General features: G+C 69.4%; 46 protein-coding genes (1 of these 46 running past the window's edge). 24 read left to right on the top strand and 22 right to left on the bottom strand.

Going from position 1 to position 57,671, the window contains the following annotated elements; all coding sequences use genetic code 11:
- Positions 1-54, bottom strand: partial view of an autotransporter domain-containing protein gene (locus ABE505_RS12740; protein ID WP_346444596.1) — the start only. The gene continues 1,788 nt to the left of window position 1, outside the view; 54 of the gene's 1,842 nt are visible here — the first part of the coding sequence; the start codon lies at positions 52-54; its stop codon lies beyond the left edge, outside the window.
- 174 nt (positions 55-228) lie between these two features.
- On the opposite strand from ABE505_RS12740, the gene thiS reads away from it, so the two are divergent.
- The 4 genes from thiS (at position 229) to ABE505_RS12720 (ending at position 4,365) form a co-directional block, all read left to right on the top strand.
- The gene (gene thiS, locus ABE505_RS12735; protein ID WP_346444594.1) at positions 229-429 is read left to right on the top strand and encodes a sulfur carrier protein ThiS; all 201 of its coding nucleotides are present in this window, start codon (positions 229-231) and stop codon (positions 427-429) included.
- 375 nt (positions 430-804) lie between these two features.
- Positions 805-1,605 carry a thiazole synthase gene (locus tag ABE505_RS12730; RefSeq protein ID WP_346444592.1) on the top strand — a complete coding sequence of 267 codons (801 nt, stop codon included), beginning with the start codon at positions 805-807 and terminating at the stop codon, positions 1,603-1,605.
- 10 nt (positions 1,606-1,615) lie between these two features.
- Positions 1,616-2,353, top strand: a complete 738-nt coding sequence (gene trmB / locus ABE505_RS12725) for a tRNA (guanosine(46)-N7)-methyltransferase TrmB (protein WP_346444591.1) — start codon at positions 1,616-1,618, stop codon at positions 2,351-2,353.
- A 161-nt stretch (positions 2,354-2,514) separates the two neighbouring features.
- Complete coding sequence (locus tag ABE505_RS12720) at positions 2,515-4,365, top strand: SLC13 family permease (RefSeq protein WP_346444590.1); 1,851 nt, start codon at positions 2,515-2,517, stop codon at positions 4,363-4,365.
- Positions 4,366-4,396: 31 nt separating this feature from the next.
- Here ABE505_RS12720 and ABE505_RS12715 read toward each other — a convergent pair whose 3' ends face one another.
- Positions 4,397-4,747, bottom strand: a complete 351-nt coding sequence (locus tag ABE505_RS12715; RefSeq protein WP_346444589.1) for a Rieske (2Fe-2S) protein — start codon at positions 4,745-4,747, stop codon at positions 4,397-4,399.
- A gap of 78 nt (positions 4,748-4,825) precedes the next feature.
- Here ABE505_RS12715 and ABE505_RS12710 point away from each other — a divergent pair, with 78 nt between their 5' ends.
- The 4 genes from ABE505_RS12710 to ABE505_RS12695 all read left to right on the top strand — a co-directional run bounded on the left by ABE505_RS12710 (position 4,826) and on the right by ABE505_RS12695 (position 7,893).
- The gene (locus ABE505_RS12710; protein ID WP_346444587.1) at positions 4,826-5,122 is read left to right on the top strand and encodes a hypothetical protein; all 297 of its coding nucleotides are present in this window, start codon (positions 4,826-4,828) and stop codon (positions 5,120-5,122) included.
- A gap of 33 nt (positions 5,123-5,155) precedes the next feature.
- A complete protein-coding gene (locus ABE505_RS12705) occupies positions 5,156-5,881 on the top strand; it encodes a fumarylacetoacetate hydrolase family protein (protein ID WP_346444585.1) in 726 nt (241 codons plus the stop codon).
- A 36-nt stretch (positions 5,882-5,917) separates the two neighbouring features.
- Positions 5,918-6,355, top strand: coding sequence for a large-conductance mechanosensitive channel protein MscL (mscL, locus tag ABE505_RS12700; RefSeq protein WP_346444584.1), 438 nt, complete (start codon positions 5,918-5,920; stop codon positions 6,353-6,355).
- Between the two features lie 95 nt (positions 6,356-6,450).
- A complete protein-coding gene (locus tag ABE505_RS12695; protein WP_346444582.1) occupies positions 6,451-7,893 on the top strand; it encodes a M28 family peptidase in 1,443 nt (480 codons plus the stop codon).
- Positions 7,894-8,215: 322 nt separating this feature from the next.
- On the opposite strand, the gene ABE505_RS12690 is transcribed toward ABE505_RS12695, so the two are convergent.
- The 6 genes from ABE505_RS12690 to ABE505_RS12665 all read right to left on the bottom strand — a co-directional run bounded on the left by ABE505_RS12690 (position 8,216) and on the right by ABE505_RS12665 (position 17,143).
- Positions 8,216-9,913 (bottom strand): hypothetical protein, encoded by a 1,698-nt coding sequence (locus tag ABE505_RS12690; RefSeq protein ID WP_346444580.1) that lies wholly within the window; start codon positions 9,911-9,913, stop codon positions 8,216-8,218.
- Entirely contained in the window at positions 9,892-10,773 is an 882-nt protein-coding gene (locus ABE505_RS12685; RefSeq protein ID WP_346444579.1) for a TrmH family RNA methyltransferase, read from the bottom strand. The genes ABE505_RS12690 and ABE505_RS12685 overlap by 22 nt, the downstream gene beginning before the upstream one ends.
- Complete coding sequence (locus ABE505_RS12680) at positions 10,770-12,260, bottom strand: alanine/glycine:cation symporter family protein (protein WP_346444577.1); 1,491 nt, start codon at positions 12,258-12,260, stop codon at positions 10,770-10,772. Before ABE505_RS12680 ends, ABE505_RS12685 begins: the two co-directional genes overlap by 4 nt.
- A 129-nt stretch (positions 12,261-12,389) precedes the next feature.
- Complete coding sequence (locus ABE505_RS12675; protein ID WP_346444575.1) at positions 12,390-12,938, bottom strand: GNAT family protein; 549 nt, start codon at positions 12,936-12,938, stop codon at positions 12,390-12,392.
- 87 nt (positions 12,939-13,025) lie between these two features.
- Entirely contained in the window at positions 13,026-16,160 is a 3,135-nt protein-coding gene (locus ABE505_RS12670; protein ID WP_346444574.1) for an efflux RND transporter permease subunit, read from the bottom strand.
- The gene (locus tag ABE505_RS12665; protein WP_346446260.1) at positions 16,157-17,143 is read right to left on the bottom strand and encodes an efflux RND transporter periplasmic adaptor subunit; all 987 of its coding nucleotides are present in this window, start codon (positions 17,141-17,143) and stop codon (positions 16,157-16,159) included. The genes ABE505_RS12670 and ABE505_RS12665 overlap by 4 nt, the downstream gene beginning before the upstream one ends.
- 301 nt (positions 17,144-17,444) lie before the next feature.
- Between ABE505_RS12665 and cysK the strand changes: the two genes are divergently transcribed.
- Positions 17,445-18,404: a cysteine synthase A gene (cysK, locus tag ABE505_RS12660; RefSeq protein WP_346444571.1), complete on the top strand. Its 960-nt coding sequence runs from the start codon at positions 17,445-17,447 to the stop codon at positions 18,402-18,404.
- 13 nt (positions 18,405-18,417) lie between these two features.
- Here cysK and ABE505_RS12655 read toward each other — a convergent pair whose 3' ends face one another.
- Positions 18,418-18,915: a hypothetical protein gene (locus ABE505_RS12655; RefSeq protein ID WP_346444569.1), complete on the bottom strand. Its 498-nt coding sequence runs from the start codon at positions 18,913-18,915 to the stop codon at positions 18,418-18,420.
- 51 nt (positions 18,916-18,966) lie between these two features.
- On the opposite strand from ABE505_RS12655, the gene ABE505_RS12650 reads away from it, so the two are divergent.
- Positions 18,967-19,485, top strand: coding sequence for an O-acetyl-ADP-ribose deacetylase (locus ABE505_RS12650; protein ID WP_346444567.1), 519 nt, complete (start codon positions 18,967-18,969; stop codon positions 19,483-19,485).
- Between the two features lie 200 nt (positions 19,486-19,685).
- Here the strand turns inward: ABE505_RS12650 and ABE505_RS12645 are convergent, their stop codons facing one another.
- From ABE505_RS12645 to gap, 7 genes are all read right to left on the bottom strand, one after another.
- Positions 19,686-20,693: a class I fructose-bisphosphate aldolase gene (locus ABE505_RS12645; RefSeq protein WP_346444565.1), complete on the bottom strand. Its 1,008-nt coding sequence runs from the start codon at positions 20,691-20,693 to the stop codon at positions 19,686-19,688.
- Between the two features lie 184 nt (positions 20,694-20,877).
- Complete coding sequence (gene pyk / locus ABE505_RS12640) at positions 20,878-22,368, bottom strand: pyruvate kinase (protein ID WP_346444564.1); 1,491 nt, start codon at positions 22,366-22,368, stop codon at positions 20,878-20,880.
- Between the two features lie 129 nt (positions 22,369-22,497).
- Positions 22,498-23,142 (bottom strand): HAD hydrolase-like protein, encoded by a 645-nt coding sequence (locus ABE505_RS12635; protein WP_346444563.1) that lies wholly within the window; start codon positions 23,140-23,142, stop codon positions 22,498-22,500.
- The gene (locus tag ABE505_RS12630) at positions 23,139-24,314 is read right to left on the bottom strand and encodes a phosphoglycerate kinase (RefSeq protein ID WP_346444561.1); all 1,176 of its coding nucleotides are present in this window, start codon (positions 24,312-24,314) and stop codon (positions 23,139-23,141) included. Before ABE505_RS12630 ends, ABE505_RS12635 begins: the two co-directional genes overlap by 4 nt.
- Before the next feature lie 162 nt (positions 24,315-24,476).
- Entirely contained in the window at positions 24,477-25,829 is a 1,353-nt protein-coding gene (locus ABE505_RS12625; RefSeq protein ID WP_346444560.1) for a DUF3999 family protein, read from the bottom strand.
- On the bottom strand, positions 25,826-28,555 hold the full coding sequence (locus ABE505_RS12620) for a DUF2339 domain-containing protein (RefSeq protein ID WP_346444558.1): 2,730 nt from the start codon (positions 28,553-28,555) through the stop codon (positions 25,826-25,828). Before ABE505_RS12620 ends, ABE505_RS12625 begins: the two co-directional genes overlap by 4 nt.
- A gap of 115 nt (positions 28,556-28,670) precedes the next feature.
- Entirely contained in the window at positions 28,671-29,675 is a 1,005-nt protein-coding gene (gap, locus tag ABE505_RS12615; RefSeq protein ID WP_346444556.1) for a type I glyceraldehyde-3-phosphate dehydrogenase, read from the bottom strand.
- 226 nt (positions 29,676-29,901) lie between these two features.
- Here gap and ABE505_RS12610 point away from each other — a divergent pair, with 226 nt between their 5' ends.
- From ABE505_RS12610 to ABE505_RS12570, 9 genes are all read left to right on the top strand, one after another.
- Positions 29,902-30,519, top strand: coding sequence for an OmpW family outer membrane protein (locus ABE505_RS12610; RefSeq protein ID WP_346444611.1), 618 nt, complete (start codon positions 29,902-29,904; stop codon positions 30,517-30,519).
- Between the two features lie 43 nt (positions 30,520-30,562).
- Positions 30,563-31,372, top strand: a complete 810-nt coding sequence (locus ABE505_RS12605) for a S1/P1 nuclease (protein WP_346444554.1) — start codon at positions 30,563-30,565, stop codon at positions 31,370-31,372.
- A 65-nt stretch (positions 31,373-31,437) separates the two neighbouring features.
- A complete protein-coding gene (locus ABE505_RS12600; RefSeq protein WP_346444552.1) occupies positions 31,438-32,301 on the top strand; it encodes an MBL fold metallo-hydrolase in 864 nt (287 codons plus the stop codon).
- Positions 32,302-32,377: 76 nt separating this feature from the next.
- Positions 32,378-32,887 (top strand): molybdopterin-dependent oxidoreductase, encoded by a 510-nt coding sequence (locus tag ABE505_RS12595; RefSeq protein WP_346444550.1) that lies wholly within the window; start codon positions 32,378-32,380, stop codon positions 32,885-32,887.
- Between the two features lie 21 nt (positions 32,888-32,908).
- Positions 32,909-33,694 (top strand): molybdate ABC transporter substrate-binding protein, encoded by a 786-nt coding sequence (gene modA / locus ABE505_RS12590; RefSeq protein WP_346444548.1) that lies wholly within the window; start codon positions 32,909-32,911, stop codon positions 33,692-33,694.
- Positions 33,695-33,702: 8 nt separating this feature from the next.
- Entirely contained in the window at positions 33,703-34,410 is a 708-nt protein-coding gene (gene modB / locus ABE505_RS12585; RefSeq protein WP_346444546.1) for a molybdate ABC transporter permease subunit, read from the top strand.
- On the top strand, positions 34,407-35,072 hold the full coding sequence (gene modC / locus ABE505_RS12580) for a molybdenum ABC transporter ATP-binding protein (RefSeq protein ID WP_346444544.1): 666 nt from the start codon (positions 34,407-34,409) through the stop codon (positions 35,070-35,072). Before modB ends, modC begins: the two co-directional genes overlap by 4 nt.
- A 91-nt stretch (positions 35,073-35,163) precedes the next feature.
- Entirely contained in the window at positions 35,164-36,621 is a 1,458-nt protein-coding gene (locus tag ABE505_RS12575; protein WP_346444542.1) for a nitrilase-related carbon-nitrogen hydrolase, read from the top strand.
- Positions 36,622-36,645: 24 nt separating this feature from the next.
- Positions 36,646-37,203: a flavin reductase family protein gene (locus ABE505_RS12570; protein ID WP_346444540.1), complete on the top strand. Its 558-nt coding sequence runs from the start codon at positions 36,646-36,648 to the stop codon at positions 37,201-37,203.
- A gap of 73 nt (positions 37,204-37,276) precedes the next feature.
- On the opposite strand, the gene fhuE is transcribed toward ABE505_RS12570, so the two are convergent.
- On the bottom strand, positions 37,277-39,436 hold the full coding sequence (gene fhuE, locus ABE505_RS12565) for a ferric-rhodotorulic acid/ferric-coprogen receptor FhuE (protein WP_346444538.1): 2,160 nt from the start codon (positions 39,434-39,436) through the stop codon (positions 37,277-37,279).
- Positions 39,437-39,651: 215 nt separating this feature from the next.
- Here fhuE and ABE505_RS12560 point away from each other — a divergent pair, with 215 nt between their 5' ends.
- From ABE505_RS12560 to ABE505_RS12545, 4 genes are all read left to right on the top strand, one after another.
- Positions 39,652-40,113: a transporter substrate-binding domain-containing protein gene (locus tag ABE505_RS12560; protein WP_346444536.1), complete on the top strand. Its 462-nt coding sequence runs from the start codon at positions 39,652-39,654 to the stop codon at positions 40,111-40,113.
- Positions 40,110-41,099 carry a cation transporter gene (locus tag ABE505_RS12555; protein ID WP_346444535.1) on the top strand — a complete coding sequence of 330 codons (990 nt, stop codon included), beginning with the start codon at positions 40,110-40,112 and terminating at the stop codon, positions 41,097-41,099. Before ABE505_RS12560 ends, ABE505_RS12555 begins: the two co-directional genes overlap by 4 nt.
- A gap of 164 nt (positions 41,100-41,263) precedes the next feature.
- Positions 41,264-43,240 carry an acetyl-CoA hydrolase/transferase C-terminal domain-containing protein gene (locus tag ABE505_RS12550; RefSeq protein ID WP_346444533.1) on the top strand — a complete coding sequence of 659 codons (1,977 nt, stop codon included), beginning with the start codon at positions 41,264-41,266 and terminating at the stop codon, positions 43,238-43,240.
- Between the two features lie 182 nt (positions 43,241-43,422).
- Positions 43,423-43,758 carry a BolA family protein gene (locus ABE505_RS12545; protein ID WP_346444531.1) on the top strand — a complete coding sequence of 112 codons (336 nt, stop codon included), beginning with the start codon at positions 43,423-43,425 and terminating at the stop codon, positions 43,756-43,758.
- 129 nt (positions 43,759-43,887) lie between these two features.
- Here the strand turns inward: ABE505_RS12545 and tkt are convergent, their stop codons facing one another.
- A complete protein-coding gene (gene tkt, locus ABE505_RS12540; protein WP_346444529.1) occupies positions 43,888-45,876 on the bottom strand; it encodes a transketolase in 1,989 nt (662 codons plus the stop codon).
- A 100-nt stretch (positions 45,877-45,976) separates the two neighbouring features.
- Positions 45,977-47,395 carry a dicarboxylate/amino acid:cation symporter gene (locus ABE505_RS12535; protein ID WP_346444528.1) on the bottom strand — a complete coding sequence of 473 codons (1,419 nt, stop codon included), beginning with the start codon at positions 47,393-47,395 and terminating at the stop codon, positions 45,977-45,979.
- 79 nt (positions 47,396-47,474) lie between these two features.
- On the opposite strand from ABE505_RS12535, the gene recQ reads away from it, so the two are divergent.
- Positions 47,475-49,337 (top strand): DNA helicase RecQ, encoded by a 1,863-nt coding sequence (recQ, locus tag ABE505_RS12530; RefSeq protein WP_346444526.1) that lies wholly within the window; start codon positions 47,475-47,477, stop codon positions 49,335-49,337.
- A gap of 99 nt (positions 49,338-49,436) precedes the next feature.
- On the opposite strand, the gene ABE505_RS12525 is transcribed toward recQ, so the two are convergent.
- The 3 genes from ABE505_RS12525 to ABE505_RS12515 all read right to left on the bottom strand — a co-directional run.
- Complete coding sequence (locus ABE505_RS12525) at positions 49,437-50,879, bottom strand: hypothetical protein (protein WP_346444524.1); 1,443 nt, start codon at positions 50,877-50,879, stop codon at positions 49,437-49,439.
- Between the two features lie 27 nt (positions 50,880-50,906).
- Positions 50,907-54,575, bottom strand: a complete 3,669-nt coding sequence (locus ABE505_RS12520) for a hypothetical protein (protein WP_346444522.1) — start codon at positions 54,573-54,575, stop codon at positions 50,907-50,909.
- A gap of 20 nt (positions 54,576-54,595) precedes the next feature.
- The coding region (locus tag ABE505_RS12515) for an isopeptide-forming domain-containing fimbrial protein (protein ID WP_346458282.1) at positions 54,596-57,671 on the bottom strand (3,076 nt) is incomplete at its 5' end.

Here is a 57,671-nt window from a genome sequence, read left to right as displayed (position 1 = left end):
CGCTGCGGCAAGCGCGACGGCAAGGGCGGCACGGATCGGCCTGGACGACGACATGGGGGACTCTCCTGAAAAAGGGCGGCGATTATCCGCCCGTTGGCGACCGGGCCCCGTACGGGACCGCATTGCCGCGATGATCCCGCCACACGTCGGGCGCAGCACGCCGCACTGCGTCATGCCCGCTCGCGGGGGCAACGTGCGCCGCGCCCTGCGAACGGGGACAATCGCGGCATGAACATCCGACTCAACGGCGAAAACGCCGACATCGATCCGGGCAGCACGATCGCCGCCCTGCTGCAGGCCCAGGGACTGGGCGGGCGCCGCGTGGCGGTGGAGGTCAACGGCGAGATCGTCCCGCGTGGTCGCCATGACGCCCACGTCCTGACCGACGGCGACCACGTCGAGATCGTCCACGCCCTGGGCGGGGGGTGAGCGAATGCGCTTGTCCGAGCCATCCGGCTCGGACGCATTCGCGAACGCCCGCACACGGATGTGCGGGCCGGACAACCCGGCGCCGACACCGCAACGCCATGGATGGCAGACGCCCTGTTACAAGTGCCATGAGCGCTTGTCCGAGCCATCCGGCTCGGACGCACTTGCGAACGCCCGCACAGGGATGTGCGGGCCGGACAGCCCGGCGCCAGCACGACCGCGCCATGGACAGCAGCCACAGCGCATCTCGCGCCGTGGCGCCGATCCGATGCCATCAGGCATCGGATGCGGGGGCGAACGCCTTTCTAAGAACCGCTCGCGAACGCGCCGCGGTCGTCTCCGGCACACCCACGCCGCTTGGGCGATAATCCCGGCATGAGCATTCCTTCCCCCTCGCACGACGCCGGCCTCGTCGTCGCCGGCAAGACCTACCGTTCCCGCCTGCTGACCGGCACCGGCAAGTTCCAGGACCTCGAGCAGACCCGCCGCGCCACCGAGGCGGCCGGCGCACAGATCGTCACCGTCGCGATCCGCCGCACCAACATCGGCCAGAATCCCGGCGAGCCCAACCTGCTCGACGTGCTGCCGCCCGACCGCTACACGATCCTGCCCAATACCGCCGGTTGCTACACCGCCGAAGAAGCCGTGCGCACCTGCCGCCTGGCCCGCGAACTCCTCGACGGCCACAACCTGACCAAGCTCGAGGTGCTGGGTGACCAGCGCACGCTGTTCCCCGACGTGGTGCAGACGCTCAAGGCCGCCGAGCAACTGGTCGCCGACGGCTTCGAGGTCATGGTCTACACCTCCGACGATCCGATCCTGGCCAAGCGTCTGGAGGAGATCGGCTGCGTGGCGGTGATGCCGCTGGCCGCGCCGATCGGCTCGGGCTTAGGGATCCAGAACCGCTACAACCTGCTGGAGATCGTCGAGAACGCGAAGGTGCCGATCATCGTCGACGCCGGTGTCGGCACCGCCTCGGATGCGGCGATCGCGATGGAGCTGGGCTGCGACGGCGTGCTGATGAACACGGCGATCGCCGGGGCCCGCGACCCGGTGCTGATGGCCTCGGCAATGCGCAAGGCCGTCGAGGCCGGCCGCGAAGCCTTCCTGGCCGGACGCATCCCGCGCAAGCGCTTCGCCAGCGCCTCGTCGCCGGTCGACGGCCTGGTCGCCTGACGCCTGCGCGATGACAGACCCGTTCTCCAGCGAAGGGGCCAAGGCGCCGCCCAAGCCGTTCACGGTGACCGAAGGCCGGCGCGAGGTGCGCAGCTTCGTGTTGCGCCAGGGCCGGTTCACACCCGCGCAGCAGCGCGCATTCGACGAGGCCTGGCCGCGCTTCGGCCTGGACTACACCGGCACGCCGCGCGACCTCGACGCCGTGTTCGGACGGCAGGCCTTGCGGATCCTGGAGATCGGCTTCGGCAACGGCGAAGCGCTGCGCCATTCGGCGCGGATGGATGCGGCACGCGACCACATCGGCATCGAAGTGCATGCACCGGGCGTCGGCCGTGTGCTCAACGGCCTGGCCGAGGACGGCAGCGACCACGTGCGTGTGTACCACCACGACGCGGTCGAGGTGCTGCGCAACGAGATCGCCGACGGCGCGCTCGACGAGATCCGGATCTACTTCCCCGACCCCTGGCACAAGAAGCGCCACAACAAGCGCCGACTGGTGCAGCCGACGTTCGCCGCGCTGCTGGTGACCAAGCTCCGCGCGGGCGGCCGCCTGCACCTGGCGACCGACTGGCAGGACTATGCCGAACAGATGTGGGACGTGCTCGACGCCACACCCGGCCTGCGCAACCGCGCCGGCCCGCGCGGCCACGTGCCGCGTCCGCCGTGGCGCCCGCAGACGCATTTCGAGAGCCGCGGCCTGAAGCTGGGCCACGGGGTCTGGGATCTGATCTACGACCGGGATCCGTAATCGGTGATGGGTGACTGGGACCAGCAGGGCGCGCCCCCGGCACGGAAGCACACCGGCTTCCGCCGTTCCTCTTCGCGTCGGAAAGCGTGTCACCGGCGCCCGGGCCCGCCGGGAACGGTGCGCATCCAATCACCCGCCGCCACGGCCCCGTCACCGCGCTGATGGATACCGGACTCGCGCTCACCACCGACATGAAGATCGTCCTGGCCCTGGTGGGCCTGACGATGGTGCTGTTCCTGTTCCAGCGCGTACGCGCCGACCTGGTCGCCCTGGTGGTGCTGGTGATGCTGGGACTGACCGGCCTGGTGGCGCCCGAGGACGTCTTCAACGGCTTTTCCTCCAACGCGGTGATCAGTGTCATCGCGACCATGATTCTGGGCATGGGGCTGGACCGGACCGGCGCCCTCAACCGCCTCGCCGGCTGGCTGTTGCGACGGGCACGCGGCATGGAGAACCGCCTGTTGCTGCTGACCGCAGCCACCGCCGGCCTCAATTCGTCGGTCATGCAGAACCCATCGGTGATGGCGCTGTACATGCCGGTCGCGGCCCGGCTGGCCTCGCGCTCAGGGCTACGCCTGGCGCAGATCCTGCTGCCGGTCTGCGTGGCCATCGTCATGGGTGGCGCGCTGACCATGGTCGGCACCTCGCCGCTGATCCTGCTCAACGACCTGCTGACCGCGGCCAACGCGAACATGCCCTCCGGCGCGGCGACACTGGAATCGCTGAACATGTTCGCGCCGTTGCCGATCGGCCTGGCGCTGCTGATCGCCGGGCTCGCCTACTTCCATTTCTTCGGCAACCGGCAGTTGGGCGAACTGAGCGACGGCGGCGACGGCCCGGTGACCCCGGCGCGCACCCAGAGCTACTTCGCCAGTGCCTACGGCATCGAAGGCGACGTCTTCGAGCTCGTGGTCACTGCAGAAAGTCCGCTGGTGGGGATGACGTTTGCCGAGGCCGAGGCGATCCACCACGCGCCGCTGCTGCTGGCGCTCAAGTCGGAGAACGAGTCGCGCCTGGCACCGCCGGCCGACTCACGCATCTGGGTGGGCAGCGTGCTCGGCGCGATGGGCCCCCGGCAGCAGGTGGCCGACTTCGCGCAGAACCAGTTCCTGCGCATGAGTTCGCGCCTGCGGCACTTCGGCGACCTGTTCAATCCCAGTCGCGCCGGCATCGCCGAGGCGGTGATCCCGCCGACCTCGAAGTTCATCGGCAAGTCGGCCGCCGAACTGAGCCTGGGCAGGAAGTACGGCGTCCGCCTGCTGGCGATCAATCGCGATAAGACGGTGCTGCGCGAGAACGTGCGCAAGATGACCCTGCGCGCCGGTGACATGCTGGTGCTGCACAGCATCTGGCAGGACCTGGCGCGCACCGCCAAGTCGCTCGATTTCCTGATCGTGACCGACTATCCCAAGGGCGAGCAGCGGCCGCACAAGTTCAAGATCGCGATGGCGATCTTCGCCGTGACGATGCTGATCGCGCTGTCCTCGCGCATTCCCACCTCGGTCGCGCTGATGACCGGCGTGGCGGGCATGCTGGTGTTCGGCGTGCTGAAGATGGACGAGGCCTACAGCGCGATCAACTGGAAGACCGTGTTCCTGATGGCCTGCCTGATCCCGCTGGGCTGGGCGATGGACTCCAGCGGCGCGGCAGCCTGGGTCGCCGGCCACAGCATCGAGCGGCTGCCGACCGGCCTGCCGGTCTGGCTGCTCGAGATCGCGGTCGCGCTGCTGACCACCGCGTTCTCGCTGGTCATCAGCCACGTCGGCGCGACGATCGTCGTGGTGCCGCTGGCGATCAATCTGGCGCTGGCCGCCGGCGGCAACCCGACCGCATTTGCACTGATCGTCGCACTGTCGGCCTCCAACAACTTCGTCACCCAGTCCAATCCGGTGATGTCGATGATCATTGGCCCGGCCGGCTACACGGCCAAGCAACTGTGGCGGATCGGATTGCCGATCTCGCTGATGTACACCGCGATCGTGGTGCTGATGGTCAACCTGCTGTTCCACTGACGCGGCCGCCCCCCCCCGGCGCCGACGGCAATCAGCCCAGCAGCACCTGCCCTTCGCGCACCTGCACCGCCACGGCACGCAGCGCTTCGCCCTTGCACGGCCCGGCGACGCACACGCCATCGGCGGTACTGAAACTCGCGCCATGCGCCGCGCAGACCAGATGGCCGTCCTTGGAGGCCAGGAACTGACCGGGCGCCCAGTCGAGACGACGGCCGGCATGCGGACAGATATTGAGCCAGGCGCGCACCTCACTGCCGTAGCGGTGCAACACCAGCGACTCGGCCTCCCCGTCGACCACACCTTCGACCTCCGCAAAGCCGCCATCGGCGATCGCATCGAGCGCGAGCAAGCGGGCGTCGTCACATGGATTTAACGAAGGCATTACAACTCCAGGAGGCGAGCGACCGATACTGGACCCCTCGGCCAACCCGGCCATTGTGTCACGAGCATTGCAGCCGCCATGTCCAACGCCTTCTTCCGCGATCTCCACGCCCGTTTCGATGCCTCCGGTGTCCGTGCGGTGTTCGCGCCGCGCAAGCCGCGGCACCCGGCGTTGCGGGTGTTGCTGGGCCTGGTCGGCGTTGCCCTGCTCGCGGTGTTGCTGGTGGCCGGCCTGTTCGTCGGCGCCGCAATGCTGCTGTTCGGGCTTGCCCGCCGCTTGCTGATGCGCGGCGATGCGACGCCGCCCCGTGACGAGCGCATCGTCGAGGCCGAGTACCGCGTCGTGCGCAATCGCGACCAGCCATTGCTGCGCTGAGTGCAGCGGCGCCCGAACGCCAGAGCTGAGCCGATGACCGATCCGTCGTACGACGTGGTGCCCGCCGCGGCGCCGATCCGCCTGGCGGTGCGCGGTGGCGGCCAGTTCCCGGTCCGGCGCGTCTACTGCGTAGGCCGCAATTTCGCCGACCACGCCCGCGAAATGGGCGCCCAGGCCCCGGCGTCGAAGGCCGAGCGCGGCACGCCGGTGTTCTTCTCCAAACCTGCCGATGCGGTCGTCACCTCCGGCGAGGTGCCCTACCCCAGCGCCACGCGTGAGTTGCATCACGAGGTCGAACTGGTCGTGGCCATCGGCCGCGACGCGCCGCCGGGCGAACTGCCGGTCGACAGCGCCGCCGAGCTTGTCTACGGCTACGCGGTCGGCCTGGACCTCACCCGTCGCGACCTGCAGGCCGCCGCCAAGGCCAAGGGCCTGCCCTGGGACGTGGCCAAGGGCTTCGACGCCTCGGCACCGGTCGGCGAACTGGTGCCGGCCGCCGCCGTCGGCGCGCTGTCGCCGCGGACGTTGTCGCTCGAAGTCAACGGGGTGCTGCGGCAATCGTCGACGCTCGCACAGCTGATCTGGGACGTGCCCGAGATCCTGCACGAACTGTCCAAGCTGTTCGCGTTGCGCGCCGGCGATCTGGTGTTCATGGGGACCCCGGCCGGCGTCGCTGCGCTGCAGCCGGGCGATGTCTGTGTCGCCCGGCTCGACGACGTGCTCGACCTCCACTGCAAGGTGACTTCGGCCCCGCTATAGTCCCGTGCGCATCTCACTTACAGCGCAGGAGACATCATGGGCATACTCGCCGAGTTCAGGGAATTCGCCGTCCGCGGCAACGTCATCGACCTGGCGGTCGGCGTCGTCATCGGCGCGGCGTTCGGCAAGATCGTTACCGCACTCGTCGAAAACCTCATCATGCCGTTCATCGGCCTGCTGACCGGCGGCATCGATTTCTCCCGATGGGCGATCACATTGCGCGCGGCCCAGGTCGACGCGGCCGGCGAGGAGATCCCGGCGCTGGTGCTGGGCATCGGCAACGTCGTCAACACCATCGTGCAGTTCGTCATCGTCGCGTTCGCGATCTTCATCGCAGTGCGCTTCATCAACCGCCTCAAGCGCAAGCAGGCCGAGGCGCCGGTCGAAGAGAAGCCGGCCGAGCCCAGCGAGGAAGTCAAGCTGTTGCGCGAGATCCGCGATTGCCTGCGCAAGCCCGACGCGCCGCTCGCCTGATCCGCATCCTGCGCCGGGACCTCCGGCACATCGCCTCGAGCGGGCCGCGCGCGACAATGCGCGCGGCCCGTTCCTATTGCAGCCGGAGATCGCGCATGCGCCCTGCCCCCCTTCTCAACGCTCTCGCCCTGGCCCTGCTGTCGGGCGCCTTGCTGGTTCCGGGCACTGGAACTGCGCGCGAACGCGCGTCCGCACCGGTGGCGCAGGCTTCACTGGACGCGGCAGCGCAACTGCGCGAGCGCGCATTGCAGGACGGCACCGCGTATCGGCTGATCGAGTCGCTGACCACGCAGATCGGCCCGCGCCTGCCCGGCAGCGAGGCCGATGCCCGCGCGGTCGAATGGGCCAAGGCGCGGTTCGTCGAACTCGGCTACGACCGGGTATGGACCGAGCCGGTGACCTTCCCGAAGTGGGAACGGCGCAGCGAGCGCGCGGCGGTCGTCGGCGCCCATGCCCAGCCGCTGGTGCTCACCGCACTGGGCGGCAGTCCCGGGGGCGAGGTGTCGGCACAGATCGTGCGCTTCGACAGCCTGGCCGCGCTCGAGGCCGCCGACGCGGCGACGCTGCGGGGGCGCATCGTGTTCGTCGATATTCCGATGCCGCGCTCGCGCGACGGCAGCGGGTACAGCGCCGCCGGTGCGATCCGCAGTCGCGGGCCGTCGATCGCCGCGCGCAAGGGCGCCGCCGCGTACTTGATGCGCTCGATCGGCACCAGTCCGCATCGGGTCGCCAACACCGGCATCACCCGTTTCGATGCCGACGTGACCCCGATCCCGTCGGCGGCGTTGTCGCTGCCCGACGCCGACCAGCTCGCGCGCCTGTTGCGGCTGGGACCGGTGGAAGTCGCGCTTGCACTCGATTGCGGCTGGAACGGCGAGTACACGTCGCAGAACGTGATCGCCGAACTCACCGGCCGAGAGCGACCGGAGGAGATCGTTCTGATCGCCGGCCATCTCGATTCCTGGGACCTGGGCACCGGCGCGGTCGACGACGCCTCGGGCGTGGGCATCACGATGGCCGCCGGGCACCTGATCGCGCAGCAGCCGCAGCGCCCGCGTCGCAGCGTGCGCGTGGTAGCGTTCGCGAACGAAGAGCAGGGCCTGCTCGGCGCGCGCGCCTACGCCGAGGCGCACGGCGGCGCCGATGTGATCGCCCGGCATGTGATCGGCGCCGAGAGCGACTTCGGCGCCGGTCGCATCTACGGCTTCAACACCAGCGCCCCGGCGGGACAGCGTGCGACCAGCGATGCGATCGCCGAGGTACTGCGCCCGCTCGGGATCGACTATCTGCAGGACAAGGGCAGCCCGGGCCCGGACATCTCGCCGCTGGCGGCCAAGGGCGGCGCCTGGGGCTGGCTGGGCCAGGACGGCACCGACTACTTCGATCTGCACCACAACGCCGACGATACGTTCGACAAGGTCGACCCCGACGCGGTCGCGCAGAACACGGCCGCCTATGCAGTGTTCGCGTGGCTGGCCGCAGAGTCCGACGAAAGCTTCGGCAGCGCGCCCAAGGCGCACGACTCCCCCGCGCACTGATCGGCAATCGCGGCGACGCCCTGGCCGGGCCGGTTCCGGAGGATGGACAGGCGGCGGGCGCTGATGGGCCGTCACCACGCGGCTCGCGTCTCGATCAGCTTGCCTCTCTGCCCCCTCCTTGGGGCGCTGCGCCGGCCCGCCTCACGCCGACGCGCGTGATCGCGCGCCGTGTGGACGCGGGTCGCGCACTCGTCGTCCGTGTGATGCCGGTCGCCCACACGGCACAGCGGCGCAGTCGCCACGTCCCGCATCGCATCGGCACGCAATGACACTTGCCTCTTGCAGCAGAGCCACGCCGCGGATCACGATCGCCGGCGCGGGCTTATCTGTCGGCGTCGCCCCGTAGCGTCGCCACGCGAGGTGATGCGGCGCTCGCGTCCTGCATCCAGCCGATCGCGCGCGTGCGATCGAGCGGATCACGAAGCGCGAGACCGCGCGCGACGCCGTCAGCATCGAGCAGCAGCCAGCGATCCAAGCCCTCCTGCGGCGCGGCGAATGTGACCCGCTGCGCCACGCGGTCGGGCACGAGGTCGTCGTCGAATACAGCAACCGTCACGGTGCCGACGTCATTCTCGCGCACAACGTCGGTGCCCGGCGCGCGCCCAAGCCAGCGGACCTCAGGCCAGGCATGCATCGCAGCGCCGCGTCGCGCAAGCGGCCCGGCGGCCACGCGGAGTTCTTCGACCACGTTCTCGCCCAGCGTCAACTCGGGATCGAGCACACCGACCGCCACCGAAGCAGCGATCGGGGTCGCGACCTGCGCGATGCGTTCGGCGTACCGCCACATCCAGAGCTGGCTGGGCAGCAGCAGTGCCGCAACGACGAGCGCGGCAAACGGTCCAATCGCCGTGCGCGCACCCGCGACAGCCGCGTACGCCAGGCCCGCCCAGAACAGGCTCGACCAGACGACGTAGCGGGTCGCCAGCAACTGGGCCGGGAACAATGTGAAGTACTCCAGCCGCGCCAGCGCGATCAGCACGCCCACGCCCAGTGCGAACCAAGCAATCCCGAGACCCACAACCACCTGCACGGCCGGCGCACGACGGCAGTGTAAGCTCGCGACCAGAAGCCAGGCCGCGCCAAGCGCACCGGTGAGCAGATGCGGCCAGCGCGCGGTCAGCGCCGAACCGGCCATCGCCGCAATGCACTCCGACACTGCCACGGCAACGCTACGAACCGGCGCGACTGGAAGCCGTGCCGCCATCTCTGGGTCAAGCAGCGGCCACGCCGCGTACAGCGACGGGGCGGCAAGCCAGCGCAACAGGCGATCGGCCTGCACGACCGGCGCAACGCCGATCCGCTCGCCGCCGACGCCGGCGAGTATGGTCATCCCTACGGCCACGCCCGCGCAGAGCAGCACCGGGACGGCGTCACGCCAGGCCGCGCGGCGCAGCCACAGCACCGCTCCAAACGCGCCGAAGCATGCGATGCCCGATCCGAACGAGAACGTGGCCACGAGCCCGCAAGTACCGGCGAGCCAGCCGTGGCACCACGCCTGCGCAGCATTGCGCGGCCGCGCGGCGAGCAGACCCACGCCCAGCGCGAGCGCCAGCGTGACCAGATAGGCGTGCACGCTTTCCTGCGCGTGGACCAGCGCACGCGCGTTGCCGAGCCAGCACAGCCCGACCACCGCCCATAGGAAGGCGACCGCGCGCACTGCAGGCCTGGCCGTCGCCAGCGGGCGCCACAGCGCCGCGAGCGTCGCCAGCAGCAGTCCGATGCCGACCAGGATCTGCAGTCCCTGCGAGGCGCCGAACAGCCGCAAGTCAAGCCAGCGGACCATGTTGGGGAGCACCTCGCGGTGGCCGTTGCTGACCATCAGCACCCCGTCGACGAACCGCGCGTCCGCCAAGACCGCGATGTAGCGCCAGCCGTCTGCATAGGGCACCCGCGGTGCAAGTCGCCACATTGCCCATAGACCGGCCAGCAGATAGAGCGCCGCGAGTGCGTACGCGAGCGGAGCGACGCCGTGGCGCGCGCGTGCGCGCAGCGCCGCCCTCACGTCCGGAGGGCGGCCCACTGGGCCAGCAGCACGGCGGTAGCCGAGGCGACGTTGAGACTTTCGACCGCGCCGCTGCCCGGGATGCCGAGCTTGCGATCGCAGGCGTCGGCGAGTGCCGCGTCCATGCCCTCGCCTTCGGCGCCGAGCACGTAGACCAGCCGCGACGGCAACGCGGCTTTGAAAAGATCCTCGCCGCCGCGCACGACCGTGGCCGCCAGTTGGAAGCCGGCACTGCGCAACTGCGCCAACGCGTTATCCTCCCGGCCCAGGCGGACGAAGCGCACGGCCTCCGCGCCGCCTTCGGCGACACGCGCGGCCGCGCCCGACAGCGCGAGCGTGGCGTCCCTGGGCAGCAACACGGCACCGACGCCAAAGTGCGCGGCCGAACGCAGGATCGCGCCGAGGTTGTGCGGGTTGCCGACGCCATCGAGCCACAGCGCGCAGGCCGGCCCCGCGGGCAACGCCTGCAGCCAATCGCCGAGCGACAGCGGCGCCTCGCGCAGCACGTCGGCGACGATGCCCTCGTGATGCGTGCTCGCCGCCAGCTTGCGCAGATCGTCCTCGCCGACGACGCGGTAGCCCACACGATGGGCCGCGCACCACTTGAGCATGGGCTGCAACTGCGGGATGCGCGCCTCGAGCAGATACAGCTTGCGGATCGCCTCGGGCCGCTTGGCGAACACCGCATCGATGGCGTTGCGTCCATACAGACGCATTTCCCGGCGCTCGCCGCCGTCGCCGTCACCGCCGGGCGCCACGGCCGCGATTCGCGGACCGGCCGGCGAGACTGCGCGTGCGCCCCACGGGCTGGCCTGCCTGGGACCGACCTCGCCCCGTCCTGCCGGCCCGCGTGGCGGGCGACGTCCTGCATCGGTCATGGTGTGCGTTTCCAGAAGTCGGCATTGCGGATGCCCAGCTTATCGGGGTCGAAGACCGGATCGAGCCCCTGCTTCTTCTGGCTTTCGTAATCGCGCAGCGCCTGCAACGCCGGCTTTTGCAGGATCAGGATCGCAACGATGTTGAGCCAGGCCATCACGCCGACGCCGATGTCGCCGAGCATCCACGCCATCTCGGCGCTGCGGATCGCACCAAAGATCACCATGCCCAGCAGCGCTACCCGCAGCAGCAGCGTCCGCCCCGGCCGCGCCACGTGCTTGTTGAGGTAGGTCAGGTTGGTCTCGGCCATGTAGTAATAGGCCATGATCGTGGTGAACGCGAAAAAGAACAACGCGATTGCAACAAAGAGGGCGCCCCAGCCGGGCAGAATCGACTCGATACCCGCCTGCGCAAAGCCCGATCCGGCCTCCACCCCCGGAAGCGCCTCGTGCAGCATCGCCCCCTCGGGGCCGACCACGTTGTACATCCCCGTCGCCAGGATCAGGAATGCGGTCGAGGTACAGACCAGCATCGTGTCGAAGTAGATCGCCCAGGCCTGCACATAGCCCTGCTTGGCCGGGTGCGACACCTCGGCCGCCGCGGCGGCATGGGGCCCGGTGCCCTGACCGGCCTCGTTGGCGTAGATGCCGCGCTTGACGCCCCATTCCACGGCCAACCCGAGCATTGCGCCGAACCCGGCATGCACGCCGAACGCGCTCTCGAAGATGATGCGGAACATCGTCGGCACGAAATCGTAGTTGATGACCATCACCGTGACTGCGGTGAGGATGTAGGCGATCGCCATGAACGGGACCACCAGTTCGGCGAACGCGGCGATGCGCTTGACGCCACCGAAGATGATGACCGCCAGCAGCAGCGCCACGGTGATGCCGATGCCCGCCTTGAGCGCGATCCGCGCATCGATGCCCATCCACTGGCCGGACAGGTCGCCGCAGACCGTGCTGCCAGCGCAGACGTTGGCGATGCTGTCGGCGATCGCATTGGCCTGCACACCCGGCATCAGCAGGCCCGCTGCCACCAGGGTCGCGAATGCGAACGCCAGCGCATACCACTTCAGGCCCATCGCCTTTTCGATGTAGTAGGCCGGGCCACCGCGGTAGCGGCCCTCTGCATCCTTTTCCTTGTAGATCTGCGCCAGGGTGCACTCGACGTAGGAGGTGGAGGCGCCGAGGAACCCCATCACCCACATCCAGAACACCGCGCCCGGGCCGCCAAACGCAATCGCGGTGGCGACGCCGGCGATGTTGCCGATCCCGATGCGCCCGGCCATCGACATCGCCAGTGCCTGGAACGAAGACACGCCGGCATCGGATTTCTGGCCGGTGAAGGTGAGTCGGGTCATCTCGACAAAGCCGCGCACCTGCATGAAGCGCGTGCGAAGCGTGAACCACAGGCCGGCGCCCAGGCACAGCGCAATCAGCGCCTTGCTCCAGATCAGACCATTGAGGGCGGTGAGCAGTTGATCCATCGGTCTGGCTCCGGGCTGGACGGGGGCGGATGACGCGGACGACACACGAAGGATCGATTTTCCACGATCAGGGGGTCGAATGCGACGCACTGTCGCAGCTGCGGACATTGCGCCTTCCCACGCCTCGGGTCAGCCCGAGGAAGGCGGACCCTCGCGCACCAGCCCGAACAGCCGGAGATCGTGCAGCCCATCGGCCTTGCGTACTGCGCCGCGCAGCCGGCCCTCCTCCACGAAGCCATTGCAGACGAGGACCCGCGCCGAGGCCGGGTTGAGGTCGAGCACGTTGGCTTGCAGGCGCCTCAGGTCCAGCGCGTCCATCACCCAGGGCACATAGGCCGCGACCACCCGGCGCATGATGCGGCGGTTCCAGTGCACGCGCGCCAGCCAGTAGCCGAGTTCGGCCGAATGCGCGCGTTCGCCCGCGCCCTGGCGGGCATCGATGCTGCCGCAGGCCTCGCCGTCGATGTCGATCGCCAGCACCGGCCCCGACAGGTCGACGACCTCACCAGCCAGGAACGCCGCGCCGTCGGCGCGCGTATAGGGATGGGGAAAGCGGTCGCTGAGCCCGCGCACGACCAGCGGATCGTCGGCATAGCGCAGCAACGCCTCGAGATCGGCGTCGCGCCAGCGCCGCAGCACGAAGCCATCGCCTTCGAGCCGCACGTCGTCCCAACGCATCGCCCGCCTCCCCCCAGAACCGGGGTCAGAGTGCAATTTCGCGCGCCCGATTGCACCTAAAAATGCACTCTGACCCCGGTTCTGGGGTCAGGCGTGGCCGCCCACGGCGGGGGTTTCGGCTTCCAGGCGCTCGAGTTCCTGGGCCAGGGCTTCGGGGGAGCGCGTGAACGGCGCGAGCAGGGCGTAGAACGCCGGGACCACGAACAGCGACAGCAGGGTCGAGAATGCGACGCCGAAGATGATCACGATGCCGATCGTCGCCCGACTCGCCGAACCGGGACCGCCGGCCACGACCAGCGGGATCGCGCCGACGATCGTCGCGGTGGACGTCATCAGGATCGGACGCAGGCGCACCGCCGAGGCCTCGGCGATCGCCTCGCGGACGCTCCGCCCCTCGTCCCGCAACTGGTTGGCGAACTCGACGATCAGGATGCCGTTCTTGGCCGCCAGGCCGATCAGCATGACGATCCCGATCTGGCTGAAGAGGTTCAGCGTCCCCCCTGTCGCCCACAGGCCCAGCAACGCACCGAGTACCGCCAGCGGCACGGTCAACATGATCACCAGCGGGTGGATGAAGCTCTCGAACTGCGCGGCCAGCACCAGGTAGACGATCATCAATGCCATCGCGAACGTCAGCAGCACCGCGCCACCGGCTTCCTGGAACTCGCGGCTCTCGCCCTTCCAGTCGATCTGCGCATAGTCGGGCAGTTCCTCGGCAGCGACCTGACGCGTCCACTCCAGCGCCTCGCCCATCGAATAGCCGGGCGCCAGCCCGGCACTGATGGTGATCGCACGCAGCCGGTTGAAGCGGTTGAAGCTGCCCGGTTCGGCGATCTCGCTGAGCGTGACCAGATTGGCCAACGGCACCAGCGCCTGGTCGCGACCGCGCACATAGGTGTCGGCGAGATCGGCCGGATTCATGCGCCGCTTGCGTCCGGCTTGCAGCAGCACGTCGTACTCCTCGCCGTTGTCGACGAACGTGGTGACCTGGCGCGAGCCCATCATCGTCTCGAGCGTGCGTCCGATCTCCTGCACCGACACGCCCAGGTCGGCCGCGCGCTGGCGGTCGATGTCCACGCGCATCTGCGGCCGCGTTTCCTTGTAGTCCGAGTCGGGGTCCTGGATGCCCGGATTCTCGCGCATGCGCGCGAGCATGCGATCGCGCCATTGCGCGATCTCCGCGTAGTCCGGCCCGCCGAGCACCAACTGGTAGCGCTGACCGCGGCTGCCGACCAGACCGCCCGGTACATTGGCGCGCACCTGCACGCCGGGCAGCTTGGCGAACTCGGCGCGCAACGTCTCGACGACGTCGACCGTGCTTTCCTTGCGGTGCTTCCAGTCCTGCAAGAACACGATTACCTGGCCGGTGTGCATGTCCTCGCTGCCGCCCCAGCCGCGCGGCACGCGGGAGTTGGCGCGGGCGATCGGCTGGTCGTCGCCGACCAGTGGCGCGAAGATCGCCTCGACGTGCTGCATCTGCCCGACGGTGTAGTCGAAGCCCGCGCCCTCGGGGCCGTCGACGCCGACGAAGAACCGCCCGCGGTCCTCGGCCGGCGACAGTTCGCTGGGCACGCGCGCAAACAGCAGCACCGCGGCCGCCACGCACACCGCGATCGCCGCCACGAGCAGCAACAACAGGCGCCCGGCCGGCAACGCGACCAGCGTGTCCACGCGGCGGCCGTAGCCGCTGCCCAGCCGCGCCAGTTGCCGGTTCATCCACGCATTGAAGCCGCGCTGCTTGGTGTGCGGCCGCACCAGCTTGGAGCACATCATCGGCGTGAGCGTGAGCGCGATGAACGCCGACAGCGCGACCGCGCCGGCCAGCGCGACCGACAACTCGCGGAACAGCCGCCCCGAATTGCCCTCCATGAAGCCGACCGGCAGGAACACCGCGACCAGCACCGCGGTCGTGGAGATCACCGCGAAGGCGACTTGCGCGGTGCCGCGGCGCGCGGCCACCAGCGGCGGCTCGCCCAGATCGGCGCGGCGCTGCACGTTCTCCAGCACGATGATCGCATCGTCCACGACCAGGCCGATGCACAGCACCAGCGCCAGCAGCGTGAGCAGGTTGATCGAGAAGCCGAACACGTACAGCGCGATGAACGCGGCGATCAAGCACACCGGCACGGTCAGCGCCGGGATCAACGCCGCGCGCAGGCTGCCCAGGAACAACCAGATCACCAGGAACACCAGCGCCATCGCCTCGCCCAGCGTCCAGTAGACGCGGGTGATCGCCGCGTCGATGAACACGGTGTTGTCGGAGGCGACGAAAATCTCGGTGCCTTCGGGCAGCGTCTGCTGGATGCGCTCGGCCTCGGCGCGCGCGGCGCGTGCGACATCGAGTGCATTGGCGGTCGAGGTGCGCACGATGCCCAGGCCCACATTGGGCACCGAGTTGCTGCGCATGTAGGAGCGCCGCTCGGCCGAGCCCAGTTCGATCTGCGCGACATCGCCCAGACGCACGACGTAACCGTCGCTGCCGCGGCGCACCGGGATCTGTGCAAATTGCGACGGCTCGCGGAAGCCCCGCTCCACGCGCAACGTGAAGTCGCGGGTCTGCGACTCGATCCGGCCGGCCGGCAGTTCGACGTTCTCGGTGCGCAACGCGTTCTCGACATCGGCGGCGGTGATGTTGCGCGCAGCCATCTCGTCGCGGTCGAGCCAGATCCGCATCGCATAGCGGTGCCCACCGCTCAGATGCACACGCGCCACGCCGTCGAGCGAGGACAAACGATCGAGAATGTAACGGTCGGTGTAGTCGGTCAGCTCGAGCGTGTTCATCGTGCTCGAGCGCAGGTTCAGCCAGACGATCGCGTCGGCGTCGGCTTCGACCTTGGAGATCTCGGGCGGGTCGGCCTCGACCGGCATCCGATCCATGACCCGGCTGATCGCATCGCGCACGTCGTTGGCGGCGGCCTCGATATCGCGGCTCAGGTTGAACTCGATGGTGACATCGGATCGACCGTTGCGGCTGCGCGACTCGATCGTGCGGATGCCCTCGATACCCGACAGCGCGTCCTCGAGAATCTGCGTGATGCGGGTCTCGACCACGGCAGCCGATGCCCCGGGATAGCTGACGTCGACCGAGACGATCGGCGGATCGATGTTCGGCAACTCGCGCAGCGTCAGCCGGGTGAAGGCCATGATGCCCAGCGCCACCAGCAACAGGCTCATGACGGCCGCGAACACCGGCCGGCGGATGGAGACATCCGACAGTTTCATCGCACCTCGTCTCCTGGCGCGTCGGCGTCCTCGGCCGGCTGCGCCTTGGCCTCCTGCACCGTGCCTTCGACGATCTTCATGCCCGGCCGCAGTTTGCCCGTGCCGTCGAGCACGATGCGCTCGCCTGGCGTCAGACCCTCGACCAGTTCGGCCAGGCCATCCTGGCGCACACCGATCTCGACCGGCGCCTGCTCGACCGTCTCATCCTCGCGAACGCGGTAGACGAACGTGTCGCGGCCGACCTGGATCACCGCGATCTCCGGCACCATCAGCGCTTGCCGCGTGCGCTGCTGCAGCCGCACCTGGATCAGCATGCCCGGCCGCAGCCGGCGATCGGGATTGCCGAAGGCGCCCCGCACCGTCACCGCGCGGGTGTTGGCATCGACGCGGGCGTCGATCGTCTGCACCACGCCCTCGAACTCGTCGGCCGGATACGCGGCACTGCGCCCGAACACCCGCTGACCCGGCGCAATGGCCGCCAGCCGGGTCTCGGGCACGGGGAAGTCGACATAGACCGTCGAGATGTCGTCGAGCGTCGCGATCGCGGTGCCGGGCGTCACCAGCGCGCCCGGGCTGACCTGGCGGATGCCCAGCACGCCAGCGAACGGCGCGCGGATGGTGCGGTCGCCGACATTGGCCCGCATCTCGGCGACGTTCGCACGGGCGGCATCGCGGGTCGCCCGCAGGGTGTCGAGCGATGCACGCGCGATCAACTGCTGGTCCACCAGGCCGGCGCCGCGACGATACTGCTGCTCGGCCTCGATCGCCGCCGCCTCTGCCGCCTCGAGCGCCGCCTGCTGCTGGCCGCCGGTCAGCGTGACCAGCACCATGCCGGCATCGACATCGTCGCCGCTGTCGAAATGCACCCGCTGCACGGTCTCGCTGACCTTGGCCGTGAGCATGATCGACTCGCGTGCCTTGACCGTGCCCAACGCCGCGACCGTGTCGTTCCAGTCCCGCAGCGCGGTCACCGTCGTCGTCACCGGAACCGCTACACCGCCCTCGGGGCGGGCCGCGCTTTCGGGGCTGCCACAGGCGGCCAGCATCGATGCGAGGAGGGCGACGAGCGCGCACGACACGGTGCCGCGGCGGCCTGGGGCTTGCTCGGACAAGGGAGGACCCTGAGACGGTGAAAGCGCCGGAGTGTACCCGCTGGCCCGTGACGCCGACCGTGCCATCGGATGGTGTCGAAAAAACAGCGTTCCATGTCAACGCATGGTCCACCGGCGCGTTTTGTCGCAGTCTGCGATGACCGCGCAACGCGCCTGCCCCCGCGAGTTCCCCATGGCCCTGTACGACAGCATCCTCGACACCGTCGGCAACACGCCCATCGTCCGGCTGAACAGGCTGGCGCCGGCCAACGTCACACTCTACGCCAAGGTCGAATCCTTCAATCCTGGCGGTTCGGTCAAGGACCGCCTGGCCCTGGCCATCGTCCTCGACGCCGAGCGCCGCGGCCTGCTCAAGCCTGGCGACACGATCGTCGAGGCCACCTCCGGCAACACCGGCGTCGCTCTGGCGATGGTCGCGGCCGCGCGCGGCTACAAGTTCGTCGCCACGATGGTCGAGACGTTCTCGATCGAGCGCCGCAAGCTGATGCGCGCATACGGCGCCAAGGTGATCCTGACCCCGGCCGCCGAGCGCGGCTCGGGCATGGTCCGCAAGGCCAAGGAACTCGCCGAGCAACACGGCTGGTTCCTCGCCAGCCAATTCGCCAACCCCGCCAATCCCGCCTACCACCGCAATACCACCGCGGCCGAGATCCTGCGCGACTTCGCCGGCCGCCGGCTCGACCACTTCGTCACCGGCTGGGGCACCGGCGGCACGCTGACCGGCGTGGGCGAGGTCCTCAAGGTCGCGCGGCCCGAGGTCAAGGTCACCGCGGCCGAACCTGCGGGCGCGGCCATGCTGCAAGGCAAGGACTGGGCGCCGCACAAGATCCAGGGCTGGACCCCGGACTTCGTACCCGAGGTGCTCAATCGCGACATCGCCGCGCAGGTACTCTCGGTCGACGACGGGCTGGCGATCGAGACCGCGCGCCGGCTCGCGGCCGAAGAAGGCATCTTCGTCGGCATCTCGGCCGGCGCCACCGCAGCCGCCGCGCTCGAGGTCGCCAAGACCGCCAGCGACGGCGAGGTGATCCTGACGATGCTGCCCGACACCGGCGAGCGCTACTTCTCCACGCCGCTGTTTGCCGACGTCAACGAAGGCTCGGACGACGACTGGCTGGCGGGCCTGCCCTGAGCGCGACCCGGCGCTAGCCTCGCGCCATCCACAGCGCCAGGCCGACGCTGAGCGCCAACAGCAGCGCCACCCAGAGCAGCCAGCCGTAGCGGCCACTATCGCCGGCGACCACGGTCTCCTGGCGCGCCTCGCGCAGCAGCGGCGAGGCGTGCCGGGACACGGTCTGCCGCGCCGCCTCGTCGTCGAGTGCCGGGTCGAGCTCGCGCAAGCGCCGCGCCGCGTCCTCGGTGTTGCCCGTCGCGATCCGCGCCGCGACCTCGGTGGGCAGCGTCGCCTCGCCCACGGGGCTCGCCTGCGATGACGGGCGGTACCGGTCGTCGCGCCCGTCAAGTGCGTCGACCGAGTCTTTGGCGGCCCGCAGCGACAGCCCCGGATTGGCATCGCGCAGAATCTTGATCGCCTCCACCTTGCGCCCGCGGCGCAGCAGATCGTGGACGGGGGAGGGGACGTGCAATGGCGCGCGATCGCTCATCGAAAAGTCGCTCTCAAGGACAGGATCGGCCGCCAGCATCGCGCAGACGGCGTGATGCCACCATCCAGCCGCCGTCGATATGCTGCGCCGATGGACCAGCTCCGCGCCCTGCATGCCGACATCACCCGCTGCGAGGTCGATGCGATCGTCAACGCCGCCAACCCGTCCTTGCTCGGCGGCGGCGGCGTCGATGGCGCCATCCATCGCGCGGCCGGCCCGGCGCTGCTGCATGCCTGCCGCGCCCTGCCCGAATCGCGGCCGGGTGTCCGTTGCCCGACCGGCGAAGCGAGGATCACGCCTGGCTTCGCGTTGCCGGCGCGCCATGTGATCCACACCGTCGGCCCGGTCTGGCAGGGCGGCCGGTACGGCGAGCCAGCGCTGCTCGCCGCCTGTTACCGCAACGCGCTGGCACTGGCGCGGGTGCATGGACTGGCGTCGATCGCGTTCCCGGCGATCAGCTGCGGGATCTACGGCTACCCGCCCGATGCCGCGGTCGCGATCGCCGTGGCGCAAGTGCGCGACAGCCTGGCCGAGGACCCATTGGACGTGTTGTTCTGCTGCCACGATCCCGTGATGCTGGCGCGCTACACCGCGGCGCTGGCGGCCTGAGCCGCACGACCCGCGGTCAGGCCCCCCACCCCGGGGCCCACCCAACCCCCGGGACCTGAGTCCAATTTCGCGCGGCAAATTGGCACTCGCACCCCGGTTTTGCAGGTTTTTCGGTTTTGCGGGCGGACAGACGGGGCGGGCCCACAACGCGAAACGCCGGCGCAAGGCCGGCGTTTCGATGAGCGAACGGAAGATCAGGCTCAGCCCTTCTTCCACTTGCCCTGCGCGGCCAGACCGTTGTCGCGGGCGCGGGCGAACACCGTCTCCTGCGCCTTGGCGACGTTGTTGGCCAGGTCCTGCGACCACAGCTTCAAGGCGGCCTGCTGCATCGCACGGCCATAGGAGAACGACAGCGGCCAGGGGTTCGGCCCAAGGCGGTTCATCGCATCCAGATGTGCGGTCGACTGCTCGTCGCTCTGCCCGCCCGACAGGAACACGATGCCCGGCAGGATCGCCGGCACCGCCGACTTCAGGCACATCAGCGTGGCCTCGGCGACCTCGTCGACCTCGGCAGTCTCGCCGCTGTCCTTGCCCGGCAGCACCATCGACGCCTTGAGGATCGTGCCTTCGAGCATGACGTTCTGGTTGTACAGCGCGTCGAACAGCGCGCGCAGCGTGACCTCGGTGACCTCGTAGCAGGTCTCGATGTCGTGGCTGCCGTCCATCAGCACTTCCGGCTCGACCATCGGCACCAGGCCCTGCTCCTGGCACAGCGCCGCGTAGCGGGCAAGCGCGTGGGCGTTGGCCTCGATGCAGGTGCCCGACGGGATGTCCTCGCCGATGTTGATCACCGCGCGCCACTTGGCGAAGCGGGCGCCAAGCTTGTAGTACTCCTCCAGGCGCGCGCGCAGCCCATCCAGGCCCTCGGTGACGACCTCGCCCGGGAACCCGGCGAGCGCGTGCGTGCCCTTGTCGACCTTGATGCCCGGGATCATGCCGTGATCGCTCATGTACTTGGCGAACGGCACCCCGTCCTTGGTCGACTGACGGATCGTCTCGTCGAACAGGATCGCACCGCTGATGTGGTCCGACAGCTTGGGCGTGGTCAGCAGCAGTTCGCGGTAGGCGCGACGGTTCTCCTCGTTGTTCGGAATGCCCACGCCCTCGAACCGCTTGGCGATGGTGGAGGTGGACTCGTCGATCGCGATGATGCCCTTGCCCGGCGCGACCATGGCCTGGGCGATGTCTGCAAGCTGTTCGATGCTCATGTGGCGGTGACGTCCATCGGCGGGGAAAGGCGCCCATTATAGCCCGCCGGCTTCGACGAAGCGCCCAGCGCCCGGCGCCGCCGCGCGCCGAAATCGCGCGCAACGTCGGGGAAAACGTTTACAGCACGTCGCGATCCGCGCAGGCCGCGCGGGACAGCCGGTGGCGGTCCCGCGCACGGGCCGGCTACAGCTCGCCCAGGCCCTCGGCCCGACCGTCGCCGCCGACCTGCAGCAGGCGCAGGGTGTTGGTCGCGCCGTGTGTCTCCATGTGCTCGCCACTGGTGAACACCACACGTTCGCCCGGCCCCAGCAGGCCGGCGTCGACCAACAGGCGGATGCTGCCGCGCGCGGCTTCGCGCGGGGTCTGACCGCGGCTGTCGTAGTTGAATGGGAACACATCGCGCATCAGTGACATGCGCCGACGTGCGCCGGCGTGGCGCGAGAACGCGTAGATCGACGCGCCGCCGCGAAAACGCGACAGGTAGCGCGCGGTGCCGCCCGATTCGGTCATCGCGACGATCGCGCCGACGCCGACGTGCTCGGACAGGAACATCGCGGCCATCGCGATCGCGTGGTCGGCGCGTTCGAGGTTGCGCTGCGCCTTCTCGAAGTCGGTGTCCTGCGCGAACTGGCGCTCGGCGCCGACGCAGACCCGCGCCATCGCCTCGACCGCGCGCACCGGATACGCACCGGCGGCAGTCTCGGCCGAGAGCATCACCGCATCGGTGCCGTCGATGACCGAGTTGGCCACGTCGAGCACCTCGGCGCGCGTGGGCATCGGACTTTCGACCATCGACTGCAGCATCTGGGTGGCGGTGATCACCACCTTGTTGCGCGCCAGCGACTCGCGGATGATTTTCTTCTGCAGGCCCGGCAGCTCGGCGTCGCCGATCTCCACACCCAGGTCGCCGCGCGCGACCATCACCACGTCGCTGGCATCGATGATCTCGGCGAGATTCTCGATTGCCTCGGTACGTTCGATCTTCGACACCAGCGCGGCATCGCTGCCATGCGCACGCGCGATCGAACGCGCTTCTTCCATGTCGGCCGCATTGCGGCAGAACGACACCGCGATGAAGTCGACACCGATCTCCGCGGCGATCTTGATCAGCGCACGGTCGTGATCGGTCAACGCGCCCAGCGACAGGCCACCGCCCTGCTTGTTGAGACCCTTGCGGTTCGACAGCACGCCGTCGTTGAGTACGGTGGTGACGATGCGCACGCCCTCCACCGCGGTCACCTGCAACTGCATCAGGCCATCGTCGAGCAGCAGCACGTCGCCTGCCGCCACGTCGTCCGGCAAGCCGAGATAACTGACGCCGACCTCGTCGACCGTGCCCAAGGGCGCGTCGGGGTCGGCGACCAGGTCGAAGCGCGCGCCTGCGCGCAGCGTCACCTTGCCGTCGGCGAACTTTTCGATGCGGATCTTCGGGCCCGGCAGGTCGGCCAGGATGCCGATCTCGACCCCGGCTCGGTCGGCCGCGGCGCGGACAGCCTCGGCGCGCACCTTCTGCGATGCCGGGTCGCCATGCGAGAAGTTGAGGCGGACGGCATTGACGCCGGCGGCGATCAGCGCGTCGAGCACGCCCGGCGCGTCGGTGGCAGGTCCGAGCGTGGCGAGGATACGTGTACGGCGCCGATGCGCCGGGACGGGAGTCAATTCGTTGGCAGTCATTCCGCGATCTTAGTGTCCACCGATGGTCAAGCGCGCGCTGGCGGGCGACGCGCCCGAGGCATCCCGGAACGGCATGCCGCCTGCGAGCTTACTTGGAAACGCTTGCAACGGCATGGCGACCGCTTACGGTCAGCCCACCTGTGCGACCAGCGCAGCCGGCGAATCGACCACTTGGTCGGCGCCGGCCTTGCGCAGTTCGTCGGCCGAACCGAAGCCCCACGACACGCCGATCGCGCGCATCGCGTGCTGGCGCGCGCCCTCCATGTCCATGCGCCGGTCGCCGATCATCGTGCAGCACGCGGCCGACAACGCCAGCCGCGACAGTGCCTCGGCGATGAGTTCGCGTTTGTAGCGGCGTACGCCGTCGTCGCTTGCGCCGACGATCGTCGCGAATGCATCGCCGAACGGCAGGCCCTCGACGATGCGCCGCGCAAAGCGTTCGTTCTTCGAGGTGACCACCGCCAGCGTGCGGCCATCGGCCCGCAGCGTCTCGATCGCCTCCGCCACACCGGGATAGACGGCGTGCTCGCGCCATCCGATCGTGTCGTAGCGATCGCGATAGACCGCGATGGCGCGCTCGGTACGGGCTGCATCCCCGGCAAACAACGCGTCGAAACTGTCGCGCAGCGGCGGACCGATCCACGGCAGCAGCGTCTCGCGCGACAGCGGCGCATGGCCCAGTACCTCGAGCGCATGCGCGATGCCGCCCAGGATGCCGGGCTCCGAATCGATCAGCGTGCCGTCGAGATCGAAGAACAGCGCATCCCCGCTCACGCCCCGCGCGCCTCCAGCGCCGCGACCGCCGGCAGCGTCTTGCCCTCGAGGAACTCCAGGAACGCACCGCCGCCGGTCGAGATGTAGGACACCTCGTCGGCGATGCCGTACTTGTCGACCGCGGCCAGCGTATCGCCGCCGCCAGCGATCGAGAATGCCTTCGACGAGGCGATCGCACGCGCCAGCGCCTCGGTGCCGTGGCCGAACGCATCGAACTCGAAGACCCCGACCGGGCCGTTCCAGACCACGGTGCCGGCGTCGGCGATCATCGCCGCATAGCGCTTCGCGGTGTCCGGACCGATGTCGAGAATCATGTCGTCGGCCTCGACCGCGTCCACGGCCTTGACCGTCGCCGGCGCATCGGCCGCGAAGGCGGGCGCCACCACGACGTCGGTCGGCACCGGAATCTCGGCGCCGCGCGCCTTGGCGTCGGCCATGATCTGCTTGGCAGTGTCGATCAGATCGGTCTCGACCAGCGACTTGCCCACCCCGTGCCCGAGCGCGGCGATGAAGGTGTTGGCGATGCCGCCGCCGACGATCAACTGATCAACCTTGCCCACCAGCGACGACAGCAGCTCGAGCTTGGTCGACACCTTGCTGCCCGCCACGATCGCCAGCAGCGGACGCGCCGGCGCGTCGAGCGCCTTGGCCAATGCGTCGAGCTCGGCCATCAGCAGCGGACCGCCGGCGGCCTGCGGCGCGAAGCGGATCACACCGTGCGTCGAGGCCTGGGCGCGATGCGCGGTGCCGAACGCGTCCATGACGAACACGTCGGCCAGCGCTGCGTACTTGCGCGCCAGCGCCTCGTCGTCGGCCTTCTCGCCGACATTCATGCGGCAGTTCTCCAGCAGCACCAGCTGGCCGGGGGCGACCTCGACGCCGTCGACCCAGTCGCGCACCAGCGGCACCTCAATGCCGAGCAGTTCGGACAGGCGCGCGGCGACCGGGGCCAATGAATCGGCCTCGCTCCAGCTGCCCTCCTTCGGCCGGCCCAGATGCGAGGTCACCATCACGGCCGCGTTCTGTGCCAGCGCCTGACGCAGCGTCGGCAGCGAGGCGAGGATGCGCTGATCGGACGTGACCTTGCCGCCGTCGACGGGGACATTGAGGTCCTGTCGGATCAGCACACGCTTTCCGGAAAGGTCGAGGTCGGTCATGCGAACGATGGTCATGGGGACTGGACTCGCTTGAAAAGAAGGAAAAGGGCCGCGCCAGGCCGTCCATGGCGCCGCATTGCGGCTTCGGAATCGTGCGTGACAGGCAGCCCGGCACGCGGTGCGCACCCGGCATTGTCGGCGCAGCCGTCGCGGACAGGCAAACGCGGCGCAGTGGCCTCAGACGTCCTTGCGCCCGCGCAGCAGGCTCAGCGCGAAGCCGCCCACGACGAGCACGCCGAGCAGCAGCACCCCCCACAGCGTCCAGGTCTTCCAGTCGCGCGTGGGCACCGGCGCCTGCAGTGCCGCCGCGCCGGCCAACGGTGCCATCGCACCGGGCGCGGCGTTCGCCGGACGCCAGCCGGGGCCATGCTGGACGCGCAGCGCATCGAGCAGTGGCGTGACCGGCGCATCGGTGCGCGCCGCACGGGCGCTGCCGGCCTGCAACGCATAGGGCGCACGCCCCTCGGCGACGAACACCAGCGTCTCGGGCCGGTAACCCAGACGCAGCGCCGGCGGCGCGCCCGGCGCCGCGGTGGTCGGCGTCAACCGCCATTGGCGATCGCGAACCGGCGCCGGTAGCGCCAACGGCGGCGACCGACGCAGGTCCGCGCCGCTACCGGCCTGGTACACCACGTGATCGGCGGCCACGACGCGCCAGGGGGCATCGTCGGCATCGCGTCGCTCGAGCGTCCAGCGCCCGGTGCCGTTGCCGGCCAGCGCGATCTCGATCCGCTCGACCGGGAAGCGACCATCGCTGCGATAGACGATCGCGCCGCGCTCGCCGGCCGGCTGCGGTGCCGGTACCTGCCAGTGCCAGGCCACCGGCGCCTGCACCGGCGCCAGTTCGGCCTCGACCGCCTGCAACCGGAGCGGCGCGGCGGCCGCACGCAGCGGCGTGAGTCGCAGATAGCGCGCATGGATCGGGGTGGGCAACGCGATGCGCCGTTCGATCAGCCGCTGGGCGTCGCGGCGCAGGTCGAGCACCCGGGCCTCATCGTGCACGCTGCGCCACTGGCGCAGGTCGTCCGACATCTCGATCCGGTAGGCCTGCTCGAACGGCGGCTGCGCGTCGTCCCAGCGCAGCGCGAGCGCGTCCACCTGTCCCTCGATCGCGCTGGCATCGACCAGGAACGCACCGGCGGCCTCGCCGCCCGACGCGCGCATCTGCACACGCCGCAGGCTCCCGTCGGCGGCGATCTCGCTGATCGCAGCGATGTCGCCATCGCGGCGCCCGGTGTCGGCGGGCAGCGGGAACCACGGCAGTTCGCGCCGCGTCGGCGTCGCCGGCGCCATCGAGGCGTCGACGAAGGCCGCCGGCACCGGTCGGCCGTCACCGTCGACCACGATCACGTCGCGCAGCGACGGCGACCAGACCTGGGCGTAGACCTCGGGTGTGAGCGTGATGCGATAGGCACTCGCCGACGGCTCCTCAAGCGTCAGCGGCCACTGCACAGCAAAGTCCGCTTGCGCGGCGGCGAGCGCGGATGCGCCGAGCAGACAGGCAGCGATGGCGGGACGGAATCGGATCATGCGGGCGCCTCCTCGCGGGGAACGACGGCGCGCGGCGGCGCCGGCGCGAAGAAGCCCACGACCGTGCACAGCAGGCCGTAGGCGATGAACGAGCCGATGCCCCACAGGTTGCCGAGGTGGCCGCGATCGACCAGCACCAGCTTGGCCAGCACCACCGCCATCAGCACCGCACCGGCGAGCCAAAGCGCGCGCTGGCCGCGGCGCGAACCGATGATCCAGCCCAGCACACCAAGAATGCTCCAGACCACCGTCAGGCTGGTCTGGGCCAAGCTGCTGCCGGCCAGGCGCGCATTCCACGGCGCGCCGCCCCAGTGGTGCGCGGCGCGCAGAGTGATCGCGGTGACGAGCACGAACGCCAGCAGCGACAGCAGCGGGACGCGCGGCGCGCCCGGCGGCGCGGTGCCATCGGGCGACCACATCCAGCGGGCCAACAGCAGCACAACGGCGATTTGGGCCAGGTCGAGCGGATTGAGCAACGCAATCCAGGGCAGCGGCGCACTGTCGCCACGATTACCCAGCGCGACCAGCCACCACAACGCGAGCACGCTCAACAACACGCCGCGCAACAACGTGCGCACCGGATCGAAGCGCTCGCCCAGCGGCTGCGCCAGCCATGGCCAACGCCACAACGACAGCGCCGAGACGACCAGCCATGGCAAGGCGATCGCGACCGCGAACCAGCCGCCGGCCAGCCCGGCCATGTCGGCGACGTGTGCCAGCAGCAGCGACAGCACCAGCGGCCAAAGCAGCCACCACAGCAGTTGCGCAGCGCGCGCCAGGCGATCCTCGCCCGCGCGCAGGCACACCAGGCCGCGGAAGCCAAGCACGGCGAACACCGCCCAGGCGGGGGCGCCGTAGCCGGCGAACGGCTGCACGTGTGCATGCATCTGCCAGAACGCCAACGGCGCAGCGACCAACAGCGCGGCGAACAGCGTCCCACCGAGCGCCGGGTCGGGCCGTCGGTGATGGACCTCGGCCGCGAGCCAGCCTGTGACCGCGGCCAGCACAAGCATCGCGTCCGGCAGCCAAGTCGACAGCACTGCGCGTGCCAGTTCCTGGCTCCAGGCGCCCAGCCACCAGGCCAGCGCCCAGACATAGGCGATGCGCGCGACCGGCACGCGCCCGGCCTGCCGGTAGGCGGCCGCAATCGCCAGGCCCGACAGCGCGATCAGCAACGCACCGACGAAGCCGCCGTTGGCGAACACCGGCTCGACCGGGCGCGGCCAGGCGGTGGCGCCGAGCGCATAGGCCACCGCCGCGGCCAATTGCAGCCCCACGCCGGACAATTGCGGCAGCAGGCGGCGCTGGCGCAGGCCCAGCCAGACCAAGCCGGCGCCTTCAAGTGCGAACACGCAGGCGGTCGCGCGTGCCGACAGCGCCAGCGGCACCGCCAGCGTGGCAAAGCCGACCGCGAGCAGTGCGTAGGCCTGGCCGAGCACCGCCTCACGGCGGCGCCGCAGCAGCGCCCAGGCCAGCGCGGCGTAGACCGCGGCCACGCCCAGCGCGCACAGCGCGAGCGCGAACGTGCGCCCCTGCAGCAGGCCGGCCTGCAGCGAGAACGCGACCAGCGGGGTGCCGAACACCAGGCAGCCGTCGACGAGATCGCGCCGCGACGGCGGCCGGCGCCGCGCGTAGAGCAGTGGGATGGCGAGGTAGAACGCGAAGAACAGCGCCAGGAACGGCTGGGTCGTGGCGAAGTCCGAAGGGGTGTAGCGCAGCACGCCCCAGATCGTGCCGATGCCGAAGGTGAAGGCAAAGCCCAGCAGGTTGAGCACCCGCCAAGCCCGGAACCAGGCGATCCCCAGGATCGCGGCATTGAGCACCGCGTAGTACGCGAACAGCGCGACATGGCTGCCGCCGCCGCTCGACAGCCAGATCGGCGCCAGGAACCCGGCCAGCACCGCGAACACCGCCAACGCGCGGGCATTCTGCAGCACCGCCAGCACGCCGGCACCGGCGACCAGCGCCACACTGGCGGCGAACGCGATGCTGCCGGGCAGCAGGCCGAACTGCTTGTACGCCGCGAACACGACCAGCAGCAGGATGCCGATCATCCCGCCCTGCAGGCTCAGCGCAAACGTGGGGTGGCTGTCGCGGCGGTGCCAGCCGAACGCCAGGCCGCCGATCGCCGCGGCCGCGACCGCGGCCAGCCGCAGCTCCACCGGCACCGACAGGTACCCCTGGTCGCTGGCGTACTTGAGCAGTGCGGCGACGCCGGCGAACAGCACCAGCATGCCGATCTTCACCGGTACGTTGCCGGTGGTGAACCAGCTGCGCACCCAGCGCGCCGCACGCGACAGCGGATCGGGACCTGCCGGCGGCGTCGGCGATCCGGGCGCCGTCTCGGACCGAACAGGCGCGGGACCTGGGTCGGCATCGCGCCAGGCCGCGCGCGGCGGTGCCGACGGCAACGGCGGTGGCACCGAAGCGGGCCGCGGGGGCCTGGGGTCGGCCAACGACGACGCCTCGCCTCGGTCGGCGATCGGGCCGTCATCGACCCAGGGGCCAGCGGCGGTGTCGAAGACATCGTCCTGCCAACCCACCTCGGGCTCGGCGGCATCGCCCGCCGCGTCCGGCGTCGCGCGCGCGCGCGCCTGCAGCGCTTCGAGCTGGGACTCGAGCCCAGCCACCCGGCGGCGCAGGTCGAAGGCCGTCACCATCGCGACGATCGACATGACCGGCACGGCCACCAACAGCGCGACCCCCAGAAAGAGCAATGCTTCCATGGCGCCTATCCGTCCGCGCCGACGGCGCGTCTGGGCGCACCTTACCCGGCCGGGCGCGAAAACGAGAAGCCCCGCACGAGGCGGGGCTTCGGGTCGAGCATGGGCGTGCGACGGCTTACTTGCCGGCAACCACCCGGGCCAGTTCCAGGCACTTGTTGGAGTAGCCCCACTCGTTGTCGTACCAGGCCACGAGCTTGACGAACGTGGCGTCGAGCGCGATGCCGGCCTCGGCATCGAAGATCGACGTGCGCGCATCGCCGCGGAAATCGGTCGCCACCACCTTGTCCTCGGTGTAGCCCAACACGCCCTTGAGCGCGCCTTCGCTCTGCGCCTTGATCTCGGCCTTGATCTCGTCGTAGGTCGCCGGCTTTTCCAGTTCGGCGGTCAGGTCGACCACCGACACGTCCGAGGTCGGCACGCGGAAGCTCATGCCGGTGAGCTTCTTGTTGAGCGAGGGGATCACCACGCCGACCGCCTTGGCCGCACCGGTCGAGGACGGGATGATGTTCTCCAGGATGCCGCGACCGCCGCGCCAGTCCTTGTTGGACGGGCCGTCGACGGTCTTCTGGGTCGCGGTCGCCGCGTGCACGGTGGTCATCAGGCCACGCTTGATGCCCCACTTGTCGTGGATGACCTTGGCCAGCGGGGCCAGGCAATTGGTCGTGCACGAGGCATTGGAGACGATCGCCTGGCCCGCGTAGCTGTCGTGGTTGACGCCGTAGACGAACATCGGCGTGTCGTCCTTCGACGGCGCCGACAGAATGACCTTCTTGGCGCCGGCATCGATGTGCTTCTGCGCGGTGTCCTTGGTCAGGAACAGACCGGTGGCCTCGATGACGACCTCGGCCCCGACCGCGTCCCACTTCAGGTTCGCCGGGTCACGTTCCTGGGTCAGGCGGATCCGGGCGCCGTTGACCACGAGCGTGTCGCCGTCGACCGACACCTCGCCCTGGAACCGGCCATGCACCGAGTCGTACTGCAGCATGTAGGCCAGGTAGTCGGGCTCGAGCAGATCGTTGATCGCGACGATCTCGATCTCGCCGTCGAAATTCTCCACCGCAGAGCGCAGCACGTTGCGGCCGATGCGGCCGAAGCCGTTGATGCCTACCTTGATCGCCATGAATCCGGACTCCTGCAGCCGCGCGGGTGCGGCACGTGAAAGGGAAGGAACGCCATGCCGGCGATGCCGGCATCGGAGACAGCACCGTCGATTCTACCGCGAGCCCGGATCGCGCGTAGTCGCCTGCTCCAAGCGCAGAACGATCGCCATGGCGTTGATCGGGATCAAGGCGCACACCTGGCAAGCGGCGGAGACTGGCGCCAGTTCCCACGAAGAGACCGCCACGATGCGTCCGCTGTCCATTGCCCTGCTTGCCCTCGCCTGCGCTGTTCCCGCCCTCCCCGCCGCCGCCCAGTCGGCCGGCGAGTGGACCGTCGCGATCGGCGCCCACAACGTCAATCCCAAGTCCGACAACGGCACGCTGGCCAACGGCACCCTGCCGCTGTCGATCGGCAGCAGCACCCGTCCGACGATCGCGGTCGAGTACTTCGTGCGCGACAACCTCGGCGTCGAAGTGCTGGCCGCCACGCCCTTCCGCCACGACATCGACATCAAGGGCCTGGGCAAGGTCGGCAGCACCAAGCACCTGCCGCCGACGGTGAGCCTGCAGTACCACTTCAACAGCGCCGGCGCGGTCTCGCCGCTGGTCGGCGTCGGCGTCAACTACACCACCTTCTTCGACGAAGAAACCCGCGGTGCGCTGGCCGGGTCGCGTCTGGCACTGAGCAACTCCTGGGGTCTGGCCGCGCACGTCGGCGTCGACTTCAAGGTCGGCAACGGTGCGATCCGCGTCGACGCGCGCTGGATGGACATCGACAGCGATGTCCGCGTGGATGGCGTCAAGCTGGGCACCGCGAACATCGACCCGCTGGTCTACGGCGCGGCGTACGTCCTGAAGTTCTGATCCATCGAGTCCGACAGGCGGCGCATCCGATACAATGGATCGGATGCGCCGTTTCGTTCTGTCGTTTTGCCTGCTCGCCCTCGCGGCGACCTCCTCGTCCGCACTCGCCTGGGGCCAACTCGGCCACCGGCTGGTCGCCCAGCTTGCCGAGCGCGACCTCACGCCGCAGGCGCGGGCGCAGGTCGATGCGCTGCTCGCAGGCGAACCCGATCCAACCCTGGGTGGTATCGCCTCCTGGGCCGATGCCCTGCGGGAGCACGACCCGGCACTGGGCCGCCGCTCGGCGAAATGGCATTACGTCAACATCGGCGAGTCGGCCTGCCGCTACCAGGCCACGCGCGACTGCCCGAACGGCGATTGCGTGGTCGAGGCGATCGTCGCCCAGACCGCGATCCTGGCCGACACCGCGCGTCCGCGCGCGCAACGCGTCACCGCGCTGAAATTCGTCGTGCACTTCGTCGGCGACGCGCACCAGCCGATGCACGCCGGCTACGCCCACGACAAGGGCGGCAACACCCACCAGATCAATCACCGCGGACGCGGCACCAACCTGCACGCGTTCTGGGACAGCGGCATGCTCAACAGCGTCGGGCGCAGCGATGCCGACTGGCTGGCGCATCTGAGCACGCTGCCGCCGCCTGCACCCGCGGCACGCGTGCTGCCACCGCCCACGCAGGACTGGGCCGAAGCTGCCTGCCGCATCGCGGTCGCACCCGGCGTGTATCCCGCGCGCGGCCGGCTCGGCCAGGACTATGTGAGCGTCCACCTACCGACCGCCGAGCGGCAGTTGCGCGACGCCGGCGCCCGGCTCGGCGCCCTGCTCAATGCCGCGCTGGCGCCCGCGGCGCCCTGAATCGCGCGAACCTTCCCGTCACGGCGGGCTCCTACAGTGCGCTGGCCCGCCCGCAGGAGCCGTCCATGCCGCCCGAGGTCACCCCGTTCTTCCACGCCGCCAGCAGCACGTGGAGCTACGTCGTCCGCGATCGGCGCTCGCGCGCGGCTGCGATCATCGACCCGGTGCTCGACTTCGACGCCGCATCGGCCAGGACCGCCACGGTGTCGGCCGGCCACCTGCTCGATCATGTGCGCAGCCACGAGCTCGATGTGCAGTGGATCCTGGAAACCCATGCCCATGCCGATCATCTTTCGGCAGGCGACTGGCTGCGCCGGCAATTGCCCGCCGCGCGCCTGGCGATCGGCGAGGGCATCCGCACAGTGCAGAAGACCTTCCGGCCGATCTTCAACCTCGGCGAACACGTCCTGGAGGACGGGTCGCAGTTCGACCGACTGTTCGCGCCCAATGCCGAGTTCGCCATCGGCGAGATGACCGCACGGGCCATCCCCGTGCCCGGACACACCAGCGACAGCAGTGCGTATCTGATCGGCGATGCGCTGTTCACGGGCGACTCGTTGTTCATGCCCGACGGCGGTACCGCGCGCTGCGATTTCCCGGGTGGCGATGCAGCGACGCTGTACCGCTCGATCCAGCGGCTGTTCGCCCTCCCCGACAGCACCCGCGTGTTCGTCTGCCACGACTACGGGCCGGGCGGTCGCCCGGTGGCCTGCGAGACGACGATCGGCTGCCAGCGGCGCGAGAACATCCACGTGCGCGAGGGCATCGATGAAGCAACGTTCGTCGCGATGCGCACCGCGCGCGATGCGACACTGGCGATGCCGGCACTGCTGCTGCCGGCGGTGCAGACCAATCTGCGCGCCGGGGCGCTGCCCGAGCCCGAAGCCAACGGCGTGCGCTATCTCAAGCTGCCGATCGACACGTTGTAGCGACGCGATGCCTCCGCGCTTTACCCGGTATCGCCGCATCGTTATTCTCGGACGAACATAACGCCGAGATCCGACGATGCCCCTGTCCCGCCGCTTGGTGCCAGCGCTGTTGCTGATGCTGCCTGCCTGGGCCGGCGCGCAGGAGGCAGGCGGGCATGCGACCGTCGGGCGCGCGTCCGCGCCGGTGGCCGCATCGCCGCACGTGGTGCCGCTCGACGAGGCGGCGCGCGCGACGCTGCAACGGCGCGACCTCGCGTTCGACGACCACGGCCATGCACGCCGTTGCGAAGGCGTGTCGCTGGCCGCGTTGCTGCAGGCCAGCGGCGCGATGCCGGTCGCCCCGCTGCGTGGCGGCGACCTGACACGCTACGTACTGGTGCGCGCGCGCGACGGCTACCGTGCGCTGTTCTCGCTGGCCGAGCTCGACCCCACGCTCGGTGGCCGCACTGTTCTGCTGGCCGACCGCTGCGATGGCCGGCCGCTGGATGCGACCCACGGTCCGCTGCGGCTGGTGATCGCCGGCGACACGCGCGCGGCGCTCAGCGTGCGCCAGGTCGAGCAGATCGTCGTGGTCGCCGCCCCCTGATCCCGAACCGGACGCCCTGCGATGCTCCCGACCTCCTCCCGTCGTCTCCGCGTTTGGCTGCTGCCGGCCCTGCTCCTGTTCGCGGCCATGCCCATGTTCGCGCAGACACCGCTGACGGTGTTCGCAGCCGCCAGCCTCAAGGAATCGCTCGATGCCGCCGCCGCGCAGTACACGCGCCAGACCGGCCAGCCGGTCCGTGTGTCGTACGCGGCCAGTTCGGCATTGGCGCGCCAGATCGCGCAGCGCGCGCCGGCCGACGTGTTCGTCTCCGCCGACCAGGACTGGATGGATTGGCTGGCGCAGCGCGGGATGATCGACGCCGCATCGCGACGCAACCTGCTGGGTAACCGCCTGGTGCTGATCGCGCCGGCCGACAGCGCCGCGCAGCCGTTCGCGCTGGACGCGCGCAGCGACCTGCTGCCGCTGCTGGGCCCGCGCGGCCGGCTGTCGCTGGCCCTCACTGCCAGTGTGCCCGCCGGCAAGTACGCCAAGGCGGCGTTCGAGTCCTTCGGCACCTGGAGCGTGCTGCGCCCACGCGTCGCCGAGTCCGACAGCGTGCGCGCCGCGCTGGCGCTGGTCGCCCGCGGCGAGGCGCCGCTGGGCGTGGTCTACGCAAGCGACGCGCGCGCCGAGCCGCGGGTCAAGGTGCTGGCGACGTTTCCGGCCGGCAGCCATCCGGAGATCATCTATCCGGTCGCGCGGGTGGCGGGCAGTGCGCAACCGCGCCAGGCCGACGCGTTCGTGCACTGGCTCGACGGCGATGCCGCGGCGGAGATCTTCCGCCGCCACGGCTTCACGATCCGCTGAGCCGCACGATGGCGTCGACCGCCTGGTACGCCTTCTCGCCGGACGAGCTGGTCGCGATCGGGCTGAGCCTCAAGGTCGCGACCGCGGCCGCGCTCGGCAGCCTACCGCTCGGCATCGCGATCGCCTGGCTGCTGGCACGCCGACGCTTTCCGGGCAAGGCGCTGCTCGACGCCCTGGTGCATCTGCCGCTGGTGCTGCCGCCGGTCGTGGTGGGGTACGCATTGCTGGTGATGCTCGGTGGCAACGGCCCGGTGGGCCTGTGGCTCGAAGAGACCCTCGGCATCAGCGTCGCGTTCCGCTGGACCGGTGCCGCGCTCGCCAGCGCGCTGATGGGCTTTCCGCTGATGGTGCGCACGATCCGCTTGTCGATCGAGAACGTCGACCGCCGGCTCGAGCAGGCGGCCGCGACGCTCGGCGCCGGGCCGTGGCGCGTATTCCTGACGATCACGCTGCCGCTGGCCTGGCCGGGCGTGGTGGCCGGCGCCGTCCTCGCATTCGCCAAGGCGCTGGGCGAGTTCGGCGCGACGATCACCTTCGTCTCCAACATCCCTGGCGAAACGCAGACCATGTCCTCGGCGCTCTATGGCCTGCTGCAGGTGCCCGGCGGCGAAGCCGGCATCTGGCGCCTTGCGCTGGTCGCGGTCGCGATCTCGCTGGCGGCGCTCTTGGCCTCCGAGTGGCTGGTTCGCCGCCAGCGCACAGGTCGTGACGCATGAGCCTGGCGATCGACATCCAGCTGCGCCTGGGCAGCTTCGCGCGCGCGGTGCGTATCGACGCCGATCAGCGCGTGGTTGCGCTGACCGGGCCATCCGGCGCAGGCAAGACCAGTGTGCTCAATGCGATCGCTGGCCTGGTGCGTCCCCACGCCGGGCGCATCGAGATCGACGGCCGCGTGCTGTTCGACAGCGCACGCCGGATCGACCTGCCGGTGCATCGGCGACGCGTGGGCTACGTGTTCCAGGACGCCCGGTTGTTCCCGCACCTGGATGTGCGGCGCAACCTGCGCTACGGACGCCACACGGGCCCCCAGACCATTGCGCTGGATGACGTGGTCGAGCTGCTCGGCATCGGCCATCTGCTCGCGCGACGGCCGGCGCATCTTTCGGGCGGCGAGGCGCAGCGCGTCGCGATCGGCCGCGCCCTGCTTTCGCAGCCGGCGGTGCTGCTGTTCGACGAGCCGCTGTCGGCGCTCGACCAGGCGCGCCGGGAGGAATTGATTCCCTGGCTGCAGCGCGTCCGCGACGAAGTCCGACTGCCGATGCTCTACGTCAGCCACCATCCCGACGAGGTCAGGCGGCTGGCCGATACCGTGCATGTGCTCGACGGACCGGTCGCATCGACGACGCGCTGTGAGGGCGAAGCGCTCACACATCGATGACCTTCGGCACTGCGTGCCGTCGCCTGGGATCGCCATCCTGCCGCTCCCGCATCTCGTGTCGGCACCCATGCTCCAGTCGCGCACTCCGTCGTTGCTTCATCGTCCCGCCGTCGTCGTCCTGCTTGCGGTGGCGGCCGGCCTGCTGCTGCGCTCGGCCATCGGTCCGGAGCCCAATGCCTGGCTGATCTGGTTCGCCCCCGCACCGACACTGTGGCTCGCGCTGTCGCTGCGCCGCCGCGGGCTGGCGCACCTGGCGGTCCTGATCGCCACGCTGGTCGCGGCCACGACCTATGCCAGCTATCTGCGGATGCTGATGCCGGCCCCGTTCGCGGCGCTGGCCGTGTGCGGGTTCGCAGCGGGCTGGTGGCTGGCGATCATGCTGGCGCGGCGCATCGTGCTGCGCTTCGCCCGCTGGTGGACCGTGTTGGCCTACCCACTGACGTGGGCCGCCATCGACCTGGTCATGGGCCGACAACTGCCCGACGGCCAGTGGGGCAGCGCCGCCTACAGCCAGAGCGAGTGGCTGCCGATGCTGCAGACCAGCGCGCTGGGCGGCACGCCGGCCCTGCTGTTCGTGCTCTGCCTGCCCGCGTCCGGACTCGCCTTTTGGTTCGCGACCTCCTGGCCTGCCCGGCAGCGCGTCCTCGCGCTCGCCGTGGCCGCAATCGTGCCGCTGGCGGCGTTCGGCTACGGCAGCGCCCGACTGCAAGCTGCCCCGGAGGCCAGCGGCCACCTGCGCATCGGTCTGGCGTCGATCGACGACCTCGTGCTGCCGCGCATGCCCGAGGCCGTCGCGACCGAAGTCCGCGAGGGCTATGCCCGCCTGGTGGCCCAACTGGCCGACGAAGGCGCCGAGTTGATCGTGCTGCCGGAGAAGGCCGCCATCCTGGCGCCCGCAGCCGCGACGGTCTGGCAACGCGACTTCGCCGCGCTCGCCCGCCAGCACGGCGTGTGGCTCGAAGTGGGCGTCGGGATCGACGATGGCCGCGCGCCGCGCAACCAGGCCTGGCTGTTCGACCCCGAAGGGCGGCTGCGCCAGGACTACGAGAAGCTGCGGCTGGCCCCGCCCGAGCGCCGCCAGGGCTACCGCCACGGCAGCGAGATCGCGGTGCAGGAGATCGACGGCCTGCGGACTGGCCTTGCGATCTGCAAGGACATGCACTTCGCCAGCGTCGGCCGCCGCTACGGTCGCGATGCTGTCGGACTGATGCTGGTGCCGGCCTGGGACTTCGACTATGTCGACGCCTGGATGGGCGCGCGCATCACCCTGGTACGCGGGGTGGAGAATGGCTACGCGGTTGTTCGTCCCGCGCGCGAAGGCCTGATGAGCGTCAGCGACGGCTGGGGCCGGCTTATCGCCGAAGCGCGAAGCGCACCGCTGCCCGGCGCCCGGCTCCTGGCCCAGTTGCCGCGCACCTCACCTGGTATGACGCCCTACACGCGGGTCGGCGACGTGTTCGGCCTGCTCTGCCTGCTCGCGACCCTGACGTTGGTGCTGGCGACATGGCGCCGCGGTCACGCCTCCCCGACGGCGCGCCGCACACACTGAGCGCCCCGCCCCAAGGCATCGCCGATGCGTCGTCCACGCAAGCAATCGGTTCCGGTCGAACACACCCGACGCTACCTGGAACCGGGACCAGTCGTGCTGCTGTCGACCGCCCACCGCGGCGAGCGCGGGATCATGACGCTGGGCTGGCACATGATGCTGGGCGACGACCTGGTCGGCACCTACATCTGGCAGGCCAATCGCAGCCACGCACTGGCCAAGCGCAGTCGCGAATGCGTGATCAACCTTCCCACCGATGCCCTGCTCGACACCGTCGTGGGCATCGGCAATTGCAGCGGCCGTGAGGGCGACAAGTTCGAACGTTTCGGGCTGACCGCGCAGGCGGCGACCGACGTCGGGGCGCCACGGATCGCCGAGTGCCATGCGAACTTCGAATGCCGGCTGCACGAGACCCGGATCACCGCCGACTATCCGCTGTTCGTCTGGCGCGTGGTCCGCGCACACGTCGCGGCGCGGCCGGTATGGCCGCGGACCGTGCACTACCGGGGCGACGGTCGCTTCATGATCGCCGGCCCGACGCGCTCGCTGCGCGCGCTGTTTCGGCCGGAGATGCTCGACCAGTGAAGTACCCGCACGGGGCGTCGCGGTCGTCGCGACGCCCCGTGCGCAACCGCAGGCAGGGTGCCTGCGGGCAGGCTCAGAAGCTGTAGGTGAAGGTCAGCTGGCCGTTGCGCTTCTCGCCGTAGGCGCCGTAACCGTTGACCTGCGCCAAGTATTCCTTGTCCAGCAGATTGTTGAGGTTGGCCTGCACGGTCCACTCCGAACCCAGCTGATAGCGCACGAAGGCGTTGACCAGCGCATAGCCGCTCTGCTCGAGCTGCAGGTCGTAGGCCGGCACCGGGTAGTAGATACGGTTCTGCCAGTTCACACCGCCGCCGACGGTCAGCGCCGGCAGGCTGCGCGGGGTGTAGCTGGTGAACGCCTTGAGCGTGGACTGCGGCAGGCGCGTGTTGATGTCGGCGCCGTTGATGTCCTTGGCCACGTAGCGCGATGCACCGAACGTCGCGTTCCAGCCCGGTGCCAGTTGGCCGTTCACCTCGAACTCGAAGCCACGGCTGACGGTGCCGCGCGCGGCGATGGAGGCGAACTCGTTCGGATGGCCCGGAATCGGTGTGGTCGTGATCTGGGCCACGTTGTCCTGCTCGATCCGGAATACAGCGAACGATGCATTCAAGCGGTTGTCGAACCACGCACCCTTGACACCCACTTCGTAACTCTTGCCGTCGACCGGATCCAGATAGTTGTAGTTGATGTCGCGCGCGACCTGCGGCTGGAAGATTTCGGTGTAGCTGGCGTAGGTCGAATACGTGTCGTTGATCTCGAACACCAGGCCGGCATACGGCGTGGTCGAGGTGTGGCTGCGATCGGCCAGTTCGCCCTCGCTCTCCCACTCGGTGTAGCGCGCGCCGACGATCAGCTTCAACGGATCGGCCAGCGACAGGCGCGTGGCCGCGTAGGCCGCCTTCTGGGTGATGGTGCCCTTGCTGGCCAGGCTCAGCGGGTTCCAGATCGGCTGCGGGAAGTTCCGGAGGTCGTCCGGATAGACGATCGGTGCCCAGCCGCCCTGGTAATCACCGTAGTTGGCGAAGTCGCGCTTGTTGTAGCTCAGGCCGCCCATCACTTGATGCTCGCGGCCGAACAGCTGGAAGGGGCCTTCGACATAGCCGTCCACCGCGTCGACCTGGCGCTCGGTGTTGTACAGGCCCGCCGACGGCGTCACGCCCGCACCGGTGTCGCGGTCGAGCAGCGAGCCGCCGGTGACCCAGTCGTTGTATGCCGGGTAGAACAGCTTGTCGTTGGCCTTGGTGCGGTCGTGGGTGGCGCCCACGCGCAGGTTCCAGCCGCTGGCGAAGGCATGCGTGAGGGTCGCGAACGCGCGCTTGCTGGTGGTGTCCCAGTAGGTCCACTCGGGGTTGGCGTTGAACGATGGGCCGTACGGGGTTCGAGTACCGTCCGAATACAGCATCGGGAAGCCGCCCCACGTCGCCCCGTCGGCGCGCTTGTGCTGGTAGTCGTAGCCCACGCTGAGCTGGGTGTCGGGCGTGAGATCGGCATCGATCACCACGTAGCCCAACTGCTTGCGCTGGCTGTAGCGCTCCATCTGGGCATCGGTCTCGAGATAGCTGCCGATCGCACGAGCGCGCACGGTGCCGCTGGCATTGAGCGGTGTCGTCACGTCGACAGTCGTGCGGTTACGGCCCCACTCGCCGATGTTAAGCGACACGCTACCCGTCAGCTCGGCGCTGTCAGCATGCTTGCGGACCAGGTTGACCGAGGCCGACGGATTGCCCGCGCCGCTGAGCAGGCCGGTCGCCCCACGCACGATCTCGACACGGTCGTACAGCGCCAGGTCGAGCCCCGAATCGCCATAGCTCCAGTTCTGCACCATCTGGGTCGGCAGCCCGTCGAACTGGTAGCTGTCGATGTAGAACCCGCGTGCATAGAACTCAGTGCGCTCGCTGTCGGACTGCGTGCTGCTGACACCGGTGGTGTTGGCCAGCACGTCGATGATGTCATCGAGATTCTGGTCGGCAATGCGCTCGTGGCTGATGATGCTGACCGACTGCGGGATCTCGCGCGCAGTCAGGTCGAAGCGCGTACCGGCCGACGTCCGGCGCACCGAGTAGCCCTCGGCGCGCTCGCCCTTGACCTGAAGGCCGTCGAGGGTGGTGACCCGGTCCGCGGCGTCGTCGGCGATCGCGCCCGACGCGAATCCCAGGGTGGACAGCGCGACCAAGGTCGCACAGGCGAGCGGTGCCCGCCGGACGGGGGCGACATGCAAAGGACGACGGCGCATGGGGATCTTCTGGTTGTGGCGGGGAGGGGAACCGCGCGACACAGCCGCATCGCGCCGATACGCGAATGTTAACGATTCTCAATCAATCCTGCCAGCCAAACCGGGGTCAGAGTGCAATTTCCCCGCAATCGGAACCAGAAATTGCACTCTGACCCCGGTTCTGGACGGTCTGGCATCCACCGTGCCTGCACATCGGCTGGCCGATAACGCCCTCCATGTTCATCCGCGCCTGGTTCGCCCTGCTTCTGCTGTCGCTGAGCGCTTGCGACGGCTACCCACGCGATGCCCAGGGCAGTACCGAGCGCGCGCGCCAGACCCTGCGCGTCGGGGTCAGTCACGACCCGCCGTTCGTCGAGGTGCATGCCGGTCAGGCGCCGACCGGCCGTGAGATCGAGCTCATCCAAGCCTTCGCGCGCGACCACGGCTACACGGTCGAGTGGGTCGAGGACGGGCACGAGCCATTGATGACGGCCCTGCTCGGCAACCGCTTGCACTTGGTCGTCGGCGGTCATGGCACGGACTCTCCCTGGACGGATGTCGGCTGGTCGCGCGCGTTCGTACTGCGCGCCCCCGGCGGCGGCTTCGCCCGACGCCGGTTCGCGCTGCCACCCGCCGAGAACGCCTGGCAGTTGTCGATCGACCGCTATCTCCACGCCCGCGAGCGGACGCTGCGATGAGCGCCGACGCCCACCGTCCGCAACCGCCGCCCGTCGAACGCACGCCCGACCCGCTCGGGCCGGCGCAGCAGCGCGAACTTCAGCGCGCCGCCCACTTGTGCTGGTGGTCGCTGGGACTGCTGGGCGCGGTGTCGGTGATGATGTACGTCGCGATGGGCGGCTCGAAGGCGATGCAGACCGCGCTGGTCGAGGACCTGCTGAGCCTGTTGCCGCCGGCCGCGTTCCTGATCGCGCTGCGCTTTCGCGCTCGCGGCATCGATCGCACCTACATCAACGGTCGCGAGCGCGCGTTCGACATCACCTTCCTCGCGTCCTCGGTCGCGCTGACTGGCATGGGCGCCCTGCTCGTGCTCGACGGCCTGCACGTACTGATCACCCGGGCGCGTCCGGTCGTGGGAACCGTCGTCATCGGCGACACGGTGGTCTGGCAGGGCTGGTTGATGATCGCCGCGCTCGCCGTCTCGGCAATCCCGCCGGTGATCCTGGGCCGCCTGAAGCTCAAGGTGGCGCTCGAACTGTCGTCCAAGCCGCTCTACACCGACGCCGACATGAACAAGGCCGACTGGATGACCGCGCTCGCGGGCATCGCCGGCGTGCTCGGCATCGGCTTCGGCCTGTGGTGGGCAGACGCCGCGGCCGCGATCTTCATCGCCATCGAGGTGCTGCGCGATGGGGTGCGCAACCTGCGCAACGCCGTGCGCGACATGCACGACGCCCGCCCGCAGCACGCCGACCGCAGCGATCACGATCCCCTGCCCGCCCGGGTCGGCGAAGCCGTTCGCGCCCTCGACGGCGTCCGCACGTGCCGCGTGCGCTTCCATGAAGAAGGCCTACGCCTGTCGGGCGTGGTGTTCGTGGAGACCGAAGACGGCACCCTCAGCACCGCGATGGCGCAGGCCGTGCGCGAGACCGCCCGCGCCGTCCACTGGCGGATCGACGACGTCACCGCGACCGCCGCGCAATCGCCGCGCACCCCGGCCGCCTGAGCCAGAACCGGGGTGAGAGTGTAATTTCGAGCACCATCACCCAGCCCATCACACCGAATAAAGAAATCAAGCACGCTGCCCCCGGTTTGGGAATGCGTCATCACGAACCACACGCAGCGCCGCCCGCCTGCGCGACCAGGCGCACGTCCGGTAGGCTTGCCGGCATGACGTCCCATCTCCAAGACTTCGACGCTGCCGTTGCCCGCATCCGCGCCCACGTCGACGGCCCGCTGCACATCGGGGCCCCGCTGGGCATTGGCAAACCGCACCGGCTGCTCAACGCCCTGTACGCCGCTGCAGTCGCGGACCCCTCGCGCCCGCTCACCCTCTACACCGCTCTGTCGCTCGACCCGCCTTCGGGCGGGGGCGACCTGCAGGGCCGCTTCCTCGGCCCATTCGCGCGACGCCACTTCGGCGAGGATTTCATCCGGCTCGACTACGTGAAGGCGTTGATGCGCGACGCCCTGCCGCCGCACATCAGCGTCGAGGAGTTCTACATGCAGTCCGGCGCGATGCTGGGCTCGTCCCAGGCGCAGCGCCGCTACGCCAGCCTCAACTACACGCACGTGGCGCGCGCGCTCGTCGACCGAGGCGTCAACGTGCTGGTGCAGAAGGTTGCGGCCAACGAGGACGGCAGCCGCCTGTCGCTGTCGTCGAACACCGATCTGACCTTCGACACCATCGACGCCCTCGTCCAGGCCGGTCACCCGCGCCCGCTGCTGGTGGCCGAAATCGACCCCGAACTGCCGTGGCTCGGCGGGACGGCCGCGGTCGATGCCGGATTCTTCGACCTCGTCGTGACGCCGCCGCCCCCGTACCCGCGCCTGTTCGGCCTGCCGCGGCAGCCGGTGTCCGATGCCGACTACGCGATCGGGTTCTACGCCAGCACGCTGGTCCGCGACGGCGGTACGCTGCAGATCGGCATCGGCGCGCTGGCCGACGCGCTGTGCCACGCGCTGGCGTTGCGCCACATCGACAACGCCGCCTACCGCCGGGTGCTGCAGGCGCTCGATCCCGACCTGATCGCGCATCCCACCGTCGTGGCCTGCGGTGGACTCGACCCGTTCGAGACCGGCCTGTACGGCTGCAGCGAAATGATCAACGAGGGGTTCAAGCGCCTGGTCGAGGTCGGCGTGATCCGCCGCAAGGTTGTCGACAAGGCCGCATTGATGCGGCGGGCCAACGACGGCACCGCCAGCGCGCTGGACCGGGAGCTGATCGAGCGCGACGGGGAGTTTCTGCACGGCGCGTTTTACCTCGGTTCGCCGGACTTCTACGCCTGGCTGCGCGGGCTCGACGACGACACCCGGCGCGGCATCGGCATGAAACGCGTGGGCGAGGTCAACGAGCTCTACGGACTCGACGAAGGGCTCGAGCGCCTGCAGCGCCGCGATGCGCGTTTCTTCAACAGTTGCATGATGGCGACCGCGCTCGGCGCCGCGGTCTCCGATGCCCTCGACGATGGCCGCGTGGTCTCGGGCGTGGGCGGGCAGTACAACTTCGTCGCGATGTCACACGCGCTGCCCGACGCGCGCTCGGCGCTGCTGTTGCGCGCCACGCGCGAGGCCGGCGGCCGCTATGAATCGAACATCCGCTGGCAGTACGGGCACACGACGATCCCAAGACACCTGCGCGACCTCTACATCACCGAGTACGGCATCGCCGACGTGCGCGGCGCGACCGACGAGGACTGCGTGCGGGCGATGGTGCGCATAGCCGATGCCGAGCACCAGCCCGCGCTGCTCGAACGCGCCCGTGCGGCCGGCAAGCTCGATCCCCGCTTCGTCCGGCCACCGGCCTGGAACCGGAACACCGCCGTACGCCTGCGTGACGCCCTGGCACCGCTGCGCCGCGATGGCACCCTGCCGGCCTATCCGCTGGGCAGTGACTTCGACGCCGTCGAACAGCGCCTGCTGCAGGCGTTGGCCTGGCTCAAATCGGCCTCCGCGACCCGTGCCGGCAAGCTGCGCACCATGCTCGCGGCGCTACGTGAGGGCAGGACCGACGACACCGCCGCGCTGCAACGCATGGCCCTCGATGCGCCTCACGGGCTGCAAGAGCGCCTGCTCGCGCGCCTGCTCGCACTGGGGCTGCGCCGCACCGCGACAGCCGACAGCGCGCCCCCCTTGTCGGGCGACTGACCGGCCCCGGCAAGCCTCCATGCGCCCCCGGACAGGTGCCGTGCTGGCATGCGGCCTGCCGGCACCGAACACGCCAACTGCCCGCCGTTCCGACGACGAGGGGTATGCGTGCAGTCCGCCAGGGATTGCAATGCCGCCCATCGCCGCCATCATGACCATTGCCTCCTTGCCCTGCCGATGCCATGACCACGCGAGCCGACCACCTGCGCGATGCCCTCGCCGCCTTGCAACCCAGCCACCTGGAAGTGCACGACGAGAGCCACATGCACAGCCGCGGGCTTGAGACGCACTACAAGGCGGTGGTCGTCAGCGAGGCGTTCACGGGCAAGCGCGCGATCCAGCGCCACCAGCTCGTCTACCGCACGCTGGGCGAGCAGATGCAACGCATCCACGCCCTGGCGCTGCACACGTTCACACCCGAGGAGTGGGGAGCCGAGGCGCAGGTGCCCGACTCGCCGACCTGCCGTGGCGGCAGCAAGCACGACCTGAAGAACGCAACCGCGCCCAAAGCCTCCTGACGCACGGCGCAGGCCAAAAACCGGGGTCAGAGTGCAATTTCACTGGACGAAATTGCACGCTGACCCCGGTTTTGAGCGCAAAAAAGGCCCGCTTGCGCGGGCCTTCGGGTATCGGGACGGCCGCGGCGCTCAGAGCGCCTTGGCTGCCTCGACGATCTTTTCGACGGTGATGCCGAAGTACGGGTAGAGCTTGTCCGCCGGGGCCGAGGCGCCGAAGCGGTCGATGCCGATGACCGCGCCGTCGAGGCCGACATACGCCCGCCAGAAGCCGGTGACGCCGGCCTCGATCGCGACGCGGCGACGCACCGCATTGGGCAGCACCGATTCGCGATAGGCCGCGTCCTGGCGCTCGAACACGTCGGTCGAGGGCATCGACACCACGCGCACGCCGTCGCCGAGCTGCGCGGCCGCCTCCATCGCCAGCCCGACTTCCGAGCCGGTCGCGATCAGGATCAGCTCTGGTGTGCCGGCGGCGTCCTTGAGCACGTAGCCGCCCCGCGCGATATCGGCGACCTGCGCCGCCTCGCGCGCCTGGTGCGGCAGGTTCTGACGGGAGAACACCAGGCAACTCGGGCCGTCGCTACGCAGCACCGCCGACTTCCAGGCCACCGCCGACTCGACCGCATCGCAGGGGCGCCAGACGTCGTTGTTGGGGATGTAGCGCAGGCTCGCCAGGTGCTCGACCGGCTGGTGCGTCGGGCCGTCTTCGCCCAGGCCGATCGAATCGTGGGTGTAGACGTGGATCGCATGCGCCGGGATCAGCGCGCTCATGCGCACCGCGTTGCGGGCGTAGTCGCTGAACACCAGGAAGGTGGCGTCGAACGGCACGAAGCCGCCGTGCAGCGCCAGGCCGTTGGCGATCGCGCTCATGCCGAACTCGCGCACGCCGTAGTAGACGTAGTTCGCATCGGCATCGGGGCTGGCCGCGGTCTTGCAGCCCTTCCACAGCGTCAGGTTCGAGTGCGCGAGGTCGGCCGAGCCGCCGACGAGTTCGGGCAGCAGCGGCGCGAACGCCTCGATCGTCATCTGCGAAGCCTTGCGCGAGGCGATCGTCGGGCCATCGGCCTGCAGCTTGGCGACGAATGCGTCCGCGGCCTTGGCGAAATCGGCAGGCAGCTCACCGCGGGTGCGGCGCAGCAGCTCAGCCGCCAGTTCGGGATGCGCGGCCTGGTAGGCCTCGAAGCGCTGGTTCCAGGCGTCCTCGCGAGCCTGGCCGGCCGCATTCGCGCGCCAGGCATGGCGGATCGCCTCGGGGATCTCGAACGGGCCGTGCGTCCAGCCGAGCGCGGCGCGCGTGGCATCCGACTCTTCCTTGCCGAGCGGCGCGCCGTGTGAGGACTCCTTGCCACCGCGGTTCGGCGAGCCGAAGCCGATCGTCGTGCGGCAGCACACCAGCACCGGACGGTCGTCCTGCGCAACGGCCTCGCCGATCGCGCGCGAGATCGCCTCGGCGTCGTGGCCGTCGACGTCGCGGATCACGCGCCAGCCGTAGGCTTCGAAGCGCGCCGGGGTGTCGTCGGTGAACCAACCGGCGGTGTTGCCGTCGATCGAGATGCGGTTGTCGTCCCAGAACGCGACCAGCTTGCCCAGGCCGAGGGTGCCGGCCAGCGACGCGGCCTCGTGCGAGATGCCCTCCATCAGGCAGCCGTCGCCCAGGAACACCCAGGTGCGGTGGTCGACGATGGCGAAGCCGTCGCGGTTGAACTGCTGAGCGAGCAGCCGCTCGGCGAGCGCGAAACCGACCGCATTGGCGAAGCCCTGCCCCAGCGGCCCGGTGGTCGTCTCCACGCCCGGCGTCTCGTAGCGCTCGGGGTGGCCGGCGGTGCGGCTGTGCAGCTGCCGGAAGTTCTTCAGTTCCTCGATCGGCAGGTCGTAGCCCGACAGGTGCAGCAACGCGTACTGCAGCATCGAGCCGTGGCCGTTGGACAGCACGAAGCGGTCGCGGTCGATCCAGCCCGGATTGCCCGGATTGTGGCTGAGGTGGTCGTTCCACAGCACTTCGGCGATGTCGGCCATGCCCATCGGCATGCCGGGGTGGCCGGACTTGGCGGCGTCGACCGCGTCGATGGCAAGGAAGCGGATGGCGTTGGCGAGTTCGCGACGGGTCGGCGTGGTCATGGGCTCGGGAGCGGCGGACGGAAGCGCCCATTGTCCCATGCCCGCCGCTCCGCTGCCGGCCCGTGCGCAGATCGCGCGGCTGCCGGCGACCGGCCGGGACTCAACCCGGTCGCTGCCGCGCTTCGGGGTCGCCGTGCACGTGCTGCGCATGCAGTTGGCCGTCGGCGCCGGTTTCGAGGTCGTCATGGTCGTGCGCGGCCTCGCTGCGCCCGATCACGACCGAGGCCACCATGTCGCCGCCAATGTTGACCGTGGTCCGGCACATGTCCAGGAACCGGTCGACGCCCAGGATCAGCGCGATGCCTTCGGCCGGAATGCCGAAGGTCACCAGGATCGTCGCGATCACCGGCAGCGAACCGCCCGGCACGCTGGCCGCGCCGATGCCGCCCATGATGCACATCGCCAGGATCATCACCTGCTGCACCAGCGTCAGCTCCACGCCGAACAGCTGGGCCAGGAACAGCACCGTCACGCCTTCGTAGAGTGCGGTGCCGTTCGCGTTGACGGTGGCGCCGAGCGTGCACACGAAGCGTGCTACGCGGCGCGGCACGCCCAGATTCTCCTCGGCGGTCTTGAGCGAGGTAGGCAACGTGGCCGCGCTCGACGAGGTCGAGAACGCAGTCAGCAGCGCCGGCTGCGCGCCCCGGAGCACGTCAAGCGGCGAGCGCCGGGCCAGCAGCGCGATCAACAAGCCGTACACGCCGAAGAAATGCAGCCCGAGCGCCAGGGCGGCGGTCAGCACGAACCAGCCCAACTGCACCATCAAGCCCAGCCCCATCCGTGCGGTGAGCGTGAACAGCAAGGCCGCGACGGCGTACGGCGCCAGGCGGATCACCCAGTCGATCAGCTTCAGGCTGATGTCGTAGACGCCCTGGACCGCCGAGACGAAGCTGCGCGTGCCCGGGGAGTCGACCACGGCAGCTGCGATACCGAACAGCAGCGAGAAGCACATGACCGCGATCAGATCGGTGTTGGCCGCAGCCGCCACGGGGTTGCGCGGCACCATGTTGAGCAGCATCTCGATCACGCCAACGGGCTTATGGTCGCCCGATACGATCCCGGCAGCCGCCGAGTCGGAGATCGCGGCGTCCAGGAGGGCCCGATCGATCCCTGAGCCCGGCTGCAGCAGATGGGTCATCGCCAGGCCGATCAGCACCGCGATGCAGGTGGTACTGAACACCCACAGCAAGGTCTTGCCACCCAGGCGCCCCAAGGCGCGCGGATCGCCGATTTCGACCACGCCCAGGATCAGGGCCGAGAACACCAGCGGCACTACCAGCATGAACAACAAGCGCAGGAACAGCTGGCCGACCGGCTCGGTGAGATTGACGATCAGCCCCTGGACCCACGGCTGGAACGCCGGCACCGGCTGGCCGTCGGCCCCGGGCACCAGCCACAGGTCGTTGGCAACGGCGTAGCTGCTCAGCAGGTTGATCGACAGTCCCGCGATCGCGCCGATCGCGAACCCGATCAGCATCTTGGTGTGCAGCGCCATGCCGCGCCCGCTCGATGAGGTCATCCGCCCGTCCCGTGCAAAACGCAGGAGCTTAGCAAAGCGGCCCGATGGCCCCCGGCCTGCCAGCCGGTATCCTAGGCGGATGTTCCCGCTTCCCGATTCCGGCGCGTCCCCCGCGCGTACGCCGGCGCAAGACGCACTCGGCGTGCTCCAGCGCGTGTTCGGCCATGCCGCGTTCCGCGGCGAGCAGGCGGCGATCGTCGAACACGTCGCCGCGGGCTTTGATGCCCTGGTGCTGATGCCCACCGGCGGCGGCAAGTCGATGTGCTACCAGGTCCCTGCCCTGCTGCGCGACGGCGTGGGCATCGTCGTCTCGCCACTGATCGCGCTGATGCAGGACCAGGTCGATGCGCTGCTGCAGTCGGGCGTGCGTGCGGCCTACCTCAATTCCACGCTCGACGCCGAGACCGCGCAGCGGGTCGAGCGCGAACTGCTGGCCGGCGAGCTCGACCTGCTCTACGTCGCGCCCGAGCGCCTGCTGACCCCGCGCTTCCTGTCGCTGCTCGACCGCGCCCCGCTGGCGCTGTTCGCGATCGACGAGGCGCATTGCGTCTCGCAGTGGGGCCACGATTTCCGCCGCGAGTACCGCGAGCTGACGATCCTGCACGAGCGCTGGCCGCAGGTGCCGCGGATCGCGCTGACCGCGACCGCCGACCCGCCGACCCAGCGCGAGATCGCCGAGCGCCTGCAGCTTGAGGACGCGCGCCGGTTCGTCAGTTCATTCGACCGCCCCAACATCCGCTATACCGTCGTCCAGAAGGACAACGCCAAGCGCCAGTTGCTCGACTTCCTGCAGGCCCATCGTGGCCAGGCCGGTATCGTCTACTGCCTGTCGCGGCGCAAGGTCGAGGAGACCGCCGAGTACCTGGCCGGCCAGGGCATCGACGCGGTGCCCTACCACGCCGGCATGGATGCCTCGCTGCGCGCGGCCAACCAGCGCCGCTTCCTGCGCAGCGAAGGCGTGGTGGTGGTGGCGACGATCGCCTTCGGCATGGGCATCGACAAGCCCGATGTGCGCTTCGTCGCGCATACCGACCTGCCCAAGTCGATCGAGGGTTACTACCAGGAGACCGGCCGCGCCGGGCGCGACGGCGAGCCCGCCGAAGCCTGGATGTGCTACGGCCTGGGCGACCTGGTGCTGCTGCGGCAGATGATCGAGCAGTCCGACGCGGGCGACGAGCGCAAGCGCCTGGAACACCGCAAGCTCGATGCACTGGTCGGCTATTGCGAAACCATGCGCTGCCGGCGCCAGGTGCTGCTGGCGAACTTCGGCGAGGACTACGCCTGCACCGGCGAAGGCCGGGCCTGCGGCAACTGCGACAACTGCCTCGATCCGCCGGCAGCCTGGGACGCAACGGTCGCCGCGCAGAAGGCGCTGAGCTGCGTGTACCGCAGCGGCCAGCGCTTCGGCGCCGCGCACATCGTCGACATCCTGCGCGGCAGCGACAACGAGCGCATCCGGCAGTTCGGCCACGCGCAACTCAGTACCTACGGCGTGGGCAGCGACCTCGACGCCCGCGCCTGGAAGGCGGTGCTGCGCCAACTCGTCGCCCACGGCCTGCTCGAGGTCGATGCCGAGGGTTACGGCGGACTGCGCCTGACCGAGGCCAGCCGCGCGGTGCTCAAGGGCGAGGAGCGGGTGATGCTGCGCAAGCCCACCGCCGCTCGCGAGCGCGGGCGCACCGCACGCGCGGTGGCGACGGCCGACATCGAACTGGCCCCCGTCGATCGCCCGCTGTACGAGGCCCTGCGCGCGCTACGCGCCACGCTCGCCCGCGAGCAGAACGTGCCGGCGTACGTGATCTTCCACGACGCCACCTTGCGCGAAATCGCACGCCAGCGGCCGCTGACGCTGGGCCAACTCGGGGGGATCGGCGGCGTCGGCGCGGGCAAGCTCGAGCGCTACGGCGACGCCGTACTCGAGACCGTGCACGAAGCCGGCTGACGCCCTCGGCTCCGTGACCGCAGGGTCCCGCGGCCACCGGGCCACGGGTCTCCGCCGATTCGGCGCGCCCGTCGCGACGCCGCCCTGTCGCGCGCTGCGCTACGGCGTCGCGGTCACGACACAACTGAAGCCGAGTTCGAGCTGCCCGCCCACCGGCAACGTCGGGACGACCAGGCCAGCGTTCTGCAACGCCCCGATCGTCGGCGATGCCGGGCAGACGGCGCCACCGCTCGCGCTGCACGACACCACAGCCGCGCTGCAGTCCAGGCCGGCGACGGCGGGATCGCGAATCACCGCGCCACTGCCGTCCACGCCTGCAAGATGCGCCGCCGTCAGCGTGAAAGCAACGTTACCGCCCACTGGCACATTCGTGGCCGACGCGGTCTTCTCGATCGACAGATCAAGATCGTCGTCGAGCAACGTCCACGTGGCTTGGGCGATCGCGGCAGCGCCGCACGCCTGCGTGGAGCTGAGCAGATAGTCGTCGGGACTCGGTTGAAGGCTCAGTTGCACGGTCCGGCTGCCGTCGATGATGGCATTGCCCAGCGACGTGAGGCCGAGTGGCATTGCAACGTCTCCATCGTAGGTGCCCGCGGGAATAAACACGCTGAACGTATTGGAGCCGGTCGGGGTCGTGAAATCGGTCCCCAGCACGGCGGTACCGCCGGTGACCGAGACCACGATGTTCAGGTCGTTGTCGAGTGTGCCGACGACCCGCAGTTCCGGCAGACCTGCGCTGGTGCCCTCTACGGTCTCGAACCCAGTGCCCGTCAACTCGATGAAGGGCTTGAGGTAGACCTGGATGTCATCAAGGAAGTTGCCGGTCGTCGCCGCACCCGACAGCGCTTCGAAGCCGATGTTGGTGACACCGCCCGCCCCGCTGTAGGGGAAGCTGCCGTTGTAGTCACGCCACCCATTGGGCCCGAGTACGGACGTCGCGGTGCCCTGCGATGTGGAGAGGACGCCACCGCCGCCGTTGTTGGTGGTGCCCACCTGCACGATCGGTGCGGTGCCGAGCAGGAACGCCATGCGGTCCTGGACGGTGGCACTGCTGCGCCCACGATGACTGAACTGCCAGCGCACCACGTCGCCGGGGACCAGGCAGACGTTCTGCGAGATACGCGACAGCTGCTCGGCGTTGAGCTCGGCCAGCTGTGAACCACTGCGTGCATTTACCGTCAGCCCGCCGTTGGTCCGCGGGGTGCGCCACAACTCGAGAATGCGCGCCTGCTGCCCCGCAACGAAACCGGCCGGCGGCACACAGTTGCCGACATTCTCCTGGTTGTGCAGCCCGTGGCTCGTCGTCCAGCCGGGCACGAACTGCTCGCCGATATACACACGGCAGCCCGCAGTCTGCAGGTTCGGCTGCTCGAAGCTCAGATTGATGAAGCTGCGCTGCACCGCATTCACCCCCACCTGGGCGGATGCTTGCGGCATGGCGATGGCCGCGAGCGCGGCTGTCAGGGCGGCGCCCAGCAGGGAGGCGCGGCGCTGGGTGGAAACTGTGGCGTGGCGATCTTTCATAGTCGAACCTTTGCTCATCGGTGCGGTCAGCCTGTGCTGCTTCTTTTAGTAGCTGCCCACGAAGTTGACGAACCAGCCCCGGTGGTCGTAATCGAAATCGGTGAGGTCGTCGGTGAAGTCGGTGAAGTTGTAGCCGGCGCCGATGCGGAAGTTCCGACCGATGTCGCGGTCGAGGCCGGCCATCCAGCCCTTGCGCGTCCCGCCATCCTTGACGTCCAGCCAACGGTACTCCGCCATCGCGTGCCAGCGCTCAATCAGTTCGTAGCGGACCTGGCCCGCGGCGAACGTGGTGGCCGAATCGAACCAGGCGCCGGTGCCGCGACCGAAGCGCACGTCGCCCTCGCGCCGAGCCAGCTTGCCGGCGAACTCCCAGTGATGATCGAGCCGATACACGCCTTCGAGCGACAGCACCTGCGTGCGTTGATCGTACTGCGCGCCGCCGAGCTGGCCCAGCGTCGCCAGGTCGTAGAGATAGGTGTAGCGACCGAACAGGCCCCAGCGCGTGCTGTTCCAAGGGCGGTACGCAAAGCCGAGATTGCTCTCGATGAACTTGGCGCTGGCGAGCGGATTCAGATCGTCCTGGGTGTCGGCGTAGTTGAAGCGTGCGGCAATCCGCCAACTTTCGTTGAGCTTGTGGGTCAGGCGATGGGTGGTGACCCACTGCGTGATCCGCTCGGCACCGGTGTCCTCACGCCACTCCAGCTTGCTCTGCCAGCTGGTGTCGCCGGAGGTCCGCCCGCCGCTCAGGCTCACCGCACGCCGGTCGACCTGGCCGCCGTCACTGTTGGTCAGTTCGCCGTCGCTCAAGGTGAAGCCAAGGTTCCAGCCGTAGGCCGGGAAGAAATCCATGCCGTAGGTATGGGCCAGGCCGCTCTCGCGCCGGCTCTTGAGGAACTGGCTCTCGTTGAAGAGATTGACCTGGTTGGACAGGCGCCAGCGCTGGCCCAGCGTCCAACCGTTCTGCGCATTGGGGTTGAACAGCGGATCGTAGTCGCTGCGGTCGGTGGAATAGGTATAGGCCCCGTAGAAACTGTGCTGCGGCGACAGTCGATACTCGGCATCCACGCGTGCGGCGTCGCCGCGATCGCCCGTGGTCAGTTCCGCGCCCACGGTGGAGAGATTGGCGAAGTTGTAGCGCCCCCCCAGCGTGAACGCATCGTTGTCCGCGTAGCGGCCGCTGTCGTCGTCCAAGGTCAGCTGCGCGGTGCCGTAGACATCCAGCGCAGTGCCGAAACGGCGGGTGTAGCGCAACGCACCGAGCAGACCTGCTGCGTCAAAGGAGCCGCGCGCCTCCTCGACCCGCCGCAACTCGAATGCGAGCGCATCGGCCTCGCCGATCCGCCACTCGGCATTGGCCTGGGCCTGGGTGAGGCTATCCGCGTTGCGCTCGGCCCGGCTGTAGCGCGCATAGACGCCCACGTTGGCGCCGAACTGGCCCAGCACCTCCGCCCCGTACTCCTCGATCTGCGCACCGGTATCGAAGCGCGAGATCGAATAGCCCGCTTCGACCTGGCGCCACCACGCACCCGCGCTCCACGGCTGCTCGCTCCAGCCAAGCTCCTGGAAGTTCGCACGGGCCTCCAGCGCAGTTGCCTCGCCCTCGCGGGATCCGCTGGGGTTGAGCCGGCTGAAGCTCAGGCCGCCGTTGTCGGAGAAGAACACCGGTGCGCTGGTCGATTCGGTCCGGCTGTGCTCGAGCTTGAGGTAGGTGCCCTTGCCGGCCTGAAGCGTGACGTCGGCCGACATCAGCGAGTAGTCCTCGCCGGCACGGTTCTCGTCGACGTAGGTCAGGCCGATGCCGAGGTGATCGCCGAACCAATGCTTGCCGCGCACGCCGGCGGCGATCTCGTCGGCGTTGAAATCGTTCGGCACCCACTCGTAGTCCACGATCAGCCGCTGCTCAAGACCGTCGAGCGGCGCATCGCGCGTGAGCGTCGGCATGTTCTGGCGCGTGATCTGGGCCAGCGCTCGGGTCAGCAGGATGCGGCCCTGGAGCTCGTCGATCTCATAGTCGGCGCCACGCAGCAGTACCACCCGCTGCTCGACCCGACCGGTGGTCCGGTCACGCACCTCCAACACCACCTGGTCGGAACCGGGCAGCACGTCGGTGTGGCGCAAGTAGTACAGGCTGCCGCCTGTGCCGATGAACTCGCTGTGGCCCGGCGCGGTCTGCGCTTCGGACGCGAACGCCCGGAACTGGGTGACCGGATCGCCCCAGGCATTGGCACCGCGCGACCGCCAGTTCAGCGCCGCGCCGTAGAGCGAACGGACGTACTGGCCGTACTCGGTACCGGTCAGGCCGGTGCTGAAGTTGCCCCACAGCGCCTCGTTCTTGTCCCACTCGGCGCGCAGGTAGAAGCGCCCCATGGTGTCGACATCGCGCCAGACACTCGAGTCGTCACCATAGGTCGGGTAGTACAGATCCGGGTCGAGACGACGGAACACGTCCTGCGGATCGGCGGACGTGAAGCCGTCGAACAGATCCTGCAGCGGACGGTTCTGGGTATCGGCCTGTGCGGTGATCAGGTACTTGCCCTGGGCCTTCGCCTTCAGATAGAAGGCCAGGCGGCCGTCGCTGAGGATGTCGTCCTCGCGGCCTGCCATGGCCAACGAACGTCCGGGCCCGCTGGCCTTGTTCTGATACACCGTGACATCGGCCAGGCCCACGCCGAAGAAGTAGCGACCGCTGACGTCGACCTCCAGCGCACGCTGCAACGGCGGCTCGCCCTCCGGCGCCTCGAGGCTGATGTCGAAACGATGGTGGCCGATCGGCATCAGGTACTCGGCGACGAACTTGCGTTCGAGATCGACGGGGTAGTTCTCGCCGTTGATGCGCAGGCCGTAGCCAACAGGCAGGTTGCGGCCCTGCACGCGCACCCGCGATCCGTAGATCGGGATGTTCTGCTGGCGCAGTCCGTTACCGGCGAAGACGTCGTCGATCAGAGCCTGATTGCGCGCCTGCTCGCTGCCCAGCGCAGTGCCGAGTGAACGCTCGACTCCGTCGCGCAGTCGCTGGATGCCGCGCTCGGCCTCGTCAGGGCGCACCAGTTGCAGCTTGCGAGGCGAGGTCTCGTCGAAGTTGCCCGCGGTGTCGTAGGCACGCAGGACGTACACCAGTTCATCGCCCGTCCGGAGCGCCAGGCCCGCCGGCAACGCGCCATCCCACTCGCTCTGCGAGACCGCTTCGACCGGCAGCCCGAAGCGGGCGACCGGCTCGACCAGGTCGGCATCGTTGCCCCGATAGAGCGTCAGCTCGTATCGCTCGACGAACGACACATAGTTGCTGCGGACGAAGAACTTGACCGGCTCAACGATGCGCCCCGCATCGAAGGCCACCATCGCCGGGGCCGACACCGTCAGCTCGGGCGCCCCCAGGCTGGGGTCCTCGGTGGCCCAGACCACACCGCCACCGGGCAGTTGGGCAGAGAAGGCACCGCGAACGGTTGCGCGGCCGGGCTCGTCCAATGCGATGGACACCCGGCGGTCGGGCTGCAGCGCCTCCGACGACGAGCCCGCGTCGGTGTCGACGGTCACAGGCTGGTCGAAGCTGCGCGTGCGCACCCGGAACACCAGGTCGCCAGATTCTGTGGTGCAGGCGCCGTCGTCGCAGTCCATCGCAGGATCCGTCGCAAGCGCCGCCGGCCTCGGCTGCCCCAGGACGGCGGAACTCATGCCGGCCAGGATGCCGATCAAGGCGGTATCGAGCAGTTTCATCTTCATGATCCAGCTATTCCTCACTTGCGCTCTGCATCGATCGGCGCCGCCGGGTCGGCGCTGGCTTCCACGCGGACCTTCTGTCTGGTCTGCGCAGGCAATCGCGCCGCCAGCGCCTGTTGCACCGCAGTCGCGCGGCGCAGACCCAGTGCCGTGTTGTAGGCGTGCGATCCGCGGACGTCGGTGTGGCCGACGAGCACCACAACGCCGCCACCGAGCGCCTCTAGACGCCGGGCGACCTCGTCGAGCAGCGCGCCGAACTCCGGCCGGATCTCGGCGCGATCGGTGTCGAACAGCACAGTTCCGAGCAATGCGCCCCTGGCATCCACCCCGGCCACCAGCGCATGCGGGTCGTCCACCACGGTGCGCAGCGCAACCGACAGGCCCGCCTGCGCTTCCGGCCCGACCCGCGCCTGAAGCACGTCGCGTACCGCTGCCGCACGGGCGAACGCCAGCGCGTAGTTGCCGCCTTCGGCGACGATCGAGACATCGCCGCCGCGGTAGCGCTCGACCTGTTCGGCCATCCGCTCGATCGCCGGCAACCACATCGCGCGGACCTCCGCGCTGCCGGGTGCGAAGATCACCTCACCGAGCTCCAGATCGATCCGCTGCTCGCCTCCGGGTATCTGCTCGACCGGCAGACGCACACCGAAATCGAAGCGCACCGGCAAGCCAGGCGTGACACGCCGTACCAGCGGGTTCGCCGTGGTGAACTCCGTGCCCGGCGGCAACGTGGCCGGATCGACCTTCAGGATGAAGTTGCGGCCGTGGCGCCAGTCCCCGCCTTGCACATCGGCCAGGTGATAGCGGCCGTACTGGTCCGTCTCGATCAGCAGACCCTCCACTGACGCGATCCGCACGCCCGGAATGCCGCGCTCATCGATGCCGTGGTTCTCGATGATGTAGGCCACTTCGTAGCCGTTCTCGACCGCCGATACGCGGCGCGTCACCACCGGCTCGGCGGCATTGAGCCCCTTCGCTGCCTCGCCCTCGCGCTCCACGCGGGTCGACCCATCGGCCGCCATGCGCACGGTGACGCCCTGCCCACTGACCAGGACGAAGTCGTCGCTGAAGTCGGGCGCGGTCAGCCGCTGGCGGATGATCACGCGATGGGCCTCGGCCGGATCGCCCAAGGACTGCCGGGCCGAGATCGCACCGACCTCGATGCCGTGGAGCAGCGGCGCGCTGGCATCGGCGAGCGGCTGCGGGCCATCGCCGCGGTCGATCGTCGTGGAGCCGGCGACGTACAGGTCGGGCGGGAAGCCACCCTGCACCCGCACACCGGACAGATCCGCGCGGTCCTGCCAACCGTCACCGTCGCGATCGTCGAACACGGTGCCGAAGACCAGGCTGTCGTCGAACAGAGGGTCTGCATCCAGTGACACCTGGGCGGTCGCCACGTTGGACACCGGCGTCCCGTTCACGTCCACCGCGACTGCTTCGTTGATGTGCACGCCCTGCCGTACGCCAGCGCCCACGCGCAGCAGATACACGATGGTGGCGCGCTCGCCGACGGCAATGTCGACGCCGCCGATACGCAGCGGGTGCTGGCCGGTGAGAGTGAAGGCACCATCGCGATCGGCGACCGCCATGGACCCTTCGACGTAGCTGAAGCCCGCGGGCGGCGTGTCCACGACGATGCCGTCGGTCACGTTCACCACACCCACGTTCTCCACGGTCACGGTGTAGCGCACCAGATCGCCGATCTTCACAGTCCGGCTACCCACAGCCTTGCTGATGCGCAACTGCGCCTTGTCGGACACCTCGTGGCGGGTCTGGCAGGTGGTGCACTCGGGCTCAGAACCACCGCCCTCGTTCACATAACCACCCGACACCCGGTTCTCCACAGCGCCGATCGCATCGGCGGTCACTGTTGCCGGATACACAAAGGTGTAGGTGCCCGGCACGGTGCCGGCGGGCAGCATGCAGACCACGTTGCCGCCCTCGGCAACGCAACCCGTCGGCAGCACGCCCACGGCCAGACCCGGCCCGGGCGTATCGGACAGCCGCATATCCGCGAGCGTGGCCGAATTCGCAACCTCCACGGTCAGCGTGTACTCGATGACATCGCCGACCTGCACTTCCTGCGCCTCGCCGGGCGTGGCGTGCTTGGCGATGCGCACGCGCGGCTCCGCCAAAGGATGCTCGGTGCTGCATGCGCCGCACGTCGGGGGAGGACCACCCTCCCCGGTGCCGCCGGTGGCCGTCACGACGTTGCCGACGGTTCCGGTGGCGGTGCTGTCCACGGTGGCCGTGTACGTCAGCGCATAGCTGCCCGGCAGCGTGCCGGCCGGCAAGGTGCAGGTCAGCGCGCCCGTGCAAGTGAACGCACCGGCATCGGTCACCTCGCCGAAGCTCAGACCCGCGCCAAGCGTATCGGTCAGCGTGAGCGTGTCGAGGGTGGCCGAGTTGGCGACGATAGCGGTCAGCGTGTAGACGAGCACATCGCCTGCGCGCACTTCCGCACCGCTCCCTGGCTCAGAGGCCTTGGCGACCTCGATCGTCGGCTGTTCGACTTTATGCTCGGTCTGGCAGGTGGTGCACACCGGCTCGGGGTCGTTGCCGCCGGTCGGCGTGGTCGCCACCACAACGTTACCCAGCGTGCCCGTCGCATCCGCATTGACGGTTGCGGTGTAGGTCAGCGTGTAGACACCCGGCAGCGTGCCGGCAGGCAGCGTGCAGGTCAGCGCACCGGTGCAGGCGAACGCGCCGGCATCGGTGACCGCACCAAAGGTCAGACCTGCGCCAAGGGTATCGGCGAGCGTCAGCACTTCGGTCGTCGCCGAATTCGCGACCGTCGCGGTCAGCGTGTAGGTCAACGTGTCGCCAGGCGACACCTCGCTGCCGGACGCCGGGTTGGAGGTCTTGCTCACCGTGATCGACGTGGCGACGACAGGATGTTCGGTCTCGCAGGTCGTACAGACCGGATCGGGATCGTTGCCGCCAGCCGGGTTACTGGCCACGACGACGTTACCGACGCTTCCGGTCGCATCCGCATTGACGGTCGCGGTGTAGGTCAGCGTGTAAGTACCCGGCAGCGTGCCCGCAGGCAACGTGCAGGCCAGCGCGCCCGTGCAAGCAAACGCACCCGCGTCC

Source organism: Luteimonas sp. TWI382 (assembly GCF_039674545.1).
Lineage (GTDB): Bacteria > Pseudomonadota > Gammaproteobacteria > Xanthomonadales > Xanthomonadaceae > Luteimonas.
Note: the sequence above shows the minus strand (reverse complement) of the source record. Positions and strands in the feature narration are given on the sequence as shown.

What these genes read in the sequence shown, in the direction of transcription:
- ABE505_RS12520 (WP_346444522.1), bottom strand. Translation starts at nt 54,575, where the DNA reads ATGAAACTGCTCGATACCGCCTTGATCGGCATCCTGGCCGGCATGAGT.
- ABE505_RS12570 (WP_346444540.1), top strand. Translation starts at nt 36,646, where the DNA reads ATGCGTCGTCCACGCAAGCAATCGGTTCCGGTCGAACACACCCGACGC.
- trmB (WP_346444591.1), top strand. Translation starts at nt 1,616, where the DNA reads ATGACAGACCCGTTCTCCAGCGAAGGGGCCAAGGCGCCGCCCAAGCCG.
- tkt (WP_346444529.1), bottom strand. Translation starts at nt 45,876, where the DNA reads ATGACCACGCCGACCCGTCGCGAACTCGCCAACGCCATCCGCTTCCTT.
- ABE505_RS12675 (WP_346444575.1), bottom strand. Translation starts at nt 12,938, where the DNA reads ATGCGTTGGGACGACGTGCGGCTCGAAGGCGATGGCTTCGTGCTGCGG.
- ABE505_RS12610 (WP_346444611.1), top strand. Translation starts at nt 29,902, where the DNA reads ATGCGTCCGCTGTCCATTGCCCTGCTTGCCCTCGCCTGCGCTGTTCCC.
- ABE505_RS12670 (WP_346444574.1), bottom strand. Translation starts at nt 16,160, where the DNA reads ATGAAACTGTCGGATGTCTCCATCCGCCGGCCGGTGTTCGCGGCCGTC.
- ABE505_RS12650 (WP_346444567.1), top strand. Translation starts at nt 18,967, where the DNA reads ATGGACCAGCTCCGCGCCCTGCATGCCGACATCACCCGCTGCGAGGTC.
- ABE505_RS12720 (WP_346444590.1), top strand. Translation starts at nt 2,515, where the DNA reads ATGGATACCGGACTCGCGCTCACCACCGACATGAAGATCGTCCTGGCC.
- cysK (WP_346444571.1), top strand. Translation starts at nt 17,445, where the DNA reads ATGGCCCTGTACGACAGCATCCTCGACACCGTCGGCAACACGCCCATC.
- ABE505_RS12595 (WP_346444550.1), top strand. Translation starts at nt 32,378, where the DNA reads ATGCCCCTGTCCCGCCGCTTGGTGCCAGCGCTGTTGCTGATGCTGCCT.
- ABE505_RS12545 (WP_346444531.1), top strand. Translation starts at nt 43,423, where the DNA reads ATGACCACGCGAGCCGACCACCTGCGCGATGCCCTCGCCGCCTTGCAA.
- thiS (WP_346444594.1), top strand. Translation starts at nt 229, where the DNA reads ATGAACATCCGACTCAACGGCGAAAACGCCGACATCGATCCGGGCAGC.
- ABE505_RS12535 (WP_346444528.1), bottom strand. Translation starts at nt 47,395, where the DNA reads ATGACCTCATCGAGCGGGCGCGGCATGGCGCTGCACACCAAGATGCTG.
- ABE505_RS12730 (WP_346444592.1), top strand. Translation starts at nt 805, where the DNA reads ATGAGCATTCCTTCCCCCTCGCACGACGCCGGCCTCGTCGTCGCCGGC.
- fhuE (WP_346444538.1), bottom strand. Translation starts at nt 39,436, where the DNA reads ATGCGCCGTCGTCCTTTGCATGTCGCCCCCGTCCGGCGGGCACCGCTC.
- ABE505_RS12605 (WP_346444554.1), top strand. Translation starts at nt 30,563, where the DNA reads ATGCGCCGTTTCGTTCTGTCGTTTTGCCTGCTCGCCCTCGCGGCGACC.
- ABE505_RS12555 (WP_346444535.1), top strand. Translation starts at nt 40,110, where the DNA reads ATGAGCGCCGACGCCCACCGTCCGCAACCGCCGCCCGTCGAACGCACG.
- gap (WP_346444556.1), bottom strand. Translation starts at nt 29,675, where the DNA reads ATGGCGATCAAGGTAGGCATCAACGGCTTCGGCCGCATCGGCCGCAAC.
- ABE505_RS12695 (WP_346444582.1), top strand. Translation starts at nt 6,451, where the DNA reads ATGCGCCCTGCCCCCCTTCTCAACGCTCTCGCCCTGGCCCTGCTGTCG.
- ABE505_RS12655 (WP_346444569.1), bottom strand. Translation starts at nt 18,915, where the DNA reads ATGCTGGCGGCCGATCCTGTCCTTGAGAGCGACTTTTCGATGAGCGAT.
- modB (WP_346444546.1), top strand. Translation starts at nt 33,703, where the DNA reads ATGGCGTCGACCGCCTGGTACGCCTTCTCGCCGGACGAGCTGGTCGCG.
- ABE505_RS12620 (WP_346444558.1), bottom strand. Translation starts at nt 28,555, where the DNA reads ATGGAAGCATTGCTCTTTCTGGGGGTCGCGCTGTTGGTGGCCGTGCCG.
- recQ (WP_346444526.1), top strand. Translation starts at nt 47,475, where the DNA reads ATGTTCCCGCTTCCCGATTCCGGCGCGTCCCCCGCGCGTACGCCGGCG.
- ABE505_RS12560 (WP_346444536.1), top strand. Translation starts at nt 39,652, where the DNA reads ATGTTCATCCGCGCCTGGTTCGCCCTGCTTCTGCTGTCGCTGAGCGCT.
- ABE505_RS12715 (WP_346444589.1), bottom strand. Translation starts at nt 4,747, where the DNA reads ATGCCTTCGTTAAATCCATGTGACGACGCCCGCTTGCTCGCGCTCGAT.
- ABE505_RS12705 (WP_346444585.1), top strand. Translation starts at nt 5,156, where the DNA reads ATGACCGATCCGTCGTACGACGTGGTGCCCGCCGCGGCGCCGATCCGC.
- ABE505_RS12710 (WP_346444587.1), top strand. Translation starts at nt 4,826, where the DNA reads ATGTCCAACGCCTTCTTCCGCGATCTCCACGCCCGTTTCGATGCCTCC.
- ABE505_RS12525 (WP_346444524.1), bottom strand. Translation starts at nt 50,879, where the DNA reads ATGAGCAAAGGTTCGACTATGAAAGATCGCCACGCCACAGTTTCCACC.
- ABE505_RS12600 (WP_346444552.1), top strand. Translation starts at nt 31,438, where the DNA reads ATGCCGCCCGAGGTCACCCCGTTCTTCCACGCCGCCAGCAGCACGTGG.
- ABE505_RS12630 (WP_346444561.1), bottom strand. Translation starts at nt 24,314, where the DNA reads ATGACCATCGTTCGCATGACCGACCTCGACCTTTCCGGAAAGCGTGTG.
- pyk (WP_346444564.1), bottom strand. Translation starts at nt 22,368, where the DNA reads ATGACTGCCAACGAATTGACTCCCGTCCCGGCGCATCGGCGCCGTACA.
- modC (WP_346444544.1), top strand. Translation starts at nt 34,407, where the DNA reads ATGAGCCTGGCGATCGACATCCAGCTGCGCCTGGGCAGCTTCGCGCGC.
- ABE505_RS12625 (WP_346444560.1), bottom strand. Translation starts at nt 25,829, where the DNA reads ATGATCCGATTCCGTCCCGCCATCGCTGCCTGTCTGCTCGGCGCATCC.
- ABE505_RS12645 (WP_346444565.1), bottom strand. Translation starts at nt 20,693, where the DNA reads ATGAGCATCGAACAGCTTGCAGACATCGCCCAGGCCATGGTCGCGCCG.
- ABE505_RS12685 (WP_346444579.1), bottom strand. Translation starts at nt 10,773, where the DNA reads ATGACCGATGCAGGACGTCGCCCGCCACGCGGGCCGGCAGGACGGGGC.
- ABE505_RS12680 (WP_346444577.1), bottom strand. Translation starts at nt 12,260, where the DNA reads ATGGATCAACTGCTCACCGCCCTCAATGGTCTGATCTGGAGCAAGGCG.
- ABE505_RS12550 (WP_346444533.1), top strand. Translation starts at nt 41,264, where the DNA reads ATGACGTCCCATCTCCAAGACTTCGACGCTGCCGTTGCCCGCATCCGC.
- mscL (WP_346444584.1), top strand. Translation starts at nt 5,918, where the DNA reads ATGGGCATACTCGCCGAGTTCAGGGAATTCGCCGTCCGCGGCAACGTC.
- modA (WP_346444548.1), top strand. Translation starts at nt 32,909, where the DNA reads ATGCTCCCGACCTCCTCCCGTCGTCTCCGCGTTTGGCTGCTGCCGGCC.